Here is a 57,671-nt window from a genome sequence, read left to right as displayed (position 1 = left end):
CGGCCACGGACGCACGGCCCCCGCCGCCGGCGGGTACGGCGCGGTCGGCGACCTGGACGGCTGGCGGGCGACCGTCGCCGACCTGCGGACCGTCGCCGAGCGGCTGCGTGCCGAACTGCCGGCGGATCTCCCGCACGTGCTGTTCGGCCACAGCATGGGCAGCCAGTACGCGCGGGACTACGCGCAGGAGTACGGCGGGACACTGGACGCCCTGATCCTCTCCGGTACGTTCCGTTCGCTGCCGGGCTGTGATCCGGCGGCGTCCCTGCGCGATCTGGAGGCGCAGATCCGGCAGGGTGGTCGGGACGCGCCGTCCGACTTCATCCCGGAGTTGTTCGGCGCCTTCAACGACCCCTTCCCGGGCCGCACCGGATACGAGTGGTTGTCCCGGGACGAAGCCGAGGTCGACCGGTACGTCGCCGACGAGGGCTGCGGGTTCCCGTTCGGTGCCGGCCTCTCGATGGACTGGGTGCTGGGCGTCCGCAAGATCAACGACCCGGAGATGTCCGGCCGTATCCCCTCCGAGTTGCCGGTGCACGTGGTCGTCGGTGAGGAGGACCCGTGCCACCAGGGGATGACGCTCGTCCACGAACTGCTGGAGGACTTCCGCTATACCGGCACCCGGCAGCTGAGCTGGCGTGCCTACCCCGGTGCGCGGCACGAGATCCTGAACGAGACCAACCGCGAGGAGGTCACCGCTGACCTGCTCGCCTGGCTGGACCGACACGTGCGCCCGGACGGCGACGGCTGATCTCGCGCCGGCCGTCAGCGAGACGTCGTACGTCCCGGGCCGCCCGCGTCGGGCTCTACGCCCCCCCACCGGCGGCAGGCCGACGTACGCCGACCACCCGGCCTCGGCCCGGCTTCCCGCCGGGCGAGGGTCACCCGGCTCAGTCCGACGGTGACCAGTACGCGGGAATGCTCTCCGGGGAGGCGGGGCGCGCGTAGTACCACCCTTGGGCCGTGTCACAGTCCAGCTCGCGCAACTGCTGTGCCTGTGCCTCGGTCTCCACCCCCTCCACCGTCACACGCAGCCCGAGCGCGTGTGCCAGTGAGACGATGCCGCCCACGAAGGTCACGTCCAGTGGATCGGCCGGGTGCTGCTGCAGGCCCTGGGTGAAGGAGCGGTCCAGCTTCAGCGTGGTCGCCGGCAGCCGGCGCAGGTTCGCCAGGTTGGAGTAGCCGGTGCCGAAATCGTCCAGCGCGATGTCCACACCCAGCTCCGCCAACTGCCGCAGCGGCTTCAGCTCGTCCTCGTCCGCCCCTATCAACGCGCTCTCGGTGACCTCGAGGCAGAGCGATTCGGGGGACACCCCCGCGGCTTCCAGGACGGCGATGGTGTCCGGCACGAGGTCGGGGTGGTGCAGTTGGCGTGGCGAGAGGTTCACGTTCACCCGCAGCGGTTCGCGTCCCGCTCCGGCGCTGTCTCCTTCCACCAGGCCGCGCTGCCAGAAGTACGCCTGCTCCACGGCCTGTTCCAGCACCCAACGGCCCAACGGCACGATCAGCCCGGTGTGCTCCGCCAGCGGGATGAAGCGGTCCGGTCCGAGCCGGCCGTGCACCGGATGCCGCCAGCGCACCAACGCCTCCGCGCCGTCCACTCGTCCGTCCAGCATCCGGATCAACGGCTGGTACTCCAGGAAGAACTCGTCCCGCTCCAGAGCGCCCGGCAGGTGGTTGGTCAGGCTGTGCCGGTCTATGGCGCGCGCGTCCGAGTCGGGGTCCGCCACCTCGTAGCGGTTGCCGCCGCCGTCCTTCGCCCGGTACATGGTGATGTCCGCGCTGCGCATCACCTCCGCTGGCCCCAGGTCGCCGCTCGCCCCCTCGACGATGCCGATGCTGGCCCGTACGGAAAGGTCCCGCCCGTCGATGGTGATGGGTGTGGCGAGCGCGGCCAGCGTCTGGCGCGCGAGCTCCGTTACCTGCTCGGGGCCGGACGGGTCGGTCACTAGCGCCGCGAACTCGTCGCCGCCGATCCGCGCCACCAGGTGGTCCGGTGCGGCGGCGCAGGACTGCAGCCGCTCGCCCACGGAGATCAGCAACTGGTCGCCGACCGCGTGCCCGAGGCTGTCGTTGACGGCCTTGAACCCGTCGATGTCCAGATAGCACAGCCCGAACCGGCCCTCGCCGGCCGTGAGCACGCGATCGAGGCGTTCCGCGAAGAGCGTGCGGTTGGGCAGCCCGGTCAGTTCGTCGTGCGTGGCCTCGTACCGCAGACGCAGGTGCAGCAGCCGGCGCTCGGTGATGTCCTCCATCAGCGTCAACTGGTAGCGCGGCTCGCCCTCGGCGCCACGCAGCAGGGAGAAGGTCAGGTTCGTCCACAGCACCGTGCCGTCCGGGCGGGAGAACGGCTTCTCCACCCGGAAGTGGTCCCGTTCGCCGCGCACCAACTCCCGGTGCATCCGCCAGACTTCCGGTGCGTCCCCGGGGTGCACCCAGTCGCTCACGCTGCGCCGACGCAGCTCCTCCTCGGAGCGGCCGAACATGCCCGCCAGGGCGCCGTTGACGTCCCGGATACGGCCGCTCATGTCCGCGATCCCGATGCCGATGGTGGCGTCCTTGAACACCGCGCGGAAGCGTGTCTCGCTGGTGTGCAGCGCTTCCTCCACCGCCGTCTGGGCGGCCAACGCGGCGCGGGACAGGGCCTCCTGCTCGCTTCTCGTACGCTCCCGCAGCGCCCGGGTGAAGCCGGCCGAGATGGCGTGCTGGAGTCGTGCGCAGCGGGCGCGGCCCTCGTCGACAGGTAGCGGCTCCTCGTGCGTGCTGTAGAGCACCAGGTACGACTCCACCACCCCGAGGATGTGCGGCAGCGCGTCCGGGTCCGTGCAGTGGGCGGCGACCAGCGCCTCCCCGACGCCGCGACCCACCGTGGGGGAGAACGGGTGGGTGTGCAGCGCCTCGGCCAACTGGACGGCCAACGGGTGGAGATGGTCCTCGAACTCGGCGCGCGTCATCGAGGTGGCGGTGGCCGGATAGACCGCCCGGCTCCATATCGTGGCGAAGCGCCGCAGTCCGTCGGCTCTGGAACCGTCCGGTTCGTCCGCCCGACTCACTCGGTCGGTCCCGTCTTACGGCCCACTCCGGCGAAGCCCGCGAAGGTCACCGGGTCCTCGTGCTCCGGTGCGGAATCGGGGTGCCATCGGGGCATGGCCACCAGGCCGGGGTCCAGCAGTTCGAAGCCCTCGAAGAAGTCCAGCACCTGCGCGCGGGTGCGCAGTTGGATCGGGGAGCCGATCCGGCGGTACAGCGCCACGGCGTCGTCGCCGCGCGCCGGCTTGCGCACCTCCCCCTCCCCGGCGTGGGTGACGATCAGCAGACTGCCCGGCGCGAGGGCGTCCCGGAACTCCGCGACGGCCTTCCAGGGGTCGTCCTTGTCCTCGATGAAGTGCAGCAGGGCCACGAACATCAGGGCGACCGGCCGGTCCAGGTCGAGCACCCGCTCGGCCTCGGCGCTCAGCAGTACGTCCTGTGGCGAGCGGAAGTCCGCGGAGACGATCTCCGCCTGATCGGTGTCCTGTAGCACGGCCCGGCTGTGCGCCACCGCCACCGGGTCATGGTCCACGTAGAGCACCCGGGAGTCCGGGTCGGCCGCCAGGGCGACCTCGTGGACGTTGCCGAAGGTGGGGATGCCGGAACCGATGTCCAGGAACTGGTCGACGCCCTCGCCGACGGCGTACCGCACGGCCCGGCGCATGAAGGCGCGGTTCACCTGCACGATCTTCGTCAGTCCCGGCCAGGCTTCCAGGACCGCCCGCCCGGCCGCACGGTCGACCTCGAAGTTGTGCGACCCGCCGAGGTAGTAGTCGTAGATGCGCGACACGCTTGGCACGGTCAGATCTATGCCCTGTGGCGCCCAGGCGGGACGTTCCATCTGGTCTCCAGCTTGTCTTCGGCTTGCCGGTCGAATCCGAGGTTACTGACCCCAAGGCGGCAGAGAAGGGGAAACCACGACTCAACGGCTCGATCTTGTCACGAAGTTGCGTGACTGAAACCCGTGTGGGGGCGGTCTTCCGCGAAAGCCTGCGCGCTCTCTCCCGATTTGCCCCGTTGATTCGTTTGGTGAGTCGGCGCGTTACTCCCCACGGCGATCACCTCATCACGAACGGGCGGACAGCACAGGTGAATTGACGAACAGCTTCGCGGCTCGGGTGATCGCCGGACGCGAGCAGGAAGGCACCCTCGTGGCCTTGCTGAGGATGGTGTTTAATTGCATGTTGGTCGCAATAGCGATCGGCCGGAGGCGAGGGCGCCCCGGAAGCGACGGCGTAGGCAGCTGACGTGAGTGAAGGTGGCGAAATGAGGTCCCGTACTGTGCGCACTCTGGCCGCGGGGGTCACGGCCGCGGCGCTGCTGGCCGGTGGCGCGGCTTGTTCGGCGCCGAGCGAGGGCGGAGCCGGCGGCGCCACCGACTCGCTGACCGTGGGGATAGCCCAGGAGCCGGACACCCTCAGTCCGCTGCTCGGCTACGGCAAGGACGGCAACTCGAAGATATTCGACGGACTGCTGCGGCGGGACGCCAAGATGAACCTCAAGCCCGCGCTGGCCACCGAACTCCCCGAGGTCAGCGAGGACGGCCGGACCTACACCTTCGCGCTGCGCGAGGGCGTGGAGTTCAGCGACGGCAGCCCGTTCACGGCGCGGGACGTGGTCTTCACGTACGAGACCATCCTGGACAAGAAGACCAACAACCCGAACAAGGGCGAACTCGACGCGGTCAAGAGCGTCAACGCGAAGGACAAGCACACGGTCGTCTTCGAACTGAAGTATCCGTACGCGGCCTTCGCCGAGCGGACCGTGCTGCCCATCGCGGCCGAGGAGGTCGCCGGGAAGCAGGACGTCAACGACGGCGCGTACAACACCAAGCCGGTTGGCACCGGCCCGTACGTCCTCACCAACTGGCGCAAGGGCGAGAAGCTGTCCTTCAAGGCCAACCCCGACTACTGGGGCGGCGCGCCCGAGGTGCGGAAGTTCACCATGGCCACCGTGGAGGACGACGACGTCCGGGCCACCCGGCTGCGCTCCGGCGACCTGGACGGTGCCATTCTTCCGCCGCAGCTCGCCCAGACCTTCGAGAAGGACGAGGGGAAGCGCACCCTGGCGGCCAAGAGCTCCGACTTCCGTGCCGTCACCCTGCCCAGCGGCAACGACGTGACCGGCGACACCGCCGTCCGCCGGGCGCTGGACCTGGCGGTGGACCGCGAGCAGATGGTGCGCTCGATCCTCTCCGGCGCGGGCAAGCCGGCTTACGGGCCGGTGCCGACCGACAGTGAGTGGTTCGCCGAGGGCACGGAGCGGCGGCACGACCTGAAGGGCGCCAAGCGGATTCTCGACGAGGCGGGCTGGAAGCCGGGCGCGGATGGCATCCGGGCCAAGGACGGGCAGCGAGCCGAGTTCACGCTGTGGTATCCGGCCGGCGACCAGATACGCCAGGAGCACGCCCTGGCCTACGCCGACGACGTCAAGAAGGCCGGCATCAAGGTCACCGTGAAGTCGGGCAGTTGGGAGGTGATCGACCCGCGGCTGGCCAAGGACGCGGTGCTCGCGGGCGGCGGCAGCCCCGCCGACCCGGACTTCGACCTCTACGGCCTGCTGCACTCCGAACTGGCCCTGGACGGCTACAAGAACATGTCCGCCTACGACAACCCCGCCGTGGACAAGGCCCTGGAGAAGGGACGGCAATCCGGTGACCGAGACGAGCGCGAGCGCGCGTACCGCACCGTGCAACGGGAGTTGGCGAAGGACCCCGGCTACACCTTCCTGACCCACATCGACCACACCTACGTCATGAACGACCGGTGGACGGGAGTCAGCACCCAGGTCGAGCCGCATGACCACGGGCTCGGATTCGGACCGTGGTGGAACGTCGAGGACTGGCGGCCGAAGGAATGACCCGCGCCGGTCCCGAGCCGAGCCCGCCCACGTCCCCGGGCACCCGTCCGGGCCCGTCTCCGCGTACCTCGGCGGAACCGGACACGGGCACGAACCCGGACGCGATACCCGCGGCCGACGGGACGGCGCCGACGGACCAGGCGCCCGCGGAACGGCCGGCACGGAACGCCCCACCTGGCCGGTTCCGCGCGCTGCCCTGGGCCGGCATGGCCCGGCTCACCGGGCGGCGGCTGCTCGCCGCCGTGCCGGTGCTCGCCCTCGTCACCTTCGGGATGTTCGCGCTGGCCGCCGCCTCCCCGTTCGACCCGGTGCGGCAGTACGCCGGCACCGCCGGCCGTAGCGCGTCCCAGGAGACCCTGGACGAACTGCGGGCCAACCTCGCGCTGGACGGGCCGTTCACCGAGCGGTGGTGGCAGTGGCTGAGCCACGCGGTCACCGGTGACCTCGGCGAGTCGGTCTCGCTGCGGCAGCCCGTCGCCCAGGTCATCACGGAGCGCATCGGTTGGTCCGCCCTGTTGTGCCTGGTGGCCTTCGTGCTCGCCCTGCTGCTGGGCACCCTCCTCGGGGTGGCCGCCGCCCGCCGTACCGGGGGAGCGTTGGATCGCTGCGTCACCGGCGTGGCGTACGTCCTGCAGGCCGCACCACCGTTCTGGACCGGGCTGCTGGCCGTGTGGCTCTTCGCGCTGCAACTCGGCGTCCTGCCGGCCGGCGGACTCACCGACACCGGCAGCGACACCGTCACCGTGGGTGGCCTGCTGCGTCACCTCGCGCTGCCGGCCGCCGTGCTGGCGCTGTCCCAGTTGCCGTGGTTCCTGCTGTACGTACGCCAGGGCGTGGCCGACGCGCTGGCCGAGGACCCCGTACGCGGCGCCCGCGCGCGCGGACTCGGCGAGCGCACGGTGCTGCTGGGGCACGCGCTGCGTTCCGGACTGCTGCCGGTGCTGACACTGCTGGGTTCCCGGGTCCCGGAGCTGATCACCGGCGCGCTGCTGATCGAGACCGTGTTCTCCTGGCCGGGCATCGCCTCCGCCACCGTGGAGGCCGCCACCGCCACCGACTTCCCGCTGCTCGCCGCCCTCACCGTGCTGGCCACCCTGGCCGTACTCGCCGGCAACCTGCTGGCGGACCTGCTGTACGGACTGGCCGATCCGCGCGTCGACCACCAGGAGATGTGAGATGGCAGGCCCCCAGGCGACCCAAGCCGCCGAAGCGACCCAAGCCACCGGAGCCCCCTGGGCCTCGCGGTCGGGTGCCGTGCCGCACCGCCCGGGACGCCGCGCCCTGCGGGTGGGCGTCTCCGCCGGCGTCATGGCGATCGTCCTGGCGGCGGTGCTGCTTGTGCCGCTGCTCATCCCGGCCGACCCGCAGGACGTGCGCCTGGACGAGAAGCTCCAGGCGCCGTCCTGGGAGCATCCGTTCGGCACCGACCGGCTCGGCCGGGACCTGCTGCTGCGCTGTGTCTACGGGCTGCGGGTATCGCTGCTGGTCGGCCTGGTCGCGGCGCTCGTCGCCACCGTGCTGGGCACCGCCATCGGCGCCGCCGCCGGCGCGCTCGGCGGCCGGGCGGACCGGCTGATGATGCGGCTGGTGGACGTCTTCTCCGCGGTGCCGCACCTGCTGCTCGGGATCTTCATCGTGGCGATGTTCCGGCCCGGCGTCTGGCCGGTGGTTCTCTCGGTGGGTCTCACCCACTGGCTGTCCACCGCGCGGATCGTGCGTGCCGAGGTGCTGTCGTTGCGTTCCCGGCCGTACATCGACGCCGCCATCTCCGGCGGTGCGTCCCGCACCCGGGTCGCCGTACGCCACCTGGTGCCCGGAGTGCTGCCGCAGGCCGTGCTGGCGGGCGTACTGATGGTGCCGCACGCCATCTGGCACGAGTCCGCGCTGTCCTTCCTGGGCCTCGGCATCCCCGCGCACCAGCCGAGCCTGGGCAGCCTCACCGAGGCCGCGCGCGGCTCCCTGCTGGCCGGTGACTGGTGGCCGACGCTCTTCCCCGGACTGTTCATCATCATCCCCACCCTCGCCATCGCCGGCCTGGCCGGCGCCTGGCGGGAAAGGCTCAACCCGCGTCGCCGATCGGAGCTGATGCTGTGAGTGCGCTGCTGTCCGTCACCGGCCTCTCCGTACGCTTCCGGATGCGGCAGGGGCGGCACATCCACGCCGTCACCGAAGTCTCCTTCGACCTCGCGGCGGGGGAGTGCCTGGCCCTGGTCGGCGAGAGCGGCTGCGGCAAGTCGGTGCTGGCCGCCGCGCTGCTGGGGCTGCTGCCCGGAAACGCCCAGGTGCGTGGTGCGGCGCTGCTGCCGCAGGGCCCGGACCTGCTCAGCGCGGACGAGACGACCATGGCCAAGGCCGTGCGCGGGCGGCAGGTCGGCCTCGTGCCGCAAAGCCCGGCCGCGCACCTCACGCCCGTGCGCACCGTGCGCGCGCAGCTGGAGGAGACCGTCCGGGAGCTGACCGGGGTGCGCCGCGCCGAGGCGCGTACGGCGGCGCTGGAGGCCGCGGAACGGGCCGCGTTCCCGGCCGATCACCTGGACCGTCACCCGCACCAGCTCTCCGGGGGGCTGGCCCAGCGCGCGGCCACCGCGCTGGCGCTGGTCGGCGACGCCCCGCTGCTGATCGCGGACGAACCGACCACCGGCCTGGACCGCGACCTGGTCGAGCACACCGTCGACGAACTGCGTCGGCACGCCGAGGACGGTCGCGGCCTGCTGATGATCACCCACGACCTGGCGGCGGCCGAGCGGATCGCCGACCGGGTGGCGGTGATGTACGCGGGGCGGGTCGTCGAGATCGCGTCCGCCGCGGACTTCTTCGGCCCGCCGGGTCCCCGGCACCCGTACGCCCGAGGGCTGCTCAACGCGCTGCCGGAGCGGGAGTTCACGCCGATACCGGGCAACCCGCCGGAGTTGGGGGCGCTGCCGGACGGCTGCGCGTTCGCGCCGCGCTGCACCCGGGTGGCAAAAGCGTGCCGTACGGACACGCCCGCCCTGGTCGAGGGTACGGCCTGCCACTTCCCGCTGGAGCGGACGGCTCCGGCCGGTGCGGGCGCTGGCGCGACGGCGGGTATGACGGGGCCCCGAGTGGGCGGGGGAGGACCTCGATGAGCGGCCGGGCCGAGCAGTCGAACCGGAGCGGGCAGCCGAAGCGGTCGGGCGAGGTCCCCGCGCTCGCCCTGCGTGGTGTCACCGCCGGATACGAGCGCCGCGCCCCGGTCGTCCGGGACGTGACGCTCTCGATCGCCGAGGGGGAGGCGGTGGCGCTGCTCGGGCCGAGCGGCTGCGGCAAGTCCACGCTCGCCCGGGTCGCGGCGCTGCTGCACCGCCCGTACGCCGGCACGGTGACGATCGGCGGCGAGACGGCGCGCGGCTGGCGGCATCGAGCGCCACGCGAGCAGCGTACGGCGGTCGGGGTGGTCTTCCAGCAGCCTCGGATGTCCGCGGACCCCAAGCTGACCCTGGGCGCCCTGCTCACCGAGCCGTTGCGGGCCTGCGGCCGGGGCGTCGAGGCGCGGCGCCTGGGCGCCGAACTGGCCCGGGAGGTGGGGCTGGACGAGGAGCTGCTCGGCCGGCGCCCGCACGAGGTCAGTGACGGGCAGCTGCAGCGTGCCTGCCTCGCCCGCGCCCTCGTGCTACGTCCCAGGGTGCTGGTGTGCGACGAGATGACCGGCATGCTGGACGCGTCCACGACCGCGGCGCTCGTCGCGGTGGTGGAGAGGTACCGCTGGCGAAGCGGTGCCGCGCTGTTGGCGGTGGGACACGACCGTGGACTGCTACGTCGCTGGTGTGATCGCACGCTGGACTTCGAAAGCGCGGGCGGTATGACGGACAGTGGAAGCGGGGGCCTTCGGCTGAGAAGGGCGAAGGACCGTCCGTTGAAGGGTGCCGAGCATGCCCGAACGCCACGACCACCGGACACCACCACACCAGCGAGCTGAGCCCCGCTCGCGCTCGGGCGTACTGGGGCGCCGCTGGAAGCGTACGGGCACCGAACCGCTCTACGCGCAGAGCGCGCTGGGCGTGCGGCTCCTGCTGTCCGTGGTCTTCCTGCCGCTGTTCCTGGCCGGGACGCTGCTGTTCTGGTATTGGACGGCGCACAGCAGCCCCGGGGACGTACCGAGCAGCGACTCGCTGCTCGTACTGACCCTCGTCTGTGCGGGGCTGACGCTGTTCGCCGCGATCGACCTGGTGCTCGTGCTGCGCCGCCGGGCGCGGGAACGCCGTTGACCGCCGGCCCCGCGAGCGAGCCGCGGTCCGCGAGGCGGGCGGGTCAGATCTTGACGCCGCGCTCCCGGAGATAGGCGAGCGGGTTGATGTCCGAGCCGTAGCCGGGCGCGTTGCGCACCTCGAAGTGCAGGTGTGGTCCGGTGCTGTTGCCGGTGGAGCCGGAACGGCCCAGCCGCTGCCCGGCGTTGACGGACTGGCCGTCGGACACGGAGATGGCCGACAGATGGGCGTACTGGCTGTACTTCCCGTCCTCGTGCCGCAGGATGACCTGGTAGCCGTACGAGTCGGCCCAACCCGCCGAGACGACCTTTCCGCCGGAGACCGCCTTGACCGTGGTGCCGGTGGACACCGGGAAGTCGACGCCGGTGTGGTAGCCGGATGACCAGCTGCTGCCGGACTGCTTGTAGGCGGTGCTCGGGCTGACGCCGTTCACCGGGGCGGCGGCGCTGGGCGTGGACGCCTGCTCGGCCCGCTGCTTCTGGTCAGCCTTGTCCGAGGAGTCCTTCTGCTTGGACTTCTTCTTGTCGGACTTCTCGGCCTTCTCCGGCTTCTCCTTCTTGGTATCGGCCTTCGGCTCGGCCCTGTCCTTCTCCGGCTGCTGGGCCGGGCCGGTCAGGCGGAGGTCGTCGCCGGGGTGGATGAGGTCCGGGTCGCCACCGATGGACCGCTGGTTGCGCTCGTACAGCCCGCGCCAGCCGCCGTCGACCTCCTGCGACTCGGCGATGGAGAAGAGCGAGTCCCCGCTGACGACCTCGTAGGAGGTGGCCTGCTTGCCCCGCTCCTGCTTGGCCCGTTCCGCCTTCGCCGCACGCTCGGCCTCCTCGGCCTTGGCGGACTCGGAATCCTTGGCGGTCTGACGGTCCTGTTTCGCGCTCGCCTGCCGCGGCTGGCTGTCCGGCTCGGCGCTGTCCTGGCTGAGGCCCGCCTCGGGCCCGCACTTCGGCCAGGCGCCCGGGCCCTGGCCCTCCAGTACCTTCTCCGCGATGGCGATCTGCTCGGACTTGCTGGCCAGGTCCGCGCGCGGGGCGTGCGCCGTGCCGCCGTACTCCTCCCAGGTGCTCTGCTTGAACTGCAGGCCGCCGTAGTAGCCGTTGCCGGTGTTGATGGACCAGTTGTTGGTGCTCTCGCACTCCGCGACCTGGTCCCAGGTGTCCTCGGGGGCCGCCTGTGCTCCGGCCGCGCCCACCAGGGGCAGCGCGATACCGGCGCCACCCGCGGTCACGGTCAGCCCGGCACGGTACACGGGACTCGGCTTGTATCGGCGGTGACGACCGCGTGCAGGCATCGTGTCCCATCCTCCCCACGCCAGGCGGCGCCGGTACGTCGGCAACTGGTCTCCCCACGCGGGGAATTGGCAAGCACAGTAAACATACGGGGGGCACATTCGCTACACAAGGCCGACCCGGGAATACGCCCGGTCACCAATCGGCGGAGTGCGCCGTCTGGAGCCGGTCCGTGATCCTGCCTCCGGGTGATCTCTCGGGCCCGTCGCGCGGCGGCGCCGTGCCACGCCGGTGCCGGGCGCCCAGACTGCGGACGTTGCCGCGCTCGCCAGCGCTCCGCCGCCCCGCAGCGCGCGGTGCCGTCAGCGCCCGTCCGGGCCCGTCAGGACCCGTCCGGGCCCGCCAGCGTCGTCGTCCAGGAGGTACGCCGTGTCCGAACCGCGCCGAACCCGCTCGCGTCTCGGGCCCCTCGCGCGGAGCCAGCGCACGGCGGGCGGGCGCCGCCGTCGTACGGCCACCATCGCGGCGTTGTGCGTGACGCTCACCTGTGGTGCCGCCCTCGGCACCGAGGCGGTGCCGAGGTTCGCGTTGCCGGGCGTCTCCGGGGCGAACGCCATGGCGGTCCCGGCGGCGCTGGCAATGCCGCGTACGGACGTCTTCGACGACCTGCCGGACCGGCCGGCGGACGGCCCCGGGACGAACTTCCTGCTCGTCGGCCTGGACAAGCGAGCTGGTCTGTCCGAGCGGGAGAAGAGGCGGCTGCATGTCGGTGGGGAGGCGTGCAACTGCACCGACGCCATGATGTTGGTGCACGTCTCCGCGGACCAGCGGCGGGTCAGCGTGGTGAGCGTCCCCCGGGACTCGTACGTGCCCTTCCCCCGCGAGGCGGGCGGCGCCCGGGACTCAACGACCGAGGAGCCAGCCGCCAGGGAGCCAGCTGCCGAGGGCCAGGCCCGGCCGACGACGGCCGGCGAACAGCCCGAGGGGAGGCCCTGGGCCGGCAAGATCAACGGAGCCTATGACCTGGGCGGCCCCCGGATGACCGTACGGACCGTGGAGCAGGCGACCGGCGTGCGGATCGACCACTACCTGGAGGCCGACTTCGCCAGCTTCGTCGAGGCCGTGGACGAGCTCGGCGGCGCGACCGTCTGCACCGACAAGCCCCTGCGGGACAGGAACTCCGGCCTCGACCTGACCGCCGGCACCCACCGGCTGGACGGCCGAGGTGCCCTGCAGTACGTACGCGCCCGGCACCTCCCGCCGTCCGGTGACCTGGGCAGGATGCGGCGGCAGCAGCGGTTCCTCGCCCAGCTGCTGCACAGCTTCCAGGGGCGCGGCGTGTTCGACGACCCGGCCGCGCTCGCCCACAGCGCCACCGCCTTGCTGGACACTCTCCGCGCGGACGAGCGGCTCAGCGCCGCGGACCTGGTGACGCTGGGACGGGCGCTGGGAAAGCTGGACACCGAGCGGGCGGAGTTCGCGACCGTGCCGATCGCAGACTTCGACCATCGGGTGCCGGACTGGGGATCCACCCTCGTATGGGATCGCGAGCGCGCGGACAGGCTCTTCGCGGCGCTGCGCACCGACCGGTCGATCGCCTCCGAGGAGGCGTACGCCCAGCCCGCCCCGGGCGTGCCGGTGGCCTGGGCACCCGGCGACATCCCGGTACGCGTCGTGGCCGGGCCCGAACGGGCCGAGGCCGCCGGGGCGCTGGAGCGCGGACTGCGCGGGAACGGCTTCCCGGTGCGGAGGCAACGGGCCGAGGGGGAGCGGAAGCCGTCGGAGAAGACCGAGATCGTCTACGCGAAGAGCCGCCAGCGCCAGGCACGCTCGCTGGCGGCCGCACTGCCGGCGGCGCGGCTGATCCCGGTGCCGGGGGACTCGAAGGTTTTCACCGTGTACCCGGGCCGGAACCAGCCGGAGGTGGTACGGGTCGTGCACGATCGCAGCAGCGTGCAGGGCGCCCCCGCGAGCGGCGCCGAACTCGACTGCGGTTGACCGTCGGTGACGGCGGTGTGCCCGCTCGTACGGCCGCGCGTGTCGGGTGGTCGCACGGCGCGTCGGCGCACCCGTGCCTGAGCCGTCACACGGACCGGGAGCGGCGCGGCGAACTGAGTGATTTGTCGCGAATGCTCCGTCCGGGATGTGGCACCCGACACGGGAGAACTCCCGCCCGGGCCGCGGAATGGGGTGCTGACCATGGCGGAGAGGCAGGCGAACCCTCGGCCGGTGAGGTGGCGGTGGCGTGCGAATCCGCTGCGTCGCCGTTCCGACCTGGTGGAGGGCTGGGTTCTGCTGATCACGGCCCTGCTGATGACGGTGGGGGCGGCGCTGGCCGGAGTGCTCGCCTATCAGGCCGCCCAGGATTCGGCACGGCAGCAGCGTGAGGCACTACGGCCCACCTCCGCGAAGCTGCTGGACAACGCGCACGAGATGAGCGGTGGCGGCGTCTACACCGGTGACTCCGGCCAGGAGTGGGCTCATGTCCAGTGGCGCTCCCCGGACGGCGACACCCATCGCAGTACCGCCCAGGTCGCGGAGGGCAGTGAGGCCGGCAGCCACATCCGCATCTGGACCAACGCCGAGGGCGCCAAGGTGACCGAGCCACCCGGGCCGACCCTGATGGCCTTCCAGTCCGGTGTGTTCGGGGTGCTGGTGGCCGGAGCCTGGAGCGGCACCTCGCTCGTCCTGTGCTGGGGCGTACGGGCCGGGCTGAACCGTCAGCGGGCCGCCCAGTGGGAGCGCGGCTGGGCCGTGGTCGAGCCGCAGTGGCGGCACCGGACCCCTTGAGCTCAGCGCGCCGGGCTGGGGTGAAGGCCGGTGCCGGTCTCAGATGTGCGCCGTCGCCGCCCACACCGCGGCCACTCGGGCCGCCAGGCGTACGTTCTCCCGTACCGCCGAGAGACTGGCCTCCAGCGACGCTCCTCCGGTGTCCCGAACCAGCCGCTCCAGCAGGTACGGTGTGACCGCCGCGCCAGTGACCCCGTCCCGCTCGCAGGCGGTCAGCGCGTCCGTCAACACCCGGTCGTGCAGCTGGGGATCGAGCTGGTCCGCGGCGCGTACCGGCTGGGCCACCACCAGTGCGGTGTCCGGCCCACCGAGGGTGTCCTGCGCGCGCATCGCCGCCGCGACCTCCCGCGCGTCGTGCACCGTCCAGTCCACCGGGACGCCCGAGTCCGCCAGGCAGTACGCGGGGCAGGTGGCGGTGCCGTAGCCGATCAGGGCCACTCCCAGGGTCTCCAACCGCTCGACGGTGGCCGGCACGTCCAGCAGTGAGGTCACTCCGGCGCACACGGCGGTGACCCGGGTCCGCGCCAGCAGCCGCAGGTCCGCGGACTCGTCCTGCGCCCGACTCCAGCCTCGGTGCACTCCGCCCAGGCCGCCGGTGGCGAACACCCGGATCCCGGCGTGCGCCGCCAGGAAGGCCGTGCCGGAGATGGTGGTGGCGCCGCTCGCCCCGGTCGCCATGGCCGGGGCGAGGTCACGATGGCTCAGCTTGCGCGGTGGCTCGCCGGTGGCGATCCGCTCCAACTCGCTCTCGCTCAGCCCGATGTGCGGCCGGCCGTCCAGCACGGCGACGGTCGCCGGCACGGCACCAGCGGCCCGTACGGACTCCTCGAGCTCCAGCGCGATGGTCAGGTTGCGCGGCTGGGGGAGCCCGTGCGCGATGATCGTGGGATCCAGGGCCACCACGGGGAGCCCGTGCGTCATCGCGTCCCGTACCTCGTCGGCCAGCGCGAGCGTCATCGCCGTCTCCGTCCGTATACCGTCGGAAGCATGTGCAGAAGCATCAGGACCCTCCGTCCCCCGTACGCCGAGACCGTAACCGAGGCGGACATGCGTGCCGCCGCATTGCAGTACGTCCGCAAGGTGTCCGGCTTCCGTGACCCGGCCGCGCACAACGCCGCCGCCTTCGAGCGTGCCGTGGACCAGGTCACCGCCGCCACCAACGAGTTGCTGAGCTCCCTCGAGGTGCGGGGCCGCTGACGGCGTTCGGGCCGGCGCGGCTGTCCGCCCACTCGCCCGCTCACGGGGGCGACCCGTGCCCGCTCGTCCGCTGAGCCGCGTTGCCGGTCACGGCTTCCGTGCCCGGCTGGGCTGTACCCGCTTGGGCTCGCCGGGCGCCTTCGGATGGTCCGGCGGGTACGGCAGGTCACCCAGCCCGTGCTCCCGTTCGTCCCGTTCCGCCAGCGCCAGCACGGCCTCCAGCCGGCAGCCGTGCTGCTCCATGTCGGCGTGCGGGTCGCCCAGCGCGGCGTACCGCCCGGGCATCGACGCGAGGTCGAAGTCCTCGGGCCGCGCCGACTCCAGCTCCTCCCAGCGCACCGGCGCGGAGACCTGGGCGCGCGGGTGCGGGCGTACGGAGTAGGCGCTGGCGATCGTACGGTCCCGGGCGGTCTGGTTGTAGTCCACGAAGATCCGCTGGCCGCGTTCCTCCTTCCACCAGGCGGTGGTGATCCGGTCCGGGGCGCGGCGCTCCAGCTCCCTGCCGAGGGCGATGGCGGCGCGGCGTACCTGCGGGAAGGTCCACTCCGGTGCGATCGGCACGAAGACGTGCAGGCCGCGCCCGCCGGAGGTCTTCGGCCAGCCCTCCAGGCCCAGTTCCGCCAGCAGCGGGCGCAGCTCCTGCGCGGCCCGTACGGCGTCCGCGTAGTCGGTGCCCGGCTGCGGGTCGAGGTCGATGCGCAGTTCGTCCGGGTGCTCGGTGTCGCTTCGGCGCACGGGCCAGGGGTGGAAGGTGAGCGAGCCGAGGTTGGCGGCCCAGAGCACGGCGGCTGGTTCGGTGGGGCAGATCTCGTCGGCGTGCCGACCGCTCGGGAAGGAGATGCGGGCGGTCGGAATCCACTCGGGAAGATACTTGGGCGCGCGCTTCTGGAAGAAGGACTCGCCGGTCACCCCGTCGGGGAACCGCTCCAGGGTGGTGGGCCGGTCGCGTAGCGCACGGAGCGCCCCGTCCGCGACCGCCAGGTAGTAGTGGGCGACGTCCCGCTTGGTGAAGCCCCGTTCGGGGAAGAGCACCTTGTCCGGATGGGACAGGCGTACCGTCCGTTCGCCGACCGTGAGCTGCTCTGCCTCAGCCATACCGGCACGGTAGGCCCATCCGAAAGGCGCCGCCTCCGGAGGCGGCGAGCGGGCGAGCGGCATCGGGTGGGCGCGGTGTGGGCGTGATGCGGGTGCCCCGGGGCCGGTCCGGCTCGCTGCTGGCGGGAACCGGGCGCACAATCGCGGCCATGGACCTACCGGTGATGCCGCCCGTGAAACCGATGCTCGCGAAGGCCGCGGAGAGGATTCCGCCGGGCATGCAGTACGAGGCCAAGTGGGACGGGTTCCGCGCGCTGGTCTTCCGGGACGGCGCGGAGGTGGAGATCGGCAGCCGTACCGGCAAGCCGCTCACCCGCTACTTCCCGGAGCTGCTGCCGGCGCTGCGGGAGAGCCTGCCGGAAAGGTGCGTGCTGGACGGCGAGATCGTGATCGTCCGCGACGGGCGGCTGGACTTCGAGGCCCTGCTGGAACGTATCCACCCCGCGGACTCCCGGGTGCGTACGCTCGCGGAGCGAACGCCCGGGGGCTTCGTGGCATTCGACCTGGTGGCGCTGGATGACACCGCGCTGTGGGACACGCCGCTGCGGGACCGACGGGCCCTGCTGGTCCGAGCGCTGCGGGACAGCGTCGATCCGGTGCACCTGGCTCCGGTCACCCACGAGGTGGAGCAGGCCCGGGAGTGGTTTCGGCGCTTCGAGGGCGCCGGTCTGGACGGGGTGGTGGCCAAGCGGCACAGCCTGCCGTACCGCCCGGACGAGCGGCTCATGGTGAAGGTCAAGCACGAGCGTACGGCCGACTGCGTGTTGGCCGGCTACCGGGAGCACAAGAGTGGTCCGGTGGTCGGTTCGCTGCTGCTGGGGCTGTACGACGACGCCGGACGGCTCCAGCACGTGGGCGTCTGCGCCTCGTTCCCGATGCGGCGTCGCGCGGAGTTGGTGAACGAGCTGGCGCCGCTGCGGATGGAGTCGCTGGCCGGACACCCGTGGGCGGACTGGGAGGACGAGGAGGCGCACGCGCACAGCCGGATGCCCGGGGCGCCGAGCCGGTGGAGCGGGACGAAGGACCTGTCCTGGGTGCCGTTGCGGCCGGAGCGGGTGTGCGAGGTGGCCTACGACCACATGCAGGGCGACCGCTTCCGGCACACCACCCGCTTCCGGCGCTGGCGGCCGGACCGCGACCCGGGCGGGTGCACGTACGCGCAACTGGAGGAGCCGGTGGGCTACGACCTTGCGGACGTCTTCGTACCGCCCGGCGAGCAGTCCGGCTGAGCGCTCGTACGGGTTGTGGTGGGCGGGCGGTCGGTAAGTGCCTCTGACAGCGCGGCCCTTGGCCGCGGCTGGGGCGGCGACGGGTGCCGTACGGTCGGTGAACGGGAAGCGGGAATAGCGGCGGGGAGCACTCCGTTAATGTAGTTGAATAATAAACAATATGAGGGGAATGAGCGCAGTGCAGTTCGGAGTCTTCACCGTCGGTGACGTCACGCCAGACCCGACCAACGGCCGTACGCCCACCGAGCACGAGCGGATCAAGGCGATGGTGGCCATCGCGCTCAAGGCCGAGGAGGTCGGCCTGGACGTCTTCGCCACCGGCGAGCACCACAACCCGCCGTTCGTGCCCTCCTCGCCCAGCACCATGCTCGGCCACATCGCGGCACACACCGAGCGGCTGCTGCTGTCCACCTCCACGACGCTGATCACCACCAACGACCCGGTCAAGATCGCGGAGGACTTCGCGATGCTGCAGCATCTGGCCGACGGACGCGTGGACCTGATGATGGGCCGGGGCAACACCGGGCCCGTCTATCCGTGGTTCGGTCAGGACATCCGCCAGGGCATCCCGCTGGCCATCGAGAACTACGCGCTGCTGCACCGACTGTGGCGCGAGGACGTGGTGGACTGGCAGGGGCGGTTCCGCACGCCACTGCAGGGATTCACCTCCACCCCGCGACCGCTCGACGGGGTGCCGCCCTTCGTCTGGCACGGCTCCATCCGCAGCCCCGAGATCGCCGAGCAGGCCGCCTACTACGGCGACGGGTTCTTCGCCAACAACATCTTCTGGCCCCGCGACCACTTCCTCCGGCTGATCCGGCTCTATCGCGACCGGTTCGCGCACTACGGGCACGGCACCCCGGAACAGGCGCTCGTCGGACTCGGCGGACAGGTCTTCATGCGCCGCAACTCGCAGGACGCCGTACGGGAGTTCCGCCCGTACTTCGACAACGCGCCGGTGTACGGGCACGGTCCCTCCCTGGAGGAGTTCACCGAGCAGACTCCGCTGACCGTGGGAAGTCCGCGGGAAGTGATCGAGAAGACGCTCACCTTCCGCGAGTCCTTCGGCGACTACCAGCGGCAGTTGTTCCTGCTGGACCACGCGGGTCTGCCGCTGAAGACCGTGCTGGAACAACTCGACCTGCTCGGTGAGGAGGTCGTGCCGGTGCTCCGCGAGGAGTTCGCGAAGGGCCGCCCCGCGACCGTACCGGACGGGCCCACCCACGCGGCGGCGGTCGCCTCCGCCCGTGACGAGGCGGCCCACGCCGTCACCACGGCCGGCTGAACCAAGCGCACCCAGAGGAGAAGAAGCATGACAGCGACACGGACCCCGCAACTCGTGGTGGTGACGGCAGGGCTCGGGCAGCCGTCCGCCACCCGGCTGCTCGCCGACCGGCTGGCGGAAGCGACCACCGGGCACGTCGAGGCCCGGGTGCGGGTGATCGAGCTGCGCGAGCTGGCGACCGCCATCGCGCAGAACCTCGTGACCGGCTTTCCCGGCGCCGGGTTGCGGGACGCGATGGGGACCGTCACAAAGGCGGACGCCCTGATCGCCGTGACACCGGTTTTCACGGCCTCGTACAGCGGGCTGTTCAAGTCCTTCTTCGATGCGCTGGACAACGACGCGCTGACCGGGAAGCCGGTACTGATCGCCGCCACCGGCGGGACGCCTCGGCACTCGCTGGTGCTGGAACACGCGATGCGCCCGCTGTTCGCGTACCTCCGTGCCGTGGTGGCGCCCACCGCGGTGTACGCGGCGGCGGACGACTGGGGTGCGGGTGCCGGCGCGCTGGAGGAAGCCCTCGGTGACCGGGTGGAGCGCGCCGGCGAGGAGCTCGCGCGGCTGCTGGCCGGCCGGTCGACCAGCTCTGACCAGCGTGACGAGCTGACGGAAGTGGTGCCGTTCGCACAGCAGCTGTCGGCACTGCGCGGCTGACGGCCCGCGGGCGGCTCCTGGGTTCGCTCGCCTCCCGACGGCCTAGGGGACGGGCGCGCGCCGGCGAGGCCAGGTGAGAGAGGGTGCCCCGAGCGCGTGCGAGGCCGTGCTCTCACCCGAATGGCTGGCCCATCAGGAGGCTTGGCGTTAGAGGGAACAAGCTGAGCTACGCAGGGCCTTCGCTCTGCGCCCGGTAACCGTTAGCAGAGCCAGAGGTGCCCTATGCCGACGTTTTCCATGGCTCAGCCGCTGTCGTCCGCCGTCCCGCAGGTGTTCGAGTTTCTCGCCGATCCGCGGAACATGCCGCGGTGGAACTCGGGGGTCGCGGAAGTGGACGATCGCCGGATCGACGCCCGCGAGGGCGCGCGCTACCGATATCGCTTTCCCGGGCGTCGCCGCTTCCACCACCTCACCTGTAGCGCCTATCACGCGCCGTTCCTGCTGGGCTTTCGAGGCGAGCGGATGTGGACGCCGCTGGGCACGCAGACCGTGGCGTACACCTTTCGGCTGCGGTCGGCGGACCGCGGCAGCACGGTCGTGATGAGCGTGGACGTGTCCCTGTGCGGTGGAATGTTGCTCCTCTTGCCCGTCGTCACCCTGGGCTGGCGTCGTGACCTGCCGATCGACCTGGCGAAGCTACGCGAGACCCTCGACCCGGAGGAGCAGCGGGCCGCGGAGCGCGGGGCGTACGAACCAGCTGGGCCGGAGGTCAGCGGCCAGCGGGAGACAGCTGTGTGGACCGACGCGGCCTGGATCGACACCGCTGAGGCCGAGTCGGCTCGTGCCGAGTCCGTTCCCGTGGAGCCTGGCTCAGAGCCCGCACCCGCTGAGCCCACCGAGCCCGTACCGTTCGAGCGGCCACCCCGCTGGTACGGGCCGTACGCCGTGCCGGAGCCGGGTCGCCGCCGCGTGGTCTAGTACTCCAGCTCTGCTCCACCAGACCGCCGTACAGGGTCGAGCCAGGTTGGCCGCCTTGTCCCCAGGGCCCCGCCGCACCTTCGTGAGTGATCGCCAGGCGCTGGGCTCGAGCCTCCTTCAGCGGGTCCGTGCACCGTCCTCCTGAGTCATCGCGGCAACGCGGGGTCCTGGGAGGGAGGAGCCGGGACGACTTCCGGTCGTTCATGAACCCGGTATGAGCCATTCCGGCACAAGACGCCGTTGCGATGTGTGCCCTAAGGAAATACTTGTGTTGTTCGCGACAAGACTGTCGATGTCGGACCACACAGGGGGAAACACACATGAATCCGCGCATGAAGCTCGCTGCGACCGCCGTCTCCGCAGTGGCGATCGGTGGTGCCGGGCTTCTCACCGCGCCGACCGCGTCCGCCGCGCCGTCCGGTTCCGTCGCGCCGCCCGGTTCCGACGTCGCAGGTACCGCGCCCGCGTGCGTCGACCGGTACGTGACCGGGACGCCCAACGGCTTCGACGTCCTGCTCACGAACAACTGCGGCAAGACGATGCGGGTGAAGGTCGTCGTGAACAACAGCGGAGACAGCCCGTGCTACACGATGGGAGCCGGCGGTACGCGGTTGTACGTCTACGAGGGGGTCCTCGGCTCGTACGACCGTACGGTCGTGTGCTGACACTGGTCGTGTGCTGACACCCTTGAGCTCACGGTGGTGGAGGTCGGGAGACTGCCTGGCGGCAGGTCGTCCCCGACCTCTCCACCTGTTCGGGTGCCCGACTCGGCATCCGCCGTCCGCCACGCGGGGGCGTATCGCCTGGCTACCCTGGAGCCGTGGTGGACCCGTATCAGGACGCGCTGCTCCCACGGCCCCGTGCGACCGTCGCGCCCGGGGCGGTGCACGTGCCGGGCTGGCTCACCACCCAGCGGCAGGCCCAGCTGGTGACAGCCTGTCGGGAGTGGGGACGGGGCCCGGTGCCGTTCCGGCACACCCGGCTGCCGCGTGGCGGGGTCATGTCGGTGCGGACCGTGTGCCTGGGCTGGCACTGGCGTCCGTACCGCTACACGCGTACGGCCGATGACGTGAACGGCGGGCGGGTCGCTGCCCTCCCGGACTGGCTGACCGAACTGGGACGACGTGCGGTGGCCGAGGCGTACGACGACCCCGCCGCCGGGCGGGCGTACGCACCGGACACCGCGTTGGTCAACTTCTACGACGCGCAGGCCCGGATGGGCATGCACCGGGACCAGGACGAGTGCTCCGAGGCTCCGGTGGTGTCCCTGAGTATCGGAGACAGCTGCGTCTTCCGGTTCGGCAACCCGGACACCCGCGGACAGCCGTACTCGGACGTGGAACTGGTCTCCGGTGACCTGTTCGTCTTCGGCGGGCCGTCGCGTTTCGCGTACCACGGTGTGCCCCGGGTGCGGCCCGACACCGGGGATCCAGCCACCGGACTGGCGTCCGGCCGGTTGAACATCACCCTGCGGGTCACCGGGCTGGCTGACTGAGTCGGCTCGAGTCGACCCGACCGCCCGCACCCGGCTGAGCCGATCGGGAGGCCGACCCCGCGGTGAGCTCGGAGCCGACCTCGGATCCAGGCCAGGCGTCAGATCAGGCCCTGCGCCAGCATCGCCTCCGCGACCACCTCGAAGCCCGCGATGTTGGCGCCCACCACGTAGTTCCCCGGCGTGCCGTACCGCTCGGCGGTGTCGTGGCAGGAGTCGTGGATGTGCCGCATGATCGCGGCCAGTCGATCCTCGGTGTGCCCGAAGGACCACGAGTCCCGGGAGGCGTTCTGCTGCATCTCCAGCGCGCTGGTGGCGACCCCGCCGGCGTTGGCCGCCTTGCCGGGAGCGAAGGCCACGTCCGCCTCCTGCAGGATGCGCACCGCCTCCGGGGTGGTCGGCATGTTCGCGCCCTCGGCGACCGCCAGCACGCCGTTGCGTACGAGGTGCACGGCGTCGGCCGAGGTCAGCTCGTTCTGGGTGGCACAGGGGAGAGCCACCTCGCAGGGCAGCTCCCAGATGCCGCCGCCGCTGACGAAGCGGGCGTCCTGCCCGCGTTCGCGCGCGTAGTCGGCGACCCGTCCCCGGCCGGTCTCCTTGATGTCCTTGAGCAGTTCGACGTCGATGCCCTTGTCGTCCACGACGTAGCCGTCCGAGTCGGAGCAGGAGATCACCCGCGCGCCGAGCTGCTGGGCCTTCTCGATGGCGTAGAGCGCGACGTTCCCGGAGCCGGACACCACCACCCGCCGGCCGTCCAGGTCGGCGCCGCGACTGCGCAGCATCTCCGAGGTGAACAGCACGCAGCCGTAGCCGGTGGCCTCCGTACGGGCCTGGGCACCGCCCCAGCCGACGCCCTTGCCGGTGAGCACCCCGGACTCGTAACGGTTGGTGATCCGCTTGTACTGGCCGAAGAGATAACCGATCTCGCGCCCGCCGACACCGATGTCGCCGGCCGGCACGTCCGTGTACTCGCCCAGGTGCCGGTGCAGCTCCGTCATGAAGGACTGGCAGAAGCGCATGACCTCGGCGTCCGAGCAGCCCTTCGGGTCGAAGTCGCTGCCGCCCTTGCCGCCGCCGATCGGCATGCCGGTGAGCGCGTTCTTGAAGATCTGCTCGAAGCCGAGGAACTTCACGATGCCGAGGTTCACCGAGGGGTGGAAGCGCAGCCCGCCCTTGTACGGACCGAGCGCGCTGTTGAACTCGACCCGGAAGCCGCGGTTGACCCGGACGTCCCCGGAGTCGTCGGACCAGGGTACTCGGAAGATCAGCTGCCTCTCGGGCTCGCAGACCCGCTCGATGATCCGGGCGTCGACCAGTTCGGGGCGGCGGGTGAGCACCGGCCCCAGCGTCTCCAGGACCTCCTGCACCGCCTGGTGGAACTCGGTCTCGCCCGGGTTGCGCCGGAGTACCTCCGCGTACAGCGGCTCAAGGATCCGGTTCTCGGTGTCCCGTTCTGTCTGCGCATGGGGTGTCGTCGGCATGTGCCTGCCTTTCACCTGGGGAAAGTGAGCGTTACGGGGCCCGTCCCGGTGCTCCATTGCACCCCACACGCGGGCGCCGAGAGGTGGCGCGCGCGGACTGGACCTCTGACGAGGATATCGGGTCACTCCAGACAGCAGTTCGACGCCGTCCGTCGGTCGCCTCGAGCCGGGCCGGGCAGGCCGTCGCCGCCCGCGGTGTCCGCCCTCACACCCGGCGTCCTCACCTGCGACGACGCGGCGCTCCGGGTCATCCGACGGCCCCCGGACAGGAGTGAAGACGTCGGAACGCGGTACCCGGACCCCGCACATCCGTACGCGGCCAGCGGGCTACGCCAGCGGGCAAGGAGGACGCCGTGCCCATCGCAACCGTCAATCCGGCCACCGAGGAGACCCTCAAGACCTTCGACCCGCTCGACGCCGAGCAGCTCGAGCATCGGCTCGCCGCGGCGGACGCCGCCTTCCGCCAGTACCGCGACACCTCGTACGACCACCGCACCGACCGGCTACGGGCGGCCGCCGGGCTCCTGGACCAGGAGCGGGACGAGGTGGCGCACACCATGACGCTGGAGATGGGCAAGCCACTGCGGGCCGCCCAGGCCGAGGTCGCCAAGTGTGTGAAGTGCCTGCGCTGGTACGCCGAGCACGGCCCGGACCTGCTCGCTGACGAGTTTCCGGCGGCGGACGACGTCACCGACTCCGGGGCCGTCCGCGCCCGGGTCCGCTACCTCCCGCTGGGGCCCGTCCTGGCCGTCATGCCGTGGAACTTCCCGCTGTGGCAGGTGATCCGGTTCGCTGCTCCCGCGCTGCTGGCCGGCAACGTCGGGCTGCTCAAGCACGCGTCGAACGTCCCGCAGACCGCGCTGTACGTGGAGGACCTCTTCCGACGGGCGGACTTCGCGGACGGCTGCTTCCAGACGCTCCTGATCGGCTCCGGCAGCGTGGAGAACGTACTACGGGACCCGCGGGTGCGGGCGGCGACCCTCACCGGCAGCGAACCGGCCGGACGCGCCGTCGCCTCGGTCGCGGGCGACACGATCAAGAAGACGGTGCTGGAGCTCGGCGGCAGCGACCCCTATCTGGTGCTCCCCTCCGCCGACCTCGAGCGGGCCGCGCGGGTCGCGGTCACCGCCCGGGTGCAGAACAACGGCCAGTCGTGCATCGCCGCGAAGCGCTTTCTCGTGCACACCGACGTCTACGAGGAGTTCGCCGAGCGTTTCGTCCGCGGCATGCGGGAGCTGACGGTGGGGGACCCGATGGACGCGGACACCGACGTGGGCCCGCTGGTGAGCGAGGGCGGCCGGCAGGACCTGGCGGACCTGGTGGAGGACGCGCGCACGCGCGGAGCGTCCGTACTGTGCGGTGGTGGCCGACCGGCGAACCGGCCGACGGGCTGGTTCTACGAGCCCACCGTGCTGACCGACCTCACGCCCGAGATGCGTATCCACCAGGAGGAGGCGTTCGGGCCGGTCGCCAGCCTGTACCGGGTCGCCGACCTGACGGAGGCGCTGCGGCTGGCCAACGACACGCCCTTCGGGCTGAGTTCGAACGTGTGGACGCAGGACGAGGAGGAACAGGAGCGCTGCGCGCACGAACTGGAGGCCGGCGCGGTCTACTTCAACGGCATGACCGCCTCGCATCCGGGCCTGCCGTTCGGCGGGGTGAAGCGCTCCGGATACGGCCGGGAGCTGGCCGGGCACGGTCCGCGGGAGTTCTGCAACGTCAAGACGCTCTGGTACGGCGCCGAGGACTGAGCGGGGCGGAGGACTGAGCTGGGCCGACACGCGAGCCGTACCACCCGCCCGTCCCACGCCAGCCCGCGCCTTCCGCGCCATCAGTGCCCGGAGACCGCGCAGCGGAAGCCGCGGTGCCCGGTGGTGCTGTCCGGCGTGTTGCCGGTGCGGGCGGCGAGGCCGCCCCTCAGACCGCGGCACCGCCGAGCGCGGCGAGGGAGGTCAACAGGTCCCAGGACGCCGGCACCTGGTCGCTGACACCGTCGTGGGTGCGGCCCGGCCCCAGGCGATCAGCGGCACGCGCACGCCGCCCTCGTAGAGGTTGCGCTTGTAACCACGCAGTCCTCCGCCGGCCTGGTAGCTGGCGGGCTCCAGGGACGGCTCCTCAGTCGGGCCGTTGACGGACGCGAACAGGACGCGGTTGTGCTCCTCGAGTCCCAGCTCCCGCAGCTTGTCCAGTACGGCGCCGAGCTGCCGGTCCGCGTGACTCACCTGGCTGCAGTGCTTCTTCCCGTCCTCGGACAGGTCCTCGCGCTCCCGATATACCGGGTCGATGTGGTACCAGCTGCGGGCTGTGCGGGAGTTGCGTGCTGAGCATCGCGAAGAACGGCTCATGCCGATGTGCTTCGAGGAACGCGAGCGCACGCTCCTGGAACAGGTCCGGAGTACACCCGCTGGCCGCCGTTCTCATTGCCCTCGATCCGGTGGACGTGGTCGTTGTCCCAGACCTCGGTGGGATAGTACTCGTGCGCGGCGGCGTGGGAGTTCATGCCGAAGTAGGTGCCGAAGCCCTTGTTGTTGGGGTGGCTGAAGTGCTGTGCCCGTTCGGGGCAGAAGCCCCACTTGCCGAACAGGCCGGTGGCGTAACCGGCCGACCGCAGCACCTCGGCGAGGGTGGTGTCCTCCGGTCGCAACGGTTGGTCCGGCAAGCCTGGTTCCGGGTTCTGGCGTATGAGCGTGGCCGGTGTGCAGCCCGGTGAGCAGCGTGGCAAGGGAGGGAGGGAGCGCAGACGGGGGCGCCGGCGTAGTACTGCGTGAACCGCACGCCCTCGGAGGCCATCCGATCGAGGTGCGGCGTACGCAGCACCGGGCTGTCGTAGCAGCCCAGCTCGCCGTATCCCAGATCGTCGGCGATGACGAGCACGATGTTGGGCGGTCGTTCCCCGCCCTCGTCCGGGGCGGCGGCAGCCGAACGCTCCGCGAGAGCGGCCGCCAGGGCCAACCCTCCGGCGCCGGTCACGAAGCCTCTTCGGGGTATGCCCATGGTCAACGCTGGGTCCTCTCTCATCAGCGGTGGTGGCTCTCGGCACGCCGTGTGTGGAACGCGGGCGGGCAGGGGCGGAGGGTGGGCCAGTCACCCTGGTGAGGGCCGACCGGAGGGAACGTCATGGTTCTTGCACGTGCTCCGGAACAAGTGAATGGCGTGAAGGGCGGCCACACTGCCCGGGCGCGTCGTCGTATCAGTGCCGTGCCGTGCCGCGGTGCGCCGGCCCGGCACGCTGCCGAGCGAGGCGGCGCGCGCTCAGCGCGGTACCGGCGCCTCGCCGGTCTGGCTGGAGCGCCGCACGACCAGCTCCGGCTGGAAGACGATGCTCCGGTGCTCGTGCTCCGCCCCGCCCGGGCCGGTCTCGGCCAGCAGCAGGTCCGTCGCGGTCTCGCCGAGAGCGCGCGCCGGCTGGCGTACGGAGGTGATGGGCACGGCCGCGGCGGCGGCGAACTCGATGTCGTCGTAACCGACCAGCGCCATGTCGTCCGGCACGGTCACGCCGGCACCGTAGAGGGCCTGCAGTACGCCCAGCGCCAGCAGGTCGTTGGCGCAGAAGACGGCGCTGGGGCGCGGTGAGAGACCCAGCAGCCGGGCACCGGCCTCCCGGCCGGTGGCGACGTCGAGCCGCTCGCCCTCGAGAAGCCGCAGCGCCTCGGGGGCGAGGCCGGCCTCCTCCAGGGCCCGTAGGGCGCCGTCCCGTCGGTCCCGGACCTGGGACAGTCGCAGCGGCCCGCTGACGTACGTCACGGACTGGTGCCCCTGTCCGAGCAGGTGCCGCACGGCGAGCGCGCCGCCGGTCACGTCGTCCACCGATACCGAACACCCCTGGGTGTGCGGCATCAGTACGTCCACGGAGACGTACGGGATGCCGTGCCGTGCGAAGTCGGTCAAGGTGCCGCCGGTCTCGTCCGCCGAGGACACCAGAACCCCGTGCACCCGCTGTTCGGCGAACATCGCGAGATACTCGGCCTCCTCGGCCGGGCTCTGCGCGCTGTTGCACAGCATCACGCCGAGCCCGGCGGTGCGGGCCGCCCCCTCCGCGCCGGCGGCCATCTCCACGAAGAACGGATTGGCCATGTCCAGCACCAGCAGCCCGAGGATGCGGCTGTGGCCGGCGCGCAGTTGGCGGGCGGACTCGCTGCGGACGTAACCCTGTTCCCGGATGACGGCCAGCACTCGTTCCCGGGTCCGCCGGGTCACCGCTTCGGGACGGTTGAGGACGTTGGAGACCGTGCCGACCGACACCTGGGCCGCACGCGCGATGTCCTTGATGCCGACCCTTCTCGCCGTGTTCGCCACAGCCGCAGATCCTACGCAACATCCCCGCGTGCCGGCGCGTCACCGCTCGCCCGACCGGCCCCGAGTGGTCGAGGCGCCGGACCCGCGCCGCGCACCGCGCCGGCGGGGCCGCTGCGCGGCATGCGTACGATCCGGCAGTGCCGGGCCGCACGGACACGGGCGTACGGACAGGGCTAGCCTGCGTCACCGTGGCGGTCGCCGGAGGACGAGCACCGGCGGGCAGCCCGGCGCGGCGTAACCTCGCCGGCGCGGCGCGACGACGGCATGGAGGAAGCACGATGGCGGTCACCCTGGCCGATGTGGCGGCACGTGCCGGAGTGTCACCCGCCACCGTCTCCCGGGTGCTCAAGGGCAACTACCCCGTGGCCGAGCCCACCCGGCAGCGGGTGCTGCGGGCGGTCGAGGAACTCGACTACGTGCTCAACGGCCCGGCCAGTTCGCTCGCCGCCGCCACCTCAGACCTGGTGGGCATCCTCGTCAACGACATCGCCGACCCGTTCTTCGGCATCCTCGCCGGCGCGGCCCAGTCCGCGATCGGCACCTCGCCGGGCGCCGGCGGCGCGCGTACCGAGAAGCTGGCGGTCGTCTGCAACACCGGCGGCTCGCCCGAGTGTGAACTGACCTACCTCACCCTCCTTCAGCGGCAGCGCGCCGCCGCCGTCCTGCTCGTCGGGGGCGCGCTGGAAGACCCGGCGCACCAGCGGGCGATGACCGCCAAGCTGCGGCAACTCGCCGACGGCGGCACCCGTGTGGTGCTGTGCGGTCGCCCCGCGCCGAGCCGCGACGACGCCTCCGTGACCGTGCTCACCTTCGACGACCACGGTGGCGCACGCGAGCTGACCGCACACCTGCTGGCGCTCGGGCACCGACGGATCGGCTGTGTCGCCGGTCCCGAGGAGCGTACGGTCGCCCGGCACCGACTCGCCGGCCATCGCGCGGCGCTCGTCGACGCCGGCCTGACCGAGGGCGTCGAGCGGATGACCGTACGCGGGCCGTACGACCGTCCCGCAGGCTACGCGGGCGCGTGTGAACTGCTGTCTCGGGAGCCGGAGTTGACGGCGATTGTGGCCGCGAACGACACCGTGGCGCTGGGCGCCGCCGCGGCCGTGCGGGACCGTGGGCTGCGGATCCCGGGGGACGTGTCCGTCGCCGGTTTCTGCGATCTGCCGTCCGCGGTCGACACCGTGCCGGCGCTGACGACCGTACGGCTGCCGCTCGTCGACGCGGGCGCGCGGGCCGGCCGGTTGGCGGTGGGTGACGAGTCGGCGCCCGCCGGACCGCTGGAGCTGGCCGCCGAACTGGTCGTACGCGACTCCACGGCGCCGCCACCCGGCGGCTGAGGAAGACTTGGGGCCGGGGCGGGAAGCGGGACCGTAGGGCCGAGGACGCCCCGATGCCGAGCGATGTGGTGTGGTCCACCAGCGGGCCGGTCAGCGCGCGGGCGCGCACCGGCCCGCGTCAGACCGGCTCTGAGACGTCCCGGTAGTTCCCGAGGAAGACCGCCTCGCCGCCTTCCAGGTGATAGAGGAAGAGGCCCGCGGCGCGCTCGAAGTCCCCTGTGTCCGAGGCGAAATCGATCGGCTTGACGAGGCCGTCGTACCGCGAGCGGCGCAGCCGGGTCGTGGTGGAGCTGCGTTCCGGGCCGCTGTCGGAGGAACTCCGCAGTGTGGACGCGATGAACAGCAGGGCGTCGTAACTCTCCACCGCGAAGGGGGCGGTGGGGCCGGGTGCGGGAGCGTCGGGGAACCGTTCGGCGTACGCGGTGGCGAAGCGCCGGGAGGTGCGGAGCCGGGACGGGTCGGCGTAGGTGGTCACGCACAGCCAGCCCTCCGCCGCGTCGCCCGCCTCCTCGAGGAACGGCAGCGTCGGTGCGCCGTCGCTGTCGGCCGGCCGCGGGTACAGCACCGGTTCCGCTGCCATGCGGGTGCCGTCGAAACCGACCCGCCGCAGCGCCAGGGCGCATTGGGCGGCGCGGGAGGGCGAGGTGCCGGCGTAGACCACCGCCCGCGCCTCGGAGTCGCGCACCGCCCGCGCCGCGTTGTCCAACCCCGCCTTCGCGGTGGCGATCCGATGTACGTCGACCCGGCCTCCGGCGGGCGGCACCTGCTTGATCCGTTCGACCAGACCCCAGTCCTCGTCCCCGGTGGCGGCGCGGTCGTCGATGACCGCGGTGTGGGTCGTACGCAGGACGGTGCCGAGGTAGCGAAGGAAGCCGGAGACCGAGTCCGTCTCGTTCGCCCGGAGTTGAAAGAGCGCTTGACGTGCGGCGAGTGGAGCGAGCCGAGGGGGCGCCGAGACCGTCACCATGGGGAGCAGGGCCTGCTCGTACCGTTTCGCGAGGTCCGCGAACCCCGACTCTCCGGTGGGGCCGAGCACGGCGACGACCTCGCGGTTCGCCACGAACCGGTCCGCGACCCGGGCCGCTCGGTCGGCGTCACCCCGGTCGTCGAGTACGGTGAGCCGCAGGTCGAACGGGCGGTCCTCGGCGGCGTTGTGGTGTGCCACCGCCAGCCGCGCGCCCCGCTCCTGCGCCTGCCCCAACGACCGCAGCTCGCCCGACAGGTCGGCGTGCAGCCCGATGGTGTAGCGGGGGAGCGGCGTACGGTCGCCGTCGTCGGCCGCACCGGATTCAGCGAGGCGCAGGGCGACGAGTCCGCCCCCGGTCATCGATGTGCCGAGCGCGGCCCCGAGGCCGAGCCGGACCATCCGGCGACGGCTCGGCCTGCCCCGTGCCGTCGCGTCCGCCGTCGCGGCCACCTCCGTCGCCCGTTCCCCCGGCTCCGTCTCGGGAGCGGGCGGCTCCGGAACGGGCAGCGCGAGCACAGCCGAGGTCCGTTCGGCGATCAGCCCGGGCAGCGGCGTGGGCAGCCAGCCATGCTCCGGCTCCGGCGAGTGGCCGACCGCCAGCGCCTCGCGAATGGCGGCGGTGTCGGGCCGCTGTTCCGGGTCCTTGGCGAGGCATCCGCGCAGCAACGGAAGCAACGACGCGGGCGTGCCGGTGAGATCCGGTTCCTCGTGGACGGTGCGGAACAGCGACCCCGCCACGGCGCCCGCGTCGAACGGACGCCGTCCCGAGACGGCGTAGGCGAGGACACAGCCGAGGGAGAACACGTCGCTCGGGGGCCCGACGGTCGCGGACCGCGCCTGTGCCTGCTCCGGCGCCAGGAACCCCGGCGAACCGATGACGAGACCGCTGGCGGTGAGCGCGGTGAGGCCGTCGGCACGGGCGATGCCGAAGTCGATCAGCCGTGGCCCGTCGAGGGCGAGCAGGATGTTGCCGGGTTTCACGTCACGGTGGACGAGGCCCGCCGCGTGCACATCGGCGAGCGCCTCCGCGAGTCGCAGGCCCATGGCCCGCACGCTGTGTTCAGGCAGCGGGCCGTGGTCGTCGACGGCCGCCGCGAGGCTCGGCCCCGGTACGAACGGCGTGGCCAGCCACGGCACGGCGGCCTCCGGGTCGGCGTCGGTCACCGGCACGAGCCAACGGCTGGACAGCCGTGCGGCGGCCTCCGTCTCGCGCCGGAAGCGCACCCGGAAGGCGGGGTCGGTGGCGTGCTCCACGCGCACCAGCTTCACCGCGGACAGGCCACCGCCGGGCGAACGCGCCAGGTAGACCACGCCCATACCGCCCACGCCCAACCGACCGAGCAGCGTACGGCCGCCGATCTCGGCGGGGTCACCCGGACGCAGCGACCGAACCCCGGACAGCGGGTCGCTCACCGACTACTCCTCTCCCGGCCCCGGCACGGCGCCGAGGAACCGGAACTCGCCGTTCTCGACCCGGTGCAGATAGCACAGCTCCTCCTCGAACCGGCCGTCCTCCGGGTCGAACACGAACGACTTCGTGATCCCGCGGTACCGGCTGGCGCGCAGCGACTTCGCGAGATCGGCACGTTCCGGAGGACGGCCGTCCCGTGCACCGCTCACCAGTTCCTCGATGGCGAGGTTCGCCGCGTCGTACGCCTCCACCGCGTACCGGCCGGGCGGGGAACCGAAGCGCTCGCGGAAGGCGCGGGTGAACGACTCGGCCTTGGGCATCCGCTCCGGGTCGACGAAGGACGTGCCGATGAGCCAGCCCTCCGCCGCCGAACCGGCCCCGTCCAGGAACGCGGGCTCGGCCACCTCTTCCGTGGCGGCCCGTAGACCGTCGAACTCCGCGGCCGCGACGTCCCGCGCTACCCCCGCCGCTCCCTCGGCGGTACCCGCGTAGACGAACGCGTCGACCTTCGCACCGAGGATGTCTTTGACGTGCGGGCCGAGGTCGTCCAGGACGGCCGGTGCCACCCGTGGGTAGAACCGCTTGCGCGTCTTACGCATCCCGTCGACGACGCCCTGCGTGACCTGCCACGCGACCGGGTCCGCCGTACGGTCCTGGAGCACTCCGGGATAAGAGACGCCCTTGTGGTGGGTCAGGTGCATGGCGATCAGGAACCCGAGCGCGTACACCAACGGCCGACAGTGCAGCGGTGCCCGGTACTGGCGGCCGACGAGGCGGAAGGCGCCGGGCTTGACGAGGAGCATCGGCAACACCGCTTCTTCGTACGTGGCGACCGCGCCGTCGACCGCCTCGTCGGTGGTCGGCCCGATCACGGCGAGCACGCCGCCGTCCCGTACGAGGCTCCGCGCGGCGGCCTTCGCGCGCTGCTGGGTCCCTCGGTCGTCTGCCGTCCGCAACCGCAGCTCGAAGGGCTTGTCACCGCGCGCGTTGTGCTGCTCCACGGCGAGCCGCACGCCCCGCTCGTGCGCCTGCCCCACGTCCTTCCCGGAGCCGCTGAGGTCGGCGTGTACGCCGAGGGCCCAGCCGTCGTCGGTCGAGGGGGTACCGCCGTCGCGGCTCACCGCCCACACTGCCGCGCCGCCGCCAGCCGCCGCGAGTACGGTGCCGCTCGCGGCGAGCGCGAGCACCCGGCGTCGGCTGGTGCCGCCCGGCGGCGGGACCTGCGGGGCGCCCGGCTGGTCGACGACGGTGCCCTCGATGTCCGGCAAGGCCAGCATGCGGGCCGAGCGGTCGGCGATGTCCCGTACGACGTGTTCGGGCAGCCAGGCGCCACCCAAACCGGTGGCGCCCGCCAGCCGGGACTCGATCTCCGCCGCGGAGGGACGGGCCGCGGGGTCCTTGGCCAGGCACTCCCGCAGCAGCGCGGGCAACTGGTCGGTCGTGGCGTCCCCGTGTCCGTCCGTGCCGACGCCCGTCAGATCCGGCTCGTCGTGCACGGTCCGGTAGAGCATGGCCTCCGCGGTGCCCTCGCCGAACGGAGGTCGTCCGGTCGCCGCGTACGCCAGCAGACAGCCGAGGGAGAACACGTCACTCGGCGGGCCGAGCCTCTCGAGGCGGGGGTCGGCCTGTTCCGGGGAGAGGAAGCCGGGGGTGCCGGCGACCAGGCCCGAGGCGGTGAGGGCGGTGCTGCCCTCGGCACGGGCGATGCCGAAGTCGATGAGTCGTGGACCGTCGACCGCCAGGATCACGTTGGCGGGCTTGACGTCGCGATGCACGATCCCGGCCGCGTGCACCGCGCGCAGGGCCCCGGCGAGCATCCGGCCGAGGGCGCCCACGCTGGAAGTCGGCAGCGGCCCCGAGCGGCGGATCGCCTCACCCAGCGACGGCCCCGGCACGAACGTCGTCGCGAGCCACGGCGTGGGAGCGTCCGGTTCCGCGCCGGTCACCGCCACCGCCCAGGGGCTGACGACCCGTCGGGCGGCCTCCACCTCGCGCCGGAAACGGGCCCGGAAATCTGGCTCGTCGGCGAGTTCGGGCAGCACCACCTTGACGGCGGCCAGCGCGCCGGTGCCGGACCGCCCGAGATAGACCACACCCATCCCGCCCGCACCGAGCCGGGCCAGCACACGGTGGCCGCCGATCGTCGCCGGATCGCCGGCGCGCAGTGGTTCGCTCACTTCCGCACCCCCATGTGCAACGAGACCTTGGCCGCCATGATCCCGAGGGCTTTCGAGCCGGTCGCCAGGACCTCCGACTTCTCGTAGCCGTTGGCGCCCTCCACCGCGACAGCGAGGGTGACGGTGCCCGTACGCGCCACGTCCCAGACGTACGGGTGTGGGCTGCCGGGCAGATCGCTGTGCAACTCGCCGCTCTCCTGCAGATAGTCGGTGTCACCGCTCGGGTCCGGGGAGAGGTCTCCGCCGGAACGCAGCCCGGTGATCCGCTCGGTGCCGTTCAGCTGCTGGTCGGGGCAGCGCAGCGGCTCCTCCAGGGTGCGTGCCATCTCCCGGCGGGCACTTTCCTGGGTGCGGTGCACGGTGACCACGGCGCTGACCCGCAGCGGTCCGGCGTCACCCTTCGCGGGCAGTTCGCTCCGCCGGACGATGCTGGCGAACTCGGAGTCGGGCAGCTCCTGTTGCTCCCACACGCAGTCGTCGTTCAGTTCGGGGGTCCGCCCGGGGCCGCTCTCGTAGTTGTCGCTCTTCACGTAGCCCGCACCCCAGTCCTCCGGTTTCGCGGCCACCGCGCGGGCGATCCGTACCGCCTGTGCCACGTTCTTCGGTTGCCGGCTCGGGTCGTGTACGAACTTCAGGAAGGCGTTGTCGGGTTGGGCGGGAGAGGCGCCTTCGGACTGCTCCGGACTCGGGGACGCCCCCGGGGCGTCGTCGGAGTCGTCCTCCCCGCCCCAGCAACCGGTCACGAGCAGGGTGAGGGCGAGAGCTCCGCCGCACAGCCGTACCCCCGTCCGTGTCCGTGTGCGTCTTCGCAAAGCCATGCTTCCCCCGAGCGACGTGTCCAGGATCGCGGATGTCGTCCTAGGCGTTCATCCTGCCGGCTGGCGGACGTCGCTGATGAACCGACCGGGAGCTGTGACAAAACCGATGCCCGGTGACAGCGGGCGCGTTACGCGGGCAGTCGCGCCATGGCTCGGCACCGGCCGCGCGACGCGGGGGCTGCCGCGGCGGACATGCTGGCGTAGCTCGTGCGCCGACGTTCACCAGTCCCGGGTGGCGATCAACTGTTCCGGGTCCGCCTCCGGGAACCCGTAGGCCGACGCGAGGAAACAGAAGTCCTCGCCGATCTCCTCCCGCGCGACCGTCTCGATCTCGCTTCCAGCCGCTGCGAACTCCGCCTCCAGGAGGTTGAACTCCTCCGTCGCGGCCTGGGTCAACCCGTAGAGAGCCGCCAGAGCCGACGGTTGCTCGGCCTCGATCCGCTCGCACAACCGCAGCAGGATCGCCCTGCCCTTGTCGACGACCTGATCGGGATAGCTCGCGTCCGCGTACAGCTGCCGCAGAAACTCATGACGCGCGATCTGTTGGTTCGTGATCGGCATGGTGCCCCGCTCTGGTAGGAGAACTGACATCCCGATCCTGCACGACGTCACTGACAACGCCGTGGGTCCCTCCTCACCGATCAGAGGTCCCGAGCACCGCGCCGGGACCCGAGCCGGTGCCGTCCGTGTGGCGCCCGCACCGGTCGGACCAGCCACGAGTCCTCGTCAGCACACGAACCGGTGGAAGCGGTCCAGGAGTTCCGCCAGCACCTCGGCACCGGGCCGCGCCCACAGCTCCTCGTTGAAGATCTCCACCTCGATCGCCCCGTCGAAGCCCGCCGACTCGACCATCGAACGGAACGCCCGGAAGTCCACGCAGCCGTCCCCCAACTGCCCGCGCCCCAACAGCACCCCCGCCGGCAATGGCGTGACCCAGTCCGCCAGTTGGAAGGAGTGGACGCGCCCGCCCGCACCGGCCCGGGCGATCTGCTCCGGCACCCGGTCGTCCCACCAGAGGTGGTACGTGTCCACCACCACCCCCACCCGGTCGGCCGGGAACCGCTCGGCGAGGTCGAGCGCCTGGGCCAGCGTGGAGACGACGCAGCGGTCCGCGGCGAACATCGGATGCAGCGGCTCGATCGCCAAGCGCACGCCCCGCTCGGCCGCGTACGGGCACAGCTCGCCGACCGCCTCCGCGACCCGCTCCCGCGCGCCCGCCAGATCCCGGCTGCCGGCCGGCAACCCGCCGGAGACCAGCACCAGGGTGTCCGTGCCCAGGGTGGCCGCCTCGTCGAGTGCCGCCCGGTTGTCGTCCAACGCCCGCCGCCGCGCGGCCGGTTCGGCGTCGGTGAGGAAGCCGCCCCGGCAAAGGCTCGTCACGCCCAGTCCGGCGTCACCCATCAGCCGGGCGGTGCGCGCCAGCCCGTACTCCCGCACCGGTTCCCGCCACAGGCCGACCTGGCGTACGCCCGCCGCCTCGCAGCCGATGGCCAGCTCGGGCAGCGACCACTGCTTGATGGTCTCCTGGTTCACGCTCAGCCGGGACAGTATCGCGGGCGGCGGCGCGGGCCGCGCGCTCACTGCGGCACCCCGTGTACGACGAGCAGCGCCCGCATGCGTGCCTCGGCCAGCTCCGGGTCCGGGAACAGGCCGAGACCGTCGGCCAGTTGGTACGTCCGCGCCAACTGCGGCAGTGAACGCGCCGACTGCTGGCCGCCCAGCATCGTGAAGTGCTCCTGATGACCGGACAACCAGGCGAGGAGTACCACCCCGGTCTTGTAGCGGCGGGTGGGCGCGCGGAACAGCTCCCGGGCGAGCGGCACCGTCGGGCCGAGCAGCTCCCGGAAGCCCTCGGCATCGCCCGTGTCCAGCGACCGTACGGCGTGTGCGGCCAGCGGGCCCAACGGGTCGAACACGCCCAGCAGCGCGTCACTGAAGCCCTGTTCGTCGCCGGCGATCAGCTCCGGATAGTGGAAGTCGTCCCCGGTGTAGCAGCGCACGCCCTTCGGGAGCCTGCGCCGCACCTCGACCTCCCGCTCCGCGTCCAGCAGCGAGATCTTCACCCCGTCGACCTTGTCCGGGTGCTCCGCGATCACCTCCAGGAAGGTCTCGGTGGCGACGTCCAGGTCCGCGCTGCCCCAGTAGCCCTCCAGCGCGGGATCGAACATCGGCCCGAGCCAGTGCAGGATCACCGGCTCGGACGCCTGGGCCAGCACCCGTCCGTACGTCGCCAGGTAGTCCTCGGCGCCGCGCGCCGCCCCGACCAGCGCCCGGGAGGCCATCAGGACGGCCCGCGCGCCGCTGCCCTCGACATGCGTGAGCTGTTCCTCGTAGGCGTCCCGTACGGCGGGCAGGCTGGCGGGAGCGGTGAGTTGGTCGGTGCCGGCCCCACAGGCGATACGGCCGCCGACCGCCTTCGCCTCGGCGGCGGAGCGGGTGATGAGTTCCGCCGCGGCCGGCCAGTCCAGCCCCATGCCGCGCTGGGCGGTGTCCATGGCCTCGGCCACGGCCAGACCGTGCGACCAGAGGTGGCGGCGGAAGGCGAGGGTGGCGTCCCAGTCCACTGCCGGGGGCGCGTCTTGGCTGCCGTGGGTGTCGTACGGGTCGGCGACGACATGCGCGGCGGCGAAGACCGTACGGGACTCGGGCGGCTGGCCCCCGGACGGCAGTGCCAGCGGTTCGCGGCGGGGTGCGTACGTGCCCTGTGGCAGCCGGAGGGTCACGGCGCCAGCTCCGGCACCTCGATCCGCCGGCCCTCGGCGGCGGCACGCAGGGCCAGTTCGGCCAGCTGCACGCCACGCGCGCCGGCCGTCAGGTCCCAGCGGTACGGCTCGTCCAGGGCGACATGACGCAGGAACAGCTCCCACTGGGTCTTGAAGCCGTTGTCGAACTCCTGGTTGTCCGGCACCTCCTGCCACTGGTCGCGGTACGACGCGGAGCTGGGCTGATCCGGGTCCCACACCGGCCGGGGCGTCACCGCACGCGGCTGCACCCGGCAGCTGTGCAGCCCGGCGACGGCCGAGCCGTGGGTGCCGTCCACCTGGAACTCCACCAGGTCGTCCCGGTGCACGCGCACCGCCCAGGAGGAGTTGATCTGCGCCACGGCGCCGCCTGCCAGCTCGAAGATGCCGTAGGCCGCGTCGTCCGCCGTCGCCGCGTACGGCTGGCCGTTCTCGTCCCAGCGTTTCCGCACGTGCGTGGCCCGGTGCGCCTGCACGCTCGTCACCCGGCCGAACAGCTCGTGCAGGACGTACTCCCAGTGCGGGAACATGTCGACGGTGATCCCGCCGCCGTCCTCCGCCCGGTAGTTCCAGGACGGGCGCTGCGCCGGCTGCCGGTCGCCCTCGAACACCCAGTAGCCGAACTCGCCCCGTACGGACAGGACATCGCCGAAGAAGCCGTCCTCCACCAGCCGGCGGAGCTTGCGCAGACCGGGCAGGAAGAGCTTGTCCTGGACGGTGCCGTGCTTGACACCGGCCTCCCGGGCCAGTCGGGCCAACTCGAGTGCGCCGGCCAGGTCGGTGGCGGCGGGCTTCTCGACGTAGACGTGCTTGCCGGCGGCGATCGCCTTCTTGACGGCCTCCGGACGCGCGGAGGTGACCTGGGCGTCGAAGTACACGTCGACGCTGTCATCGGACAGCACGGCGTCCAGGTCCGTCGACCAGCCGTCCAGTCCGTGCCGCCGGGCCAACTCCTCGACGGCCGGCGCCCGGCGGCCCACCAGCACCGGCTCGGGCCACAGCACCGTGCCGCCGCCGAGGTCCAGCCCGCCCTGTTCACGGATCGCCAGCAGGGAGCGCACCAGGTGCTGGCGGTAGCCCATGCGACCGGTGACGCCGTTCATGGCGATGCGCACTGTCTTGCGTGTCACGTCGCTGTTCCCCTCGTAGAAAGCGCTTTCTGGGACGCTAACCCCCGGCCGTACGACCAGCAAGGGGACGCGGGTGGCAGGTTCGCGGCAGTGTACGTCCGGAGTGCGCCGGTTGGAGCGGAAACGGGGCATCACCCGGTCCGGCGGGCGGCATGCCTCGGCCACTCGGCCCGGTCCGGGACGTACGCACGGGGCACCGCGCGGACCGGTGCGTCCCGGAAAGGACGTCGCCGCCTGGCTGCGGGGACAATCAGGCGGGAACCACCCGCCTGGAGCCCGCCGAGGCCTTCCGGCCGTACGCGACCCCTGGACGCCCACCCCCCGATCGGGCGCGTGGCCCGCGCACCGAGTAAGGAGCCGCCTTGCGCATCGCCCTTTTCGTGACCTGCGTCAACGACGCGGCGTTCCCCTCCGCGGGCATCGCCACGGTACGCCTGCTGGAACGTCTCGGGTGTCAGGTGGACTTCCCACCGGCCCAGACCTGCTGTGGCCAGCCTCAGTACAACACCGGCTACCGCAAGGCCACCGAACCCCTCGTGCACCGCATGGCGGAGGCGTTCGACGGCTACGACCACATCGTCGCGCCCTCCGGCTCCTGCGCGGCGATGGTGCGCGACAACTACCCGCGGATGGGGAGGCGCGCGGCCGCCGAGGGCCGCGGCGAGGCCCTGAACCGGGCGGCCGAGGCGCTCGTCCCCCGGATGTACGAACTGACGGAGTTCCTGGTCGACGTCCTCGGCCGCACCGAGGTCGGGGCGTACTTCCCACACTCGGTCACCTACCACCCCTCCTGCCACGGGCTGCGGCTGTTGCGCCTCGGCGACCGGCCCCACCGACTGTTGGAGGCGGTCGAGGGACTGGAGCTGCGGGAGCTGCCGAACGCCGAGGAGTGCTGCGGCTTCGGTGGCACGTTCGCGGTCAAGAACGCCGACGTGTCCACGGCGATGGGCATCGACAAGGTCAAGAGCGCCGTCGGTACCGGAGCCGAGGTGCTGTGTGGCGCCGACAACTCCTGTCTGATGCACCTCGGTGGCATCCTGCGTCGGCACGACCAGCCGCAACGCCCGCTGCACCTGGCGGAGATCCTGGCCGCCACCAGGGAGGAACCCCTCGACCCGTACGTGCCCGACCCGTACGTCCCCGCCGAGCCGACCCGTACGCCCCGCGCCGACACCCGCCCGGACCAGCCCCCGAGGAGCAGCACCGCATGAGTGCCCCCAGCGAGACCTTCCTGGGCTTCCCCGCCTTCCCCGAGGCCGCCCACGACGCCGTACGCGACCGGGAACTCCGCCGCACCATGCGGCACGCGACCCACACCATCCGGGACAAGCGCGCCCGCGCGGTCGCCGAACTCGCCGACTGGGACGAGCTGCGCACGGCCGGCGCCCAGCTCAAGGAGCGTACGCTCCGTCATTTGCCGCACTACCTGGAGCAGTTGGAGGAAGCCGTCACCCGCGCCGGGGGCACCGTGCACTGGGCGGCCGACGCGGCCGAGGCGAACCGGATCGTCGCCGAACTCGTACGGGAGACCGGGGAGCAGGAGGTCGTCAAGGTCAAGTCGATGGCGACCCAGGAGATCGGGCTCAACGAGGCGCTGGCGGCCGAGGACATCACCGCGTACGAGACCGACCTGGCGGAGCTGATCGTGCAGCTCGGCCGGGACCGCCCCTCGCACATCCTGGTGCCGGCCATCCACCGCGACCGCCGGCAGATCCAGGAGATCTTCCGGGAGCGGATGGCCGACTGGGGCCGGACCGCGCCGGAGAACCTGACCGACGACCCCGTCCAACTCGCCGAGGCCGCCCGGCTGCACCTGCGCGAGAAGTTCCTGAACGCCAGGGTCGCGGTCTCCGGCGCCAACTTCATGATCGCCGAGACCGGCACCATGGTGGTCGTCGAGTCCGAGGGCAACGGCCGCATGTGCCTGACCCTCCCGGACACCCTGATCACCGTGGCCGGCATCGAGAAGGTCGTGCCGACCTGGCGTGACCTGGAGGTCTTCCTGCAGACGCTGCCCCGCTCCTCGACCGCCGAGCGGATGAACCCGTACACCTCCACCTGGACCGGCACCACCGACGGCGACGGCCCGCGCGCCTTCCACCTGGTGCTGCTCGACAACGGCCGCACCGACACCCTCGCCGACCAGGTCGGTCGCCAGGCCCTGCGCTGCATCCGGTGCTCCGCCTGCCTGAACGTCTGCCCGGTCTACGAGCGCACCGGCGGGCACGCGTACGGTTCCGTCTACCCGGGCCCGATCGGTGCCGTGCTCACCCCCCAACTGCACGGTATCCAGAGCGAGGTGGGCGCCTCGCTGCCGTACGCCTCCTCGCTGTGCGGCGCCTGCTACGACGTCTGCCCGGTCGCCATCGACATCCCGGAGGTCCTGGTGCACCTGAGGGAGCGGATCGCCGAACAGGGCGGCAAGGGGCATCGCCTGGAGAAGGCGGCGGTGAACGCGGCCGGCTGGGTGCTGAACCATCCCCGAGCCCTGGAGGTGGGGGAACGGCTGGCGTCCCTGACCAGGAGACTCCAGCCGAAACGGCTCCCTGGGCCCGGCGCCGCGCAGTGGACCCGCAGCCGTGACCTGCCCGAGCTGCCGGCGCGGTCGTTCCGCGCCTGGTGGAAGGAGAACCGTTGATGACCACCCCGCACCGGCCGACCGCCACCGGTTCCCGCGCGCGTGTCCTCGGCCGGGTCCGCGCGGCCCTCGCGGACGTGCCGCCCGCCGAGCGCCCCGACGAGGTCCTGGTCGCCCGCGACTACCTGGACGTGCACGACACCGGCGGCCCGGGGGAGTTGACCGACCTGCTGCACGAGAACCTGACGGAGTACCGCGCCCACGTGCACCGTACGACCCGGGCCCGGCTGCCGGAGACCATCGCCGAACTGCTGGCCGTACGAGGCTCCGGCAGCGTGGTCACGCCTCCCGGGCTGCCCCCGGAGTGGCTGTCCGGCACCGGGATCGTCCGCGTCCCCGACGACCCCACCGGCACACCGCTTACCGCCGCCCGGCTGGACGCGGCGGACAGTACGCTCACCGGCTGCGCGGTGGCGATCGCCGAGACCGGCACCCTGGTGCTGGACGCCGGGACGGGTCAGGGGAGGCGCGCGCTCACCCTGGTGCCGGACCACCACGTCTGCGTGGTGCGGGCCCCCGAGCAGGTGGTGGCTTCGCTGCCGCTGGCGTTGCCCCGGCTGGACCCGAGCCGGCCCCTGACGTGGATCTCCGGCCCCTCGGCCACCAGCGACATCGAACTGGAACGGGTGGAGGGCGTGCACGGGCCTCGTACGCTGGAGGTGGTCCTGGTCACTGGTAGCTGACCAGCTACGCCTGACCAGCGGCCTTCCTGGACCGCGCCGGTGCCGGAGGCAGCCAGTCGGCCGGCCCCTGCCATAGTGGCGGGCCGCGGGTTGATGTCTGACGTCCGACCAGCCAGTGTGGCGCCTTGTCAGCCAAGCCCGTCAACCCGCCCGCAGCCGAGCCAGGAGGACCTCCCCGCATGTCCCACGACGAGCAGCCACCCGCCGGGGACGTGCCACCGGACGCGGAGCTGACCGCCGCGATCCGCAGGGGAGACGACGGGTTCGGGCTGGCGCGGTTGTACGAGCGGCACCGCCCCGCCGTGCTGAGTTACGCCCGGACGTGTTGCCGGGACGCGCACACCGCCGAGGACCTGACCTCCGAGGCGTTCGCCCGCACCCTGCACGCCGTACGGTCCGGACGCGGGCCGGTGGACGCGTGGCGCCCCTACCTGCTGTCTGTTGTCCGGAACACGGCCGCGGACTGGAGCCGTACGGCCCGACACACCGAACTCGCGCCCGACTTCGAACGCTGGTGTCAGGAGACACCGGACGCCCCCACCGAGGAGGGCGGCAGGGCGCGGATGCTCCGGCTGGAGGACGGCAGCATGCTGCTGCACGGTTTCCGTTCGCTGCCCGAGCGTTGGCAGGCCGTGCTGTGGCACACGGTGGTGGAGGCGGAGTCGACCGAGACGGTGGGCCGGATGCTGGGCATGAGCCCCAGCGGGGTGACCTCGCTCGCCGCGCGTGCCCGCGAGGGACTGCGGGAGGCGTACCTCACGGCGCACGCCGAGTCCGCCGGTCGGGGTGAGGCATGCCGCTACAGCGGCCAGTTGGGCGCGTACGTCCGCCGAGGCGGGCGGGTGAACAAGCCGCTGCGCCGGCACCTGACGCGGTGCGCCCGCTGCCGTACGGCCGTGCTCGAGCTGACCGACCTGAACCAGCGGCTGCGTGGGGTGCTGCCCGCCGGGGTGNGCGTTCGCCCGCACCCTGCACGCCGTACGGTCCGGACGCGGGCCGGTGGACGCGTGGCGCCCCTACCTGCTGTCTGTTGTCCGGAACACGGCCGCGGACTGGAGCCGTACGGCCCGACACACCGAACTCGCGCCCGACTTCGAACGCTGGTGTCAGGAGACACCGGACGCCCCCACCGAGGAGGGCGGCAGGGCGCGGATGCTCCGGCTGGAGGACGGCAGCATGCTGCTGCACGGTTTCCGTTCGCTGCCCGAGCGTTGGCAGGCCGTGCTGTGGCACACGGTGGTGGAGGCGGAGTCGACCGAGACGGTGGGCCGGATGCTGGGCATGAGCCCCAGCGGGGTGACCTCGCTCGCCGCGCGTGCCCGCGAGGGACTGCGGGAGGCGTACCTCACGGCGCACGCCGAGTCCGCCGGTCGGGGTGAGGCATGCCGCTACAGCGGCCAGTTGGGCGCGTACGTCCGCCGAGGCGGGCGGGTGAACAAGCCGCTGCGCCGGCACCTGACGCGGTGCGCCCGCTGCCGTACGGCCGTGCTCGAGCTGACCGACCTGAACCAGCGGCTGCGTGGGGTGCTGCCCGCCGGGGTGCTGCTCTGGGGAGCCTCGGCCTATCTCACCGCGCGGGGCGCGGAAGCCGCCGTCGTCGCGGCGAAGGCGGGCGCGGAGAGCGGCGCGTACACGGCGGCCGCTGGTACGGGAGGCGCGGGCGGGCCGGCTACACCGGGACCGCTGGCCAGCGTGAAGACACCACTGGTCGGCGGCGCGGCGGTGACCGTCGTGGCCGGCGGCCTGTTGCTGGGCGGCCTGCTGCTGCCCGGGGACGACGGGGACCCGGCCCCCGACCCCCGGCCGGGCGTGCGCGCCCAGGGGGCGCAACCGGAGGACACGCCCCGCTCGCCCTCCGAGGAGCGGACGTCGTCCACCCGCAGGCCCTCTCCCAGCACCTCATCCTCGCGGGCGGAGCCGGAGACCGGGGGCTCGACCTCGCTGCCGCCGGCCGACGCCCGTACCACGCTGCGGGTCGCCTCCACCGAGCGCTGTATGCGGATCGCGCGGGGGCCCGGCGCCGAGGGCGCGCAGCCGCGGGAGGCCGCGTGCGACGGCGGCCGCGCGCAGGTGTGGGGCCTGCTGTTGCCGTACGGCGACGACCGCAGCCGGATCCAGCTGCGGAACGAGGCCACGGGCCTCTGCCTGACCAACTCCGGGACACGCACGGACGGCGCCCCGGTGCGGCAGCGGACCTGCGAGCGTACGGAGCCGCGACAGTTGTGGCAGATGTACGGCGGCGACGGGGCCGAGGTCCGGTTCGCCGACCGGAGCGGGCAGATGTACCTCGGCCTGCGGGACTGGTCGGCCGGCGAGAAGGGCACGGAACACAGCCCCGTGATCGCCACCAGCCACCACTACTACGCCTCGCCCTCCTTCGGCTTCGAGATCCCCGCTCCGCTGTTCGCGGGCTGACGACGGCCCGGCGGTCAGAAGAACCGGATGTGCCGTGCCCCCGTCCATGCCTGGCGCACTCGGCGGGTCAACGCCGGGTCCGTGTTCGGCCGGAGGGTCAGCCCGGCCGAGCCGGCGATGCGGTCGGCGACCTGCGCGAGGCTGATCCGGTCGGTCCAGAGCTGCTCCGCGAACTCTGGCTCGCGCAACCGCTCCAGACACAGGTCGAGCTTCGAGACCGCGAAGCTCTCCCGGCGCAGCGGGGCCTCGTTGCCCCCCACGACACGTACGAGATGGCCGAGGCCGCGCTCCCGCAGCCGCCGCAGCACGGTCGTACGGTCCGCCAGCAGCGCGAAGTGCCGCACGTCGTGGCCGGCTTCCCGCAGCCGCCCGACGGTCTCCTGGAAGTACCGCGGCTCCACCACCGTCATGGGCGCGATGAGCGTGCCCGGGTGCCGGGTCAACGCCAGGTCCAGGGTCTCGTACACCCCCTGCCGCCAGGCGCGAAGATCCTGGAAGTCGCCCCGCAGCGACGCCGGGAGGGTCCGGTGCAGGCCGAAGCCGACGTGCTCCGGGTCGCACACGACGCTGCCCGGCAGCCGCCGCCGCAACTCGTACGCGGTCTGTGTCTTGCCGCCGCCGAAGGGGCCGTTGATCCAAAGGAGCATGATCCGACCCTACGGGCGGTTGCCGGGACGTCTATCGCGTGGCGAGCGACGCCAGATGCTTCAGCGAGTTGTCCAGGTGACTGGCGGGGAACGGTGGGAAGCCGCCGAACTCCTCCTGCATCACCGACGGCACCCGCGACCAGTCGTACGTCAGCGTCACCTCCGTCTCGTCCTGACCGACCGGCTTCAGGTCGTACCGCCAGGTCCAGCCGCCGAACTGCAGCTCGCCGTCGCCCGCGGCGTCCTGGCCGGGCTCCCACGCGAGGGCGTGCGGCGGGTCGAACACCCGCACCTGGTTCGCCATCTCGTAGTGCCCGTCCGGGTGGTTGTCGTGATACATCGCGATCCGGAACACCTGCCCGGTCTCGGTCAGCCGCTTGCCGTCCAGCGACTCACGGACCCAGCCGGTGCCGTCGATGGCGGCGTGGCTGCCCGGGTCCGCGAGCACCGCGAACACCGTCTCCGGGGATGCCTCGATGCGGGTGACCGATTGGATTGACTCGTGCGTCATGATGCTTCGCTCCGGTTCGTCTCGTCACTGCACGCGGCTGCCGGAGATGGCTTCCGCGTCTCGGTGGTACGGACGATGTGGCGGGGTGGAACTCATCGCTCCGGGGCGATGGGGCGCTTCTTCCTTCCCCGCAGGGCGGCGACCAGCAGCCCCACGGTCCCGACGGCTACGGGCAGCAGGGAGGCCGCCAGCAGCCAGCCCGAGGGCTCGGTCGCCGAGTCGGTACGCCACATCACCGTGCAGCTCACCGCGAAGGTCACGCCGACGCAGGAGCCCAGGAAGAGCGTGGCCCTGGTGATCGCGACGGCGTCCGCCCGCGTACGGGGTCGGTTGATCATGGGTGAGGTGTGCTCGCCGGGGCGGAGCTCGGACTCCGGGCGGATACGCCGGGCCAACTCGGCGACGCCGACCATCACGGCCAGCACCCCGGCGTAGACGAAGACGGGCACGAAGACCGACCCGACGGACTTGGCCGCGTACCGGTCGACACCCTCCGGGCCGAAGTGCTGGGGCACGCGCTCGGGCAGCTCCGGATAGACCAGCACGCCCCACACGAGGAGTGCGAACAGCAGCACCAGGCCGGGCGCGAGCCACAGCCAGGGGAACGGGGGTCGCTGTTCGGTAGGCATCCCGGTCTCGTCCCTCCGCTCCGTGCGCCCGCACCGGTTCCGGCGGCCCGCGTGGGGCGGGCAGCCGCGTTCCGTGTCCATCATGCCGGGTGTCTCCGGCGGGACTTCACCTGGTCCTCCGAAGGATGCCCTGGCGTTCACGCCGGGGAGGAATTCGGACTCCGCAAGGAGCGTCCGGGCGGAGCCGGGGCGGTTCGAGAACGAAGTTCGCTGGCAGATGTTCAGGACGTTTACAACAGGCCAATTGTGCTCCTGTAACGTGGTGTTTCGTGAGAACGGCGTACAAGTGCCGGGCATACCCGAGCCCCGAGCAGGCTGCGGTGCTGAACCGCACTTTCGGGTGTGTACGCAAGGTCTGGAACGAGGCGTTGGAATGGCGCACCAAGCGCTACCGCGCTGAGGGGAAGACGACCTCGTACGCGGAGTCGGACCGTTACCTGACCGGGCTGAAGAAGACCAAGGACCTGGCGTTCCTCTCCGAGGTCTCCTCGGTTCCGCTCCAGCAGACACTGCGGCACCAGTCCACCGCGTTCGCGAACTTCTTCGCCCAGCGCGCCCGTTACCCGCGCTACAAGTCCCGCGAGGGGAAGCAGTCCGCCGCATACACCCGCTCTGCCTTCCGCATGCAGGATGCGGAGCTGTACGTGGCGAAGACCCCGGGGGGCGCTCCGTTTCGTATGGTCCTGGCCCGACATCGACGTGGCGTCGCTCCATCCGACAACGGTGACCCTCTCCCGTGAGCGGGACGGCATGTGGTATGTGTCCTTCGCCGTCGATACCGACGATCCCGAGCCGTTTGCCCAGACCGGTGACGTGGTCGGCATCGACCTGGGGATCAAGGACTTCGCCGTCACCTCGGACGGGCAGCGGATCGCCAACCCGCGGCACCTTGAGCGCAAGCGTAGGAACCTGGCTCGCTATGAGCGGCGTAAGGCGCGTACGTGCCGGGGCTCGGCCAACCGGAAGAAGGCGGCCCGTAAGGTTGCCGTGGCGCATGGCAAGGTCCGCCGGGCCCGTGAGGACTTCCTGCACAAGACCTCGACCGAGCTGGTGCGCCGCTACGACACGATCGTGGTCGAGGACCTGAACGTGTCCGGCATGGTGAGGAATCGCAGTCTTGCCCGGCACATCTCCGGCTGCGGATGGGGAACCTTCCGCACCTACCTGGAGTACAAGACGGCGCGGTGGGGCAAGCGGATCGTCGTCATCGACCGTTGGCACCCCACGTCCAAGCTCTGCTCCACCTGCGGGCATCTCCTGGCTCGGCTGTCTTTGCGTACCAGGCATGGGACGTGCCCGGACTGCGGCACCCTGCATGACAGGGACACCAACGCCGCGAAGAACATCCTGGCGGAAGGACTTTCCGCATCTGCCTGTGGAGCTGATGTGAGACGGACCGGGACATCCCGGACGCGGTCGGCTGTGAAGCAGGAAGTCCCCCGGAGCGATCCGGGCCGCGCAAGCGGCGGACGAACGTAGATCGTCCAGGAATCCCCCAGCTTCAGCTGAGGGAGCAGTCAATCGCCCGGTAGTTGCCGTGGATGGAGAACCGGCCCTCGAGTCAGGCTGCGGGTTCGAGGGCGGTCAGGAAACCGCGGACGTATCCGACCACGGTGTCCAGGTGGCTTTCGAGCAGGAAGTGCCCGCCTCCGGGAACCAGGCGGATCCGCGCGTTCGGCAGGTCCCTCGCGAAGGCGCGTGCGCCGTCCGGTCCGAAGATCTCGTCGCCCGCGCCCCAGACCGCGAGGAGCGGGACCTGGCGCTCCCGGAAGTAGGCGTGCACCCGGGGGTAGAGGGGCGGATTGCTGGCGTAGTCGCGGAAGAGGGCGAGCTGTACGAGGTCGTTGCCCGGCCGGTTGACCTCGCGATGATCCGCGGCCCAGGTGTCGGGGTCGACCAGCTCGGGTCGGTCCACCCCGTGCAGGTACTGCCAGCGGATGGCGTCCAGGGTGAGGGCGGTACGTACGGCGGACTCGGTCTCGGGGCCCGGGTTCTCGTGGTACGCCCAGATGGGCTGCCAGAAGTCCGGTACGAAGCCCTCGTCGTAGGCGTTGCCGTTCTGCGTGATCACCGCCGTGACCGCGTCCGGGGCACGCAAAGCCAGCCGCCAGCCGACGGGGGCGCCGTAGTCCTGGACGTACAGGGCGTAGTGGGTGACGTCGAGGTGGGCCAGGAGGGCTTCGGCGATGTCGGTGAGGGCGTCGAAGGTGTAGGTGAACGCGTCCGTGGAGGGGGTGTCGGAGTTGCCGAAGCCGAGGTGGTCGGGGGCGATGACGTGGAATCGGTCGGCCAGCGCCGGGATGAGGTGGCGGAACATGCGCGAGCTGGTGGGGAATCCGTGCAGGAGTACGACCGTGGGTGCCTCGCGGGCTCCTGCCTCACGGTAGGAGACGCGGTGTCCCCGTACCGTCGCGTACTGATGGCGAACCTCAACCATGACTAACCCCTTCAAGGTATTTTGATGGTTACCCGTCGGCACTCAGTAGACCGCTTTCGAGGTAACCTGTCAAAGCACGTGATGGAGTTAGCTGGGAGGTGGGGCGGTGCCGGACGAACAAGCCCTGATGCAGGCGCTGAACAGCACCCCAGTCGTGGATGGCCGACGTCAGGATCTGTGGTTCGACGACCACGAGGTGGACAGGTGGGCGCGGGAGCACGGCGGGCTTGGCGGCGGTGCGGAGCGCCGGTGGCTGCGTACCGCCCGGGACGCGCTCCAGGCCGTGGAGTCGGGCACGTCGGCGGAGTCGCGGCTGCGCCGAGTCCTCGCGGGGGTGCGTAAGGTCCCGAGGCCCAGTGATTCGGGCGTCGAGTGGCACGTGCAGGTGCCGCCGGAGCGCAGGCTCGCCGTGGAGCTCGTGCTCGTGTGGTCGGACGTCAAGGAGCGCCTGCCCGGCCGTCTGCGGCCGTGCGAGAACTCCGAGTGTCGCCTCTTCCTGCTGGACCGCAGCCGTGCCAACTCCGCGAGATGGTGCTCCATGAAGACCTGCGGAAACCGGCTCAAGGCCCGCCGACACCAGGCTCGAGCGCGGGATACCCCGCGGCACGAGTAGCGCGTGGGACAGCCGGGTCGTCGAAAGGATCCCGCGCCCTGGTCGACGGGCGGTTCTCAAGGCCCGGCGGTCGCTGCCGCCAGCCACCTCACTTCCTCGGACCGGCTTCGCGACTGGTTGAGGTCGCTCATGAAGGCGCCGGGCACGCACGTGTCGGTCGGCGTACGTGCCCGCATCCGGCGGTTCGGACGCCCGCACGGTGACCGTTCGGGGGAGGCGCTGTGCGGATATTGACGCAATACCAGTCTCTTAACAGCGTGAACCCGGAAACGGATTGGTTCGCGCCGGGCGCCCTTGTAGGGTTCCTCCGGTCGCCCGTGTGGACTGATGACCAGGCACGGGGCGACGGGGCGGGACGAGTGCTCAAGGGGGAGCCCAATGACTGTGCCCGAGCGGTCACGCGCGCGTGAGAACCGTGCGAGCGACGCCGTAGCCGTGGTCGGCCTGTCCTGCCGGCTGCCCCACGCGGCCGACCCGGAGAGCTTCTGGCGGCTGCTGCGCGCGGGCGAGCACGCGATCACCGAGGTGCCGGCTGACCGCTGGGACGCTGAGGCCGTGCCAAGTGCCCGCCGGGGCGGGTTCGTTGACCGGGTGGACGGCTTCGATCCCGGCTTCTTCGGCATCGCGCCGGTCGAGGCCGCCGCCATGGACCCGCAGCAGCGATTGGCGCTCGAGCTGGCGTGGGAGGCCCTGGAGCACGCCGGTGTCGTCCCGGCCGAGCTGCGCCACTCCCGTACGGGCGTCTACCTCGGCGCCATCTCGGACGAGTACGCCGCCCTGGACCGGGGCCGCGGCCTCGAGGCGATCGACCGGCACTCCATGACGGGCGGTCAGCGCGCGATGATCGCCAACCGCGTCTCGTACTTCCTGGGCTTCCGCGGCCCCAGCTTCACAGTCGACGCCGCGCAGTCCTCGTCCCTCGTCTCGGTGCACCTCGCCTGCGAGAGCCTGCGCGCGGGTGAGGCCGACACCGCGCTCGCCGGCGGGGTCAGCCTGGCTTTGGCCCCTCAGAGCGCGGCGGCGGCGGAGCGGTTCGGTGGACTCTCCCCGGACGGCCGCTGTTACACCTTCGACGCCCGGGCGAACGGCTACGTCCGCGGTGAGGGTGGCGGCGTGGTCGTCCTCAAGCGGCTGCGGCAGGCGGTCGCCGACGGTGATCGGGTCCTGGGCGTGATCCGTGGCAGCGCGGTCAACAACGACGGCGGCGGGCCCGGACTCACCGCGCCCTCGCAGGCCGGGCAGGAGGAGGTGCTGCGGCTGGCCTACGAGGACGCCGCGGTCGATCCGGCCGCGGTGCGGTACGTCGAACTGCACGGCACCGGCACGGCCGTGGGCGACCCGACCGAGGCAGCCGCGCTGGGCGCGGTGCTCGGCACCGCCCGCGAGGAGGGGTCCGTCCCGCTGGCGGTCGGCTCGGCCAAGACCAACGTCGGGCACGCGGAGGGCGCGGCGGGCGTGGTCGGGCTGCTCAAGGTGCTGCTCGCGCTGCGCCACCGGGAGTTGCCCGCCAGCCTCAACTACGAGCACCCCAACCCCCGCATCCCGCTGGACCGGCTCCGCCTCCGGGTGCAGGACGCCCTCTCCGCCTGGCCGGGCGCGGACGGGCCGTTGCTGGCCGGCGTCAGCTCGTTCGGCATGGGCGGCACGAACTGCCATGTCGTACTGCAGGACTACGACGCGTCGGCCGCGCACCCCGGAGCGGAGCCCGCGACCGATCGGTCGCCGCTCGCCCCGCGGCGGGCGACCACCGCCCCGCCGCACCCGGCGGAGTCGACCGACCCCGGGATCAGCGATCCGGCGTGCGCCTCCTCCGAGGCCGGCGAGCTGCCCGTACCCTGGGTGCTCTCCGGCCGGGACGCCGCGGCGCTGCGCGACCAGGCCCGCCGCCTGCACGCGTTCCGTACGGGTGAGCCCGCGCCGGCCGGTGGCCCCGGACCGGTCGAGGCCACCGAACGCCCCGTGGCCCGCGCGGTCGACATCGGGCACACCCTCGCTCACGAACGCACCAGCTTCGCGCACCGTGCCGTGCTCCTCGGCACCGAGTCCGAGCGGATGGCCGGACTGACCGCGCTCATCCGGGAGGACGCGGCGGCGAGTCTCGTACGCGGCACCGCGAGCCGTACCACCCATCCGGAACCGGTCTTCGTCTTTCCTGGTCAGGGGTCGCAGTGGGTGGGGATGGGGCGGGAGTTGTGGGAGTCGGAGCCGGTGTTCGCGGCCTGTATGGACGAGTGTGCGGGGGCGTTGGCTCCGCATGTCGACTGGTCGTTGTGGGAGGTGTTGGGGGACGAGGCGGCGTTGGCGCGGGTGGATGTGGTGCAGCCGGCGTTGTGGGCGGTGATGGTGTCGTTGGCGGAGTTGTGGCGGTCGTACGGCGTGCGGCCGGCCGCCGTGGTGGGGCACTCGCAGGGTGAGATCGCCGCCGCGCACGTCGCCGGGGCCCTCAGCCTGGACGACGCCGCCCTGGTGGTCGCCAGGCGCAGCGCCTCCCTGGTGGAGCTGAGCGGCCTGGGAGGCATGGTCTCCGTCGCCCTCCCGGCACCCGAGGCGTCGGAACTCCTCTCCGGCCGGGACGAGTTGTCCCTCGCCTCGATCAACGGCCCGGCCTCCGTCGTGGTGTCCGGCCCGCAGCCGCGGCTCGCGGACCTGGTCGCGGACTGCGCACGCGAGGACGTACGCACCCGCTGGATCGCCGTCGACTACGCCTCGCACTCGCCACAGGTGGAGCGGGTCCGCGAGCGGCTGCTCGCGGACCTGGCCGACATCCGACCGCGAGCGGGCAGCGTGCCCTTCCACTCCACGGTCACCGGCGAGCCGATCGACACGGCGACACTGGACGCCGAATACTGGTATCGCAACCTCCGCCAGACCGTCCTCTTCGAGCCGGTCGTACGGCCCCTGTTGGCGTGTCACGCGCTGCTGGAGGTCAGTCCCCACCCGGTGCTCACCGCCGGCGTGCGGGACGCCGCGGACGCGGAGGGCCTGGACACCCCGGTGATCGGCACCCTGCGGCGTGCGGAGGTCGACCATCGGCGGATGCTGGCCTCGGTGGCCGAGGCGCACGTGCGCGGCGTCCGGGTCGACTGGTCCGCGGCCCTGCCGGACGGCCGTTCCGTCGAGCTGCCGACGTACCCCTTCCAGCGTCAGCGCTACTGGCTCGACGGCCTCGACGCCGGCGCTGGCGCCCAGAGGCGCGTGGACGCTCCCGGCCGAACGGCTCACCCGGCGGGGACGTCGGCCGACTCCCCGCGGCCCTCCGGGCCCGCCGCCGACCCGACCAGTTCGGCTCCGGAGCGGCCCGCGGGCATGCTCCCGGACCCGCTGTGGACCGTACGCTCGCACGCGGCGGTGCTGCTCGGACACTCCGACCCGCAGGACGTCGACCCCGAACTCCCCTTCCGCGAGCTGGGCTTCGACTCCGTCTCCGGGCTGGACCTGCGCAACCGGCTGGCCGGCACGACCGGTCTGCGCCTGTCCAACACGCTGCTGTTCGACCACCCGACACCGGCCGCGCTGGCGCGCTACCTCCGGGAGGCCACCGCCGACGAGCGGCCGCTCCCGGCCGACGACGCCACCGGCACGGCCCGTGCCCAGGACGGCGCGCGGGACCGTACCCAGGACGACGAGCCGATCGCCGTCATCGGCATGAGTTGCCGGCTGCCCGGCGGAGTCACCTCCCCGGAGGAACTCTGGAGCCTGCTGGAGGAGGGCCGGGACGCCATCTCGGACTTCCCCACCGACCGGGAGTGGGACCTGTCCGCGCTCTCCGACGCGGTGCCCCGCCGTGGCGGATTCCTGGACGATGTCGCGGACTTCGACGCCGGCCTCTTCGGCGTCTCGCCCCGCGAGGCGCTGGCGATGGACCCGCAGCAGCGGGTCCTGCTGGAGGCCGCCTGGGAGGTGTTCGAGCGCGCCGGCATCGACCCGACGTCGCTGCGCGGCACTGCTACGGGCGTCTTCGCCGGCGCCATGACACAGGAGTACGGTCCCCGGCTGCACGATCCGGACAACGCCTCCGAGGGCTACCTGCTGACCGGCACCACCGCCAGCGTGCTGTCCGGTCGGCTGGCCTACACCTTCGGTTTCGAGGGCCCGGCGATGACCGTGGACACCGCCTGCTCCTCGTCCCTGGTCGCCCTGCACCTCGCGATGCGTTCCCTGCGTGCCGGGGAGTGCTCGATGGCGCTGGCCGGCGGTGTCGCCGTGCTCACCAGCCCAGGCATCTTCGCCGAGTTCAGCCGCCAGGGCGGGCTGTCCCCGGACGGCCGCTGCAAGGCGTTCGGTGCCGAGGCGGACGGCACCGGCTGGGCGGAGGGCGTCGGCGTGCTCCTGCTGGCACGCCTCTCCGACGCGGTACGCGACGGGCACCGGGTGCTCGCCGTCGTGCGGGGCAGCGCGGTGAACTCCGACGGCGCCTCGAACGGCCTGACCGCGCCCAACGGTCCCGCCCAGCAGCGGGTCATCCGGCAGGCGCTGGCCGACGCCGGGCTGCGGCCGTACGAGGTGGACGCCGTCGAGGCGCACGGCACCGGGACCACCCTCGGTGATCCGATCGAGGCCGAGGCCCTACTGGCCACCTACGGCCAGCAGCGCGAACGTCCCGTACTGCTGGGCTCGTTGAAGTCCAACCTCGGCCACACCCAGGCCGCCGCCGGGATCGCCGGCGTCATCAAGATGGTGCTGGCGATGCGGCACGCCACCCTGCCGCGCACACTGCACGCCGACACCCCGTCCGCGCACGTCGCCTGGGACACCGGAGCCCTCACGCTGCTCACCGAGGCCGGCGACTGGCCGGCGACCGGCCGGCCACGGCGGGCCGGGGTGTCCTCCTTCGGCATCAGTGGGACCAACGCGCACGTCGTGCTGGAGCAGGCGCCCACCAGCCGTCAGGAACCCGGACCGGAGGAGGAGGCACCCGGTCCGCTGCCGGTCGTGCTCTCCGCGCGAAACCACGCCGGACTGCGGGAACAGGCCCGTCAACTGCGGGTCTGGGCAGCCGAGGGCCACGGCAGCCTGGCCGACCTGGCCTTCTCCCGGGCCACCGGCCGGTCGACGCTGGAACAGCGCGCGGCCGTCATCGCCGAGGACCTCCCGGAACTGCTGGTTGGCCTGGACGCCCTCGCGTCCGGCGTGCCGCAGCCGGGCCTGCCGCTCGGTGAGGCGGGCGCCGGTGACGCTTCGGTCGGCCCGGTCTTCGTCTTTCCTGGTCAGGGGTCGCAGTGGGTGGGGATGGGGCGGGAGTTGTGGGAGTCGGAGCCGGTGTTCGCGGCCTGTATGGACGAGTGTGCGGGGGCGTTGGCTCCGCATGTCGACTGGTCGTTGTGGGAGGTGTTGGGGGACGAGGCGGCGTTGGCGCGGGTGGATGTGGTGCAGCCGGCGTTGTGGGCGGTGATGGTGTCGTTGGCGGAGTTGTGGCGGTCGTACGGCGTGCGGCCGGCCGCCGTGGTGGGGCACTCGCAGGGTGAGATCGCCGCCGCGCACGTCGCCGGGGCCCTCAGCCTGGAGGACGCCGCCCTGGTCGTGGCCCTGCGTTCCCGGGCCCTGCTGGCTCTCTCCGGACAGGGCGGCATGGTCTCCGTCCCGCTGCCGCTGGAGCGGGTGCGGGAGCATCCGCTCGTACGTGAGCCGGGCGCCGGCCTCTCGGTGGCCGCCGTGAACGGCCCGGCCTCCGTGGTTGTTTCCGGCGACCCGGACGCGCTGGACACCCTCCTCGCGGACTACACCGCACAGGACGTACGGGCCCGGCGCGTCCCCGTCGACTACGCCTCGCACTCCGCGCATGTCGAGCGGATCAGCGAGCGGCTGCACGCCGACCTGGCCGCTGTCACGCCCGGACCCGCCAGCGTCCCGGTGGTCTCCACCGTCACCGGCACGGCCCTCGACACCACTGGGCTGGACGCCGGCTACTGGTATCGCAACCTGCGCGAGACCGTGCGGCTCGACCAGGCCGTCGACGCGCTCCGTGCCGCCGGCCGGCACATCTTCCTGGAGGTCAGCCCTCATCCCGTACTGACCATGGCGTTGCAGGAGACGGCGCCCGAACTGGTCGTCCTCAGCTCGCTCCGGCGCGACGGCGGCGGGCAACGCCGGTTCGCGACCGCCCTCGCGGAGGCGTACGTGCACGGCGTACGGCCCGACTGGCGCGCCGTGCTGCCCGGTGCCCGCTCCGTGGACCTGCCCACCTACCCCTTCCAGCGGGAGCGGTACTGGCTCCCCACTCCGACCAGCGCCATGGCTCCTTCGTTGCGGGAAGCGGGACGGTCACGGGACACCGGACGGGACCACGCCTCGTCGGCCGGGCCGGGCGAGGAGCCGCTGGACTCCTGGGGCTACCGCGTCAACTGGGAGCCACTGCCGCCCGAGTCGGAGGCCCGCCAAGACGCCGCGCTGGACGGCACGTGGCTGCTGCTCGGTAGCGACCCGGAACGCCTGGCACCGGCGGCACGGGCTCTGGAAGGGCGTGGCGCGGAGGTCCGCGGCGTGGTCCTGCGCGAGGCCGACCGAGAATCCCTGGGGGCCGAACTCGCCGCGTCCGAACGTGCCGTGTCTGACGGCCTGTCCGGAATCCTCTCGCTGTTGGCCCTGGACGACCGACCGGCCGCCGCCACCCTCGCGCTGGTGCAGGCACACGGAGACACGGCCAGCGACGCCCCGCTGTGGTGCGTGACCGACGGCGCGGTGGCGGCGGCCCCGGACGATCCCGCGCCGGACCCGGCGCAGGCCATGGTCTGGGGACTCGGACGCGTGGCCGCGCTGGAACGACCCGGTGGCTGGGGCGGACTGCTGGACCTGTCGGGTGAAACGGACTGGGACCACCTCGCCGGTTTCCTCGCCCTCGCCACCCCGGACGAGGACCAGGTGGCGGTGCGCTCCGCCGGCTGCCTCGGCCGTCGCCTGGTGCGCCGCGAACCGACCCGGTCGACGCGGGCCTGGCGCCCCGCCGGCACCGTACTGATCACCGGTGGCACGGGTACGCTCGGCGGACACCTCGCCCGCGACCTCGCCCGGGAGGGTGCCGAGCACCTCGTACTCGCCAGCCGGCGTGGCCCGGACGCGGACGGCGCGGAGGCGCTGCGGGCCGAACTGACCGGCCTGGGCGCCGACGTCACCCTCGTGGCCTGCGACATGGCGGACCGGGAGGCGGTGGCGGAACTGCTCGCCGCGCACCCGCCGCACGCCGTCGTACACGCCGCCGGAGTGCTCGACGAGGCCCCGATCGGCGAGCTGACCGAGGAGCGGCTGCGCGCCGTGATCGGTGCCAAGGCCGAGGCCGCCGGACACCTTGACGAGTTGACCGCGCGGTTGGACCTGTCCGCTTTCGTGCTCATCTCCTCTGGCTCGGGCGTGTGGGGCAGCACCGGGCACGGCGCGTACGCCGCCGCCAACGCCGCCCTGGACGCGCTGGCCGAGCGGCGACGCGCCGCTGGACTGCCCGCTACGGCGGTGGCCTGGGGCGCGTGGGCGGACACGGCGATGGGCGGGGAGCGCTGGAGCGACCTCGGACTCGCCGCGATGCCGACGCCGGCGGCCGTACGGGCGCTGCGGCAGGCGCTGGACCGGGACGAGACCGCCGTCGTGGTCGCGGACGTCGACTGGTCCCGGTTCCTCCCGGCGTTCTCCTCCGCACGACCGAGCCCGCTGCTCGCCGGCCTGCGGCACTCGCGGGGCCAGCGACACCCGGACGTCCCCGGAGCGGCGGGGCCGTTCGCCGACTGGCTGACCGGGCTGCCCCAGGGTGAACGAGCCGGAGGGGTGATCGAGTTCGTACGCGGCCATGCCGCCGCCGTACTCGGGCACCGGGCGCCGGACGCGGTGGCGCCCGGGAAGGCGTTCCGCGACCAGGGCTTCGACTCGCTGACCTCCGTCGACCTGCGGAACGCCCTGGTGGGCGCGACCGGGCTGGGACTGCCGGCCACCCTGTTGTTCGACCACCCCAGCCCGACGGCTCTCGCCGAGCACCTGGTGGACCTGGTGCTGGGTTCAGCGGTCAACGCCGCTGAACCGGAGCCGCCCACCGTCGACACCTCCCCGACCGACGACGACCCGATCGTCATCGTCTCGATGAGCTGCCGCTTCCCGGGGGACGTACGCAGCCCGGAGGACCTGTGGCGACTGCTGCTCGAGGGCGGTGACGCGATCTCCGACTTCCCCACCGACCGGGGCTGGGACCTGGAGGCGCTGTACGACCCGGACGGGAAGCGGCCGGGCAGCACGTACGCCACTCAGGGTGGATTCCTGCGAGACGTGGGCGGTTTCGACGCCGGCTTCTTCGGGATCTCGCCGCGGGAGGCGTTGGCGATGGATCCGCAGCAGCGGTTGTTGTTGGAGGTGTCCTGGGAGGCGTTCGAGCGGGCGGGGATCGATCCGGCGGGGTTGCGGGGCAGTGACACGGGTGTGTTCGTCGGCGCGATGGACCAGGACTATGGCCCAAGCCTGCACGAGGCTCCGGCCGACCTGGGGGGCTACCTGCTGACGGGGAACACGGGGAGCGTGGTCAGCGGGCGGCTGTCGTACACCTACGGCTTCTCCGGGCCGGCGGTCACCGTCGACACCGGATGTTCTTCGTCGTTGGTGGCGTTGCATCAGGGGGTGGGGGCTTTGCGGGCGGGTGAGTGTGGGTTGGCGTTGGTGGGTGGGGTGACGGTGATGTCGACGCCGGGGGCGTTTGTGGAGTTTTCGCGGCAGGGTGGGTTGGCGGGGGATGGTCGGTGTAAGGCGTTTGGGTCGGGTGCGGATGGGACG

Annotated in this window: 46 protein-coding genes and 2 pseudogenes (1 of these 48 cut by a window edge); 27 read left to right on the top strand and 21 right to left on the bottom strand. The window is 72.2% G+C overall.

Annotation, left to right across the window (positions count from 1 at the left end; translation table 11 throughout):
* Window positions 1-751 carry the 3' portion of an alpha/beta hydrolase gene (locus AN216_RS09980; protein ID WP_070196270.1) on the top strand. The gene continues 191 nt to the left of window position 1, outside the view, so only the last 751 of its 942 coding nucleotides appear in the window; its start codon lies off the left edge, out of view; the stop codon is at window positions 749-751.
* 139 nt (window positions 752-890) lie between these two features.
* Here AN216_RS09980 and AN216_RS09975 read toward each other — a convergent pair whose 3' ends face one another.
* A complete protein-coding gene (locus tag AN216_RS09975) occupies window positions 891-3,053 on the bottom strand; it encodes a putative bifunctional diguanylate cyclase/phosphodiesterase (protein WP_070196269.1) in 2,163 nt (720 codons plus the stop codon).
* Window positions 3,050-3,871: an SAM-dependent methyltransferase gene (locus tag AN216_RS09970; protein WP_070196268.1), complete on the bottom strand. Its 822-nt coding sequence runs from the start codon at window positions 3,869-3,871 to the stop codon at window positions 3,050-3,052. The genes AN216_RS09975 and AN216_RS09970 overlap by 4 nt, the downstream gene beginning before the upstream one ends.
* 425 nt (window positions 3,872-4,296) lie before the next feature.
* Between AN216_RS09970 and AN216_RS09965 the strand changes: the two genes are divergently transcribed.
* The 6 genes from AN216_RS09965 to AN216_RS09940 all read left to right on the top strand — a co-directional run bounded on the left by AN216_RS09965 (window position 4,297) and on the right by AN216_RS09940 (window position 10,115).
* The gene (locus AN216_RS09965; RefSeq protein ID WP_079166434.1) at window positions 4,297-5,889 is read left to right on the top strand and encodes an ABC transporter substrate-binding protein; all 1,593 of its coding nucleotides are present in this window, start codon (window positions 4,297-4,299) and stop codon (window positions 5,887-5,889) included.
* Between the two features lie 206 nt (window positions 5,890-6,095).
* Window positions 6,096-7,064 carry an ABC transporter permease gene (locus AN216_RS09960; protein ID WP_070196314.1) on the top strand — a complete coding sequence of 323 codons (969 nt, stop codon included), beginning with the start codon at window positions 6,096-6,098 and terminating at the stop codon, window positions 7,062-7,064.
* A 1-nt stretch (window position 7,065) separates the two neighbouring features.
* Entirely contained in the window at window positions 7,066-7,983 is a 918-nt protein-coding gene (locus tag AN216_RS09955) for an ABC transporter permease (protein WP_079166433.1), read from the top strand.
* A gap of 41 nt (window positions 7,984-8,024) precedes the next feature.
* Window positions 8,025-8,996: an ABC transporter ATP-binding protein gene (locus AN216_RS09950; RefSeq protein ID WP_079166445.1), complete on the top strand. Its 972-nt coding sequence runs from the start codon at window positions 8,025-8,027 to the stop codon at window positions 8,994-8,996.
* On the top strand, window positions 8,993-9,826 hold the full coding sequence (locus tag AN216_RS09945; protein WP_079166432.1) for an ABC transporter ATP-binding protein: 834 nt from the start codon (window positions 8,993-8,995) through the stop codon (window positions 9,824-9,826). The genes AN216_RS09950 and AN216_RS09945 overlap by 4 nt, the downstream gene beginning before the upstream one ends.
* Entirely contained in the window at window positions 9,780-10,115 is a 336-nt protein-coding gene (locus AN216_RS09940; protein WP_070196266.1) for a hypothetical protein, read from the top strand. The genes AN216_RS09945 and AN216_RS09940 overlap by 47 nt, the downstream gene beginning before the upstream one ends.
* A 43-nt stretch (window positions 10,116-10,158) precedes the next feature.
* Here AN216_RS09940 and AN216_RS09935 read toward each other — a convergent pair whose 3' ends face one another.
* Window positions 10,159-11,400, bottom strand: a complete 1,242-nt coding sequence (locus tag AN216_RS09935; RefSeq protein WP_070196265.1) for a transglycosylase family protein — start codon at window positions 11,398-11,400, stop codon at window positions 10,159-10,161.
* A 367-nt stretch (window positions 11,401-11,767) separates the two neighbouring features.
* Between AN216_RS09935 and AN216_RS09925 the strand changes: the two genes are divergently transcribed.
* Both AN216_RS09925 and AN216_RS09920 read left to right on the top strand, forming a co-directional pair.
* On the top strand, window positions 11,768-13,336 hold the full coding sequence (locus AN216_RS09925) for an LCP family protein (RefSeq protein ID WP_139140887.1): 1,569 nt from the start codon (window positions 11,768-11,770) through the stop codon (window positions 13,334-13,336).
* Between the two features lie 201 nt (window positions 13,337-13,537).
* Window positions 13,538-14,128: an Rv1733c family protein gene (locus tag AN216_RS09920; RefSeq protein WP_070196313.1), complete on the top strand. Its 591-nt coding sequence runs from the start codon at window positions 13,538-13,540 to the stop codon at window positions 14,126-14,128.
* A gap of 39 nt (window positions 14,129-14,167) precedes the next feature.
* Here AN216_RS09920 and AN216_RS09915 read toward each other — a convergent pair whose 3' ends face one another.
* Complete coding sequence (locus AN216_RS09915; protein WP_070196262.1) at window positions 14,168-15,085, bottom strand: pseudouridine-5'-phosphate glycosidase; 918 nt, start codon at window positions 15,083-15,085, stop codon at window positions 14,168-14,170.
* A gap of 30 nt (window positions 15,086-15,115) precedes the next feature.
* Here AN216_RS09915 and AN216_RS09910 point away from each other — a divergent pair, with 30 nt between their 5' ends.
* A complete protein-coding gene (locus AN216_RS09910; protein ID WP_070196261.1) occupies window positions 15,116-15,325 on the top strand; it encodes a DUF2277 domain-containing protein in 210 nt (69 codons plus the stop codon).
* A gap of 87 nt (window positions 15,326-15,412) precedes the next feature.
* On the opposite strand, the gene ligD is transcribed toward AN216_RS09910, so the two are convergent.
* Window positions 15,413-16,420, bottom strand: coding sequence for a non-homologous end-joining DNA ligase (gene ligD / locus AN216_RS09905; protein WP_070196260.1), 1,008 nt, complete (start codon window positions 16,418-16,420; stop codon window positions 15,413-15,415).
* Between the two features lie 149 nt (window positions 16,421-16,569).
* On the opposite strand from ligD, the gene AN216_RS09900 reads away from it, so the two are divergent.
* From AN216_RS09900 to AN216_RS09875, 6 genes are all read left to right on the top strand, one after another.
* Window positions 16,570-17,649 (top strand): ATP-dependent DNA ligase, encoded by a 1,080-nt coding sequence (locus AN216_RS09900; RefSeq protein WP_070196312.1) that lies wholly within the window; start codon window positions 16,570-16,572, stop codon window positions 17,647-17,649.
* 178 nt (window positions 17,650-17,827) lie between these two features.
* Window positions 17,828-18,934: an LLM class flavin-dependent oxidoreductase gene (locus AN216_RS09895; protein ID WP_070196259.1), complete on the top strand. Its 1,107-nt coding sequence runs from the start codon at window positions 17,828-17,830 to the stop codon at window positions 18,932-18,934.
* 27 nt (window positions 18,935-18,961) lie between these two features.
* The gene (locus tag AN216_RS09890) at window positions 18,962-19,585 is read left to right on the top strand and encodes a CE1759 family FMN reductase (protein WP_070196258.1); all 624 of its coding nucleotides are present in this window, start codon (window positions 18,962-18,964) and stop codon (window positions 19,583-19,585) included.
* Between the two features lie 222 nt (window positions 19,586-19,807).
* Window positions 19,808-20,503, top strand: coding sequence for an SRPBCC family protein (locus AN216_RS09885; RefSeq protein WP_079166430.1), 696 nt, complete (start codon window positions 19,808-19,810; stop codon window positions 20,501-20,503).
* A 320-nt stretch (window positions 20,504-20,823) separates the two neighbouring features.
* Window positions 20,824-21,168, top strand: a complete 345-nt coding sequence (locus AN216_RS09880; RefSeq protein ID WP_070196256.1) for a hypothetical protein — start codon at window positions 20,824-20,826, stop codon at window positions 21,166-21,168.
* A 155-nt stretch (window positions 21,169-21,323) separates the two neighbouring features.
* Window positions 21,324-21,998, top strand: a complete 675-nt coding sequence (locus AN216_RS09875) for an alpha-ketoglutarate-dependent dioxygenase AlkB family protein (protein ID WP_244502388.1) — start codon at window positions 21,324-21,326, stop codon at window positions 21,996-21,998.
* 98 nt (window positions 21,999-22,096) lie between these two features.
* Here the strand turns inward: AN216_RS09875 and gdhA are convergent, their stop codons facing one another.
* Window positions 22,097-23,476 carry an NADP-specific glutamate dehydrogenase gene (gene gdhA, locus AN216_RS09870; protein ID WP_070196255.1) on the bottom strand — a complete coding sequence of 460 codons (1,380 nt, stop codon included), beginning with the start codon at window positions 23,474-23,476 and terminating at the stop codon, window positions 22,097-22,099.
* A 353-nt stretch (window positions 23,477-23,829) separates the two neighbouring features.
* Between gdhA and AN216_RS09865 the strand changes: the two genes are divergently transcribed.
* Window positions 23,830-25,227, top strand: coding sequence for an NADP-dependent succinic semialdehyde dehydrogenase (locus tag AN216_RS09865; RefSeq protein ID WP_070196254.1), 1,398 nt, complete (start codon window positions 23,830-23,832; stop codon window positions 25,225-25,227).
* Between the two features lie 201 nt (window positions 25,228-25,428).
* On the opposite strand, the gene AN216_RS09860 is transcribed toward AN216_RS09865, so the two are convergent.
* The 4 genes and pseudogenes from AN216_RS09860 to AN216_RS09850 form a co-directional block, all read right to left on the bottom strand.
* Entirely contained in the window at window positions 25,429-25,821 is a 393-nt protein-coding gene (locus AN216_RS09860; RefSeq protein ID WP_070196253.1) for a sulfatase-like hydrolase/transferase, read from the bottom strand.
* Window positions 25,818-26,135: a sulfatase-like hydrolase/transferase gene (locus AN216_RS30650; protein ID WP_070196252.1), complete on the bottom strand. Its 318-nt coding sequence runs from the start codon at window positions 26,133-26,135 to the stop codon at window positions 25,818-25,820. Before AN216_RS30650 ends, AN216_RS09860 begins: the two co-directional genes overlap by 4 nt.
* Window positions 26,136-26,155: 20 nt before the next feature.
* Window positions 26,156-26,470: pseudogene (locus AN216_RS31020) on the bottom strand (sulfatase-like hydrolase/transferase); the annotation flags it as partial.
* Window positions 26,471-26,728: 258 nt separating this feature from the next.
* Window positions 26,729-27,772, bottom strand: a complete 1,044-nt coding sequence (locus AN216_RS09850; RefSeq protein WP_070196251.1) for a LacI family DNA-binding transcriptional regulator — start codon at window positions 27,770-27,772, stop codon at window positions 26,729-26,731.
* Window positions 27,773-28,050: 278 nt separating this feature from the next.
* On the opposite strand from AN216_RS09850, the gene AN216_RS09845 reads away from it, so the two are divergent.
* The gene (locus tag AN216_RS09845; RefSeq protein WP_070196250.1) at window positions 28,051-29,112 is read left to right on the top strand and encodes a LacI family DNA-binding transcriptional regulator; all 1,062 of its coding nucleotides are present in this window, start codon (window positions 28,051-28,053) and stop codon (window positions 29,110-29,112) included.
* Between the two features lie 118 nt (window positions 29,113-29,230).
* On the opposite strand, the gene AN216_RS09840 is transcribed toward AN216_RS09845, so the two are convergent.
* From AN216_RS09840 to AN216_RS09810, 7 genes are all read right to left on the bottom strand, one after another.
* On the bottom strand, window positions 29,231-31,492 hold the full coding sequence (locus tag AN216_RS09840) for a bifunctional serine/threonine-protein kinase/ABC transporter substrate-binding protein (RefSeq protein WP_244502387.1): 2,262 nt from the start codon (window positions 31,490-31,492) through the stop codon (window positions 29,231-29,233).
* A gap of 3 nt (window positions 31,493-31,495) precedes the next feature.
* Complete coding sequence (locus AN216_RS09835) at window positions 31,496-33,667, bottom strand: bifunctional serine/threonine-protein kinase/ABC transporter substrate-binding protein (protein ID WP_070196249.1); 2,172 nt, start codon at window positions 33,665-33,667, stop codon at window positions 31,496-31,498.
* Complete coding sequence (locus AN216_RS09830) at window positions 33,664-34,485, bottom strand: hypothetical protein (protein WP_139140886.1); 822 nt, start codon at window positions 34,483-34,485, stop codon at window positions 33,664-33,666. Before AN216_RS09830 ends, AN216_RS09835 begins: the two co-directional genes overlap by 4 nt.
* Before the next feature lie 219 nt (window positions 34,486-34,704).
* Window positions 34,705-35,046, bottom strand: a complete 342-nt coding sequence (locus tag AN216_RS09825; RefSeq protein ID WP_070196248.1) for a DUF5713 family protein — start codon at window positions 35,044-35,046, stop codon at window positions 34,705-34,707.
* A 165-nt stretch (window positions 35,047-35,211) separates the two neighbouring features.
* Window positions 35,212-36,036, bottom strand: a complete 825-nt coding sequence (locus tag AN216_RS09820) for a sugar phosphate isomerase/epimerase family protein (RefSeq protein ID WP_420855707.1) — start codon at window positions 36,034-36,036, stop codon at window positions 35,212-35,214.
* A gap of 26 nt (window positions 36,037-36,062) precedes the next feature.
* The gene (locus AN216_RS09815) at window positions 36,063-37,208 is read right to left on the bottom strand and encodes a dihydrodipicolinate synthase family protein (protein ID WP_070196247.1); all 1,146 of its coding nucleotides are present in this window, start codon (window positions 37,206-37,208) and stop codon (window positions 36,063-36,065) included.
* Entirely contained in the window at window positions 37,205-38,356 is a 1,152-nt protein-coding gene (locus AN216_RS09810) for a Gfo/Idh/MocA family protein (RefSeq protein ID WP_070196246.1), read from the bottom strand. Before AN216_RS09810 ends, AN216_RS09815 begins: the two co-directional genes overlap by 4 nt.
* 362 nt (window positions 38,357-38,718) lie before the next feature.
* On the opposite strand from AN216_RS09810, the gene AN216_RS09805 reads away from it, so the two are divergent.
* The 5 genes and pseudogenes from AN216_RS09805 to AN216_RS30645 all read left to right on the top strand — a co-directional run bounded on the left by AN216_RS09805 (window position 38,719) and on the right by AN216_RS30645 (window position 44,092).
* Window positions 38,719-39,567, top strand: coding sequence for a (Fe-S)-binding protein (locus tag AN216_RS09805; RefSeq protein WP_079166426.1), 849 nt, complete (start codon window positions 38,719-38,721; stop codon window positions 39,565-39,567).
* Window positions 39,564-40,994, top strand: a complete 1,431-nt coding sequence (locus AN216_RS09800) for a lactate utilization protein B (protein WP_070196245.1) — start codon at window positions 39,564-39,566, stop codon at window positions 40,992-40,994. Before AN216_RS09805 ends, AN216_RS09800 begins: the two co-directional genes overlap by 4 nt.
* Entirely contained in the window at window positions 40,994-41,677 is a 684-nt protein-coding gene (locus AN216_RS09795; protein WP_070196244.1) for a LutC/YkgG family protein, read from the top strand. Before AN216_RS09800 ends, AN216_RS09795 begins: the two co-directional genes overlap by 1 nt.
* 179 nt (window positions 41,678-41,856) lie before the next feature.
* A pseudogene (locus tag AN216_RS31260) lies at window positions 41,857-42,417 on the top strand (RNA polymerase sigma factor); the annotation flags it as partial.
* A gap of 412 nt (window positions 42,418-42,829) precedes the next feature.
* Window positions 42,830-44,092, top strand: a complete 1,263-nt coding sequence (locus AN216_RS30645; protein WP_139140885.1) for an RICIN domain-containing protein — start codon at window positions 42,830-42,832, stop codon at window positions 44,090-44,092.
* A 14-nt stretch (window positions 44,093-44,106) separates the two neighbouring features.
* Here AN216_RS30645 and AN216_RS09785 read toward each other — a convergent pair whose 3' ends face one another.
* The 3 genes from AN216_RS09785 to AN216_RS09775 form a co-directional block, all read right to left on the bottom strand.
* Window positions 44,107-44,739 (bottom strand): AAA family ATPase, encoded by a 633-nt coding sequence (locus AN216_RS09785; RefSeq protein ID WP_070196242.1) that lies wholly within the window; start codon window positions 44,737-44,739, stop codon window positions 44,107-44,109.
* Window positions 44,740-44,770: 31 nt separating this feature from the next.
* Window positions 44,771-45,250 (bottom strand): SRPBCC family protein, encoded by a 480-nt coding sequence (locus AN216_RS09780; protein WP_070196241.1) that lies wholly within the window; start codon window positions 45,248-45,250, stop codon window positions 44,771-44,773.
* 92 nt (window positions 45,251-45,342) lie between these two features.
* Window positions 45,343-45,879 (bottom strand): DUF1648 domain-containing protein, encoded by a 537-nt coding sequence (locus AN216_RS09775; protein WP_070196307.1) that lies wholly within the window; start codon window positions 45,877-45,879, stop codon window positions 45,343-45,345.
* A 320-nt stretch (window positions 45,880-46,199) separates the two neighbouring features.
* Here AN216_RS09775 and AN216_RS30835 point away from each other — a divergent pair, with 320 nt between their 5' ends.
* Both AN216_RS30835 and AN216_RS30830 read left to right on the top strand, forming a co-directional pair.
* Window positions 46,200-46,619: a helix-turn-helix domain-containing protein gene (locus AN216_RS30835; protein ID WP_338059241.1), complete on the top strand. Its 420-nt coding sequence runs from the start codon at window positions 46,200-46,202 to the stop codon at window positions 46,617-46,619.
* Window positions 46,603-47,358 carry an RNA-guided endonuclease InsQ/TnpB family protein gene (locus AN216_RS30830; protein ID WP_338059240.1) on the top strand — a complete coding sequence of 252 codons (756 nt, stop codon included), beginning with the start codon at window positions 46,603-46,605 and terminating at the stop codon, window positions 47,356-47,358. Before AN216_RS30835 ends, AN216_RS30830 begins: the two co-directional genes overlap by 17 nt.
* Window positions 47,359-47,440: 82 nt before the next feature.
* On the opposite strand, the gene AN216_RS09765 is transcribed toward AN216_RS30830, so the two are convergent.
* Window positions 47,441-48,316, bottom strand: coding sequence for an alpha/beta fold hydrolase (locus tag AN216_RS09765; RefSeq protein WP_070196240.1), 876 nt, complete (start codon window positions 48,314-48,316; stop codon window positions 47,441-47,443).
* Window positions 48,317-48,422: 106 nt separating this feature from the next.
* On the opposite strand from AN216_RS09765, the gene AN216_RS09760 reads away from it, so the two are divergent.
* Window positions 48,423-48,929, top strand: a complete 507-nt coding sequence (locus tag AN216_RS09760) for a CGNR zinc finger domain-containing protein (RefSeq protein WP_070196239.1) — start codon at window positions 48,423-48,425, stop codon at window positions 48,927-48,929.
* A 378-nt stretch (window positions 48,930-49,307) separates the two neighbouring features.
* Window positions 49,308-57,671 (top strand): SDR family NAD(P)-dependent oxidoreductase (locus AN216_RS09755; RefSeq protein ID WP_139140891.1); only part of this gene is annotated, 8,364 nt, incomplete at its 3' end.

This window comes from Streptomyces oceani (assembly GCF_001751245.1).
Lineage (GTDB): Bacteria > Actinomycetota > Actinomycetes > Streptomycetales > Streptomycetaceae > Streptomyces > Streptomyces oceani.
This window is presented reverse-complemented; position numbering and strand designations above follow the sequence as displayed.

What these genes read in the sequence shown, in the direction of transcription:
- AN216_RS09775 (WP_070196307.1), bottom strand. Translation starts at nt 45,879, where the DNA reads ATGCCTACCGAACAGCGACCCCCGTTCCCCTGGCTGTGGCTCGCGCCC.
- AN216_RS09950 (WP_079166445.1), top strand. Translation starts at nt 8,025, where the DNA reads ATGCGGCAGGGGCGGCACATCCACGCCGTCACCGAAGTCTCCTTCGAC.
- gdhA (WP_070196255.1), bottom strand. Translation starts at nt 23,476, where the DNA reads ATGCCGACGACACCCCATGCGCAGACAGAACGGGACACCGAGAACCGG.
- AN216_RS09830 (WP_139140886.1), bottom strand. Translation starts at nt 34,485, where the DNA reads ATGGCTTTGCGAAGACGCACACGGACACGGACGGGGGTACGGCTGTGC.
- AN216_RS09955 (WP_079166433.1), top strand. Translation starts at nt 7,066, where the DNA reads ATGGCAGGCCCCCAGGCGACCCAAGCCGCCGAAGCGACCCAAGCCACC.
- AN216_RS09795 (WP_070196244.1), top strand. Translation starts at nt 40,994, where the DNA reads ATGACCACCCCGCACCGGCCGACCGCCACCGGTTCCCGCGCGCGTGTC.
- AN216_RS09920 (WP_070196313.1), top strand. Translation starts at nt 13,538, where the DNA reads ATGGCGGAGAGGCAGGCGAACCCTCGGCCGGTGAGGTGGCGGTGGCGT.
- AN216_RS09765 (WP_070196240.1), bottom strand. Translation starts at nt 48,316, where the DNA reads ATGGTTGAGGTTCGCCATCAGTACGCGACGGTACGGGGACACCGCGTC.
- AN216_RS09960 (WP_070196314.1), top strand. Translation starts at nt 6,096, where the DNA reads ATGGCCCGGCTCACCGGGCGGCGGCTGCTCGCCGCCGTGCCGGTGCTC.
- AN216_RS09900 (WP_070196312.1), top strand. Translation starts at nt 16,570, where the DNA reads ATGGACCTACCGGTGATGCCGCCCGTGAAACCGATGCTCGCGAAGGCC.
- AN216_RS09890 (WP_070196258.1), top strand. Translation starts at nt 18,962, where the DNA reads ATGACAGCGACACGGACCCCGCAACTCGTGGTGGTGACGGCAGGGCTC.
- AN216_RS09970 (WP_070196268.1), bottom strand. Translation starts at nt 3,871, where the DNA reads ATGGAACGTCCCGCCTGGGCGCCACAGGGCATAGATCTGACCGTGCCA.
- AN216_RS09800 (WP_070196245.1), top strand. Translation starts at nt 39,564, where the DNA reads ATGAGTGCCCCCAGCGAGACCTTCCTGGGCTTCCCCGCCTTCCCCGAG.
- AN216_RS09880 (WP_070196256.1), top strand. Translation starts at nt 20,824, where the DNA reads ATGAATCCGCGCATGAAGCTCGCTGCGACCGCCGTCTCCGCAGTGGCG.
- AN216_RS09935 (WP_070196265.1), bottom strand. Translation starts at nt 11,400, where the DNA reads ATGCCTGCACGCGGTCGTCACCGCCGATACAAGCCGAGTCCCGTGTAC.
- ligD (WP_070196260.1), bottom strand. Translation starts at nt 16,420, where the DNA reads ATGGCTGAGGCAGAGCAGCTCACGGTCGGCGAACGGACGGTACGCCTG.
- AN216_RS09885 (WP_079166430.1), top strand. Translation starts at nt 19,808, where the DNA reads ATGCCGACGTTTTCCATGGCTCAGCCGCTGTCGTCCGCCGTCCCGCAG.
- AN216_RS30645 (WP_139140885.1), top strand. Translation starts at nt 42,830, where the DNA reads ATGCTCCGGCTGGAGGACGGCAGCATGCTGCTGCACGGTTTCCGTTCG.
- AN216_RS09940 (WP_070196266.1), top strand. Translation starts at nt 9,780, where the DNA reads ATGCCCGAACGCCACGACCACCGGACACCACCACACCAGCGAGCTGAG.
- AN216_RS09825 (WP_070196248.1), bottom strand. Translation starts at nt 35,046, where the DNA reads ATGCCGATCACGAACCAACAGATCGCGCGTCATGAGTTTCTGCGGCAG.
- AN216_RS09860 (WP_070196253.1), bottom strand. Translation starts at nt 25,821, where the DNA reads ATGAGCCGTTCTTCGCGATGCTCAGCACGCAACTCCCGCACAGCCCGC.
- AN216_RS09785 (WP_070196242.1), bottom strand. Translation starts at nt 44,739, where the DNA reads ATGCTCCTTTGGATCAACGGCCCCTTCGGCGGCGGCAAGACACAGACC.
- AN216_RS09945 (WP_079166432.1), top strand. Translation starts at nt 8,993, where the DNA reads ATGAGCGGCCGGGCCGAGCAGTCGAACCGGAGCGGGCAGCCGAAGCGG.
- AN216_RS09965 (WP_079166434.1), top strand. Translation starts at nt 4,297, where the DNA reads ATGAGGTCCCGTACTGTGCGCACTCTGGCCGCGGGGGTCACGGCCGCG.
- AN216_RS09910 (WP_070196261.1), top strand. Translation starts at nt 15,116, where the DNA reads ATGTGCAGAAGCATCAGGACCCTCCGTCCCCCGTACGCCGAGACCGTA.
- AN216_RS09780 (WP_070196241.1), bottom strand. Translation starts at nt 45,250, where the DNA reads ATGACGCACGAGTCAATCCAATCGGTCACCCGCATCGAGGCATCCCCG.
- AN216_RS09915 (WP_070196262.1), bottom strand. Translation starts at nt 15,085, where the DNA reads ATGACGCTCGCGCTGGCCGACGAGGTACGGGACGCGATGACGCACGGG.
- AN216_RS09845 (WP_070196250.1), top strand. Translation starts at nt 28,051, where the DNA reads ATGGCGGTCACCCTGGCCGATGTGGCGGCACGTGCCGGAGTGTCACCC.